At 41.5% G+C, this 57,671-nt stretch carries 57 protein-coding genes and 2 pseudogenes (1 of these 59 running past the window's edge); 24 read left to right on the top strand and 35 right to left on the bottom strand.

Going from position 1 to position 57,671, the window contains the following annotated elements; genetic code table 11:
- The 3 genes from P7F88_RS12920 to P7F88_RS12910 form a co-directional block, all read right to left on the bottom strand.
- On the bottom strand, positions 1 to 841 hold the 5' portion of the coding sequence (locus P7F88_RS12920) for an MBL fold metallo-hydrolase (RefSeq protein WP_277825311.1). It extends 479 nt beyond the left edge of the window; the window shows 841 of its 1,320 coding nt (coding positions 1–841); the start codon lies at positions 839 to 841; the stop codon falls past the left edge of the window.
- Between the two features lie 101 nt (positions 842 to 942).
- Entirely contained in the window at positions 943 to 1,488 is a 546-nt protein-coding gene (locus P7F88_RS12915) for a sugar transferase (protein WP_422127908.1), read from the bottom strand.
- On the bottom strand, positions 1,485 to 2,450 hold the full coding sequence (locus P7F88_RS12910) for a UDP-glucose 4-epimerase family protein (protein ID WP_277825309.1): 966 nt from the start codon (positions 2,448 to 2,450) through the stop codon (positions 1,485 to 1,487). The genes P7F88_RS12915 and P7F88_RS12910 overlap by 4 nt, the downstream gene beginning before the upstream one ends.
- A 162-nt stretch (positions 2,451 to 2,612) precedes the next feature.
- On the opposite strand from P7F88_RS12910, the gene P7F88_RS12905 reads away from it, so the two are divergent.
- Both P7F88_RS12905 and P7F88_RS12900 read left to right on the top strand, forming a co-directional pair.
- Positions 2,613 to 4,484: a polysaccharide biosynthesis protein gene (locus tag P7F88_RS12905; RefSeq protein WP_277825307.1), complete on the top strand. Its 1,872-nt coding sequence runs from the start codon at positions 2,613 to 2,615 to the stop codon at positions 4,482 to 4,484.
- A complete protein-coding gene (locus P7F88_RS12900) occupies positions 4,481 to 5,239 on the top strand; it encodes a glycosyltransferase family protein (RefSeq protein WP_277825305.1) in 759 nt (252 codons plus the stop codon). The genes P7F88_RS12905 and P7F88_RS12900 overlap by 4 nt, the downstream gene beginning before the upstream one ends.
- Here the strand turns inward: P7F88_RS12900 and P7F88_RS12895 are convergent.
- The 20 genes and pseudogenes from P7F88_RS12895 to rfbB all read right to left on the bottom strand — a co-directional run bounded on the left by P7F88_RS12895 (position 5,222) and on the right by rfbB (position 26,151).
- On the bottom strand, positions 5,222 to 6,136 hold the full coding sequence (locus P7F88_RS12895) for a glycosyltransferase family 2 protein (RefSeq protein WP_277825303.1): 915 nt from the start codon (positions 6,134 to 6,136) through the stop codon (positions 5,222 to 5,224). The two genes, P7F88_RS12900 and P7F88_RS12895, sit on opposite strands and share 18 nt — an antisense overlap.
- A 136-nt stretch (positions 6,137 to 6,272) precedes the next feature.
- Entirely contained in the window at positions 6,273 to 6,860 is a 588-nt protein-coding gene (locus P7F88_RS12890) for a lysylphosphatidylglycerol synthase transmembrane domain-containing protein (protein ID WP_338405561.1), read from the bottom strand.
- Positions 6,857 to 7,219, bottom strand: a complete 363-nt coding sequence (locus tag P7F88_RS27230; RefSeq protein WP_479683701.1) for a lysylphosphatidylglycerol synthase domain-containing protein — start codon at positions 7,217 to 7,219, stop codon at positions 6,857 to 6,859. Before P7F88_RS27230 ends, P7F88_RS12890 begins: the two co-directional genes overlap by 4 nt.
- Before the next feature lie 9 nt (positions 7,220 to 7,228).
- Complete coding sequence (locus P7F88_RS12885) at positions 7,229 to 7,630, bottom strand: GtrA family protein (RefSeq protein ID WP_277825301.1); 402 nt, start codon at positions 7,628 to 7,630, stop codon at positions 7,229 to 7,231.
- 1 nt (position 7,631) lies between these two features.
- Positions 7,632 to 8,921, bottom strand: coding sequence for an NAD(P)/FAD-dependent oxidoreductase (locus P7F88_RS12880; protein ID WP_277825299.1), 1,290 nt, complete (start codon positions 8,919 to 8,921; stop codon positions 7,632 to 7,634).
- Entirely contained in the window at positions 8,922 to 9,842 is a 921-nt protein-coding gene (locus P7F88_RS12875) for an NAD-dependent epimerase/dehydratase family protein (protein WP_277825771.1), read from the bottom strand.
- A 424-nt stretch (positions 9,843 to 10,266) separates the two neighbouring features.
- Complete coding sequence (locus tag P7F88_RS12870; RefSeq protein ID WP_277825296.1) at positions 10,267 to 11,340, bottom strand: hypothetical protein; 1,074 nt, start codon at positions 11,338 to 11,340, stop codon at positions 10,267 to 10,269.
- A gap of 410 nt (positions 11,341 to 11,750) precedes the next feature.
- Positions 11,751 to 12,494: an SDR family oxidoreductase gene (locus P7F88_RS12865; protein ID WP_277825294.1), complete on the bottom strand. Its 744-nt coding sequence runs from the start codon at positions 12,492 to 12,494 to the stop codon at positions 11,751 to 11,753.
- Positions 12,494 to 13,798 carry an FAD-binding oxidoreductase gene (locus P7F88_RS12860; protein ID WP_277825292.1) on the bottom strand — a complete coding sequence of 435 codons (1,305 nt, stop codon included), beginning with the start codon at positions 13,796 to 13,798 and terminating at the stop codon, positions 12,494 to 12,496. The genes P7F88_RS12865 and P7F88_RS12860 overlap by 1 nt, the downstream gene beginning before the upstream one ends.
- The gene (locus P7F88_RS12855; RefSeq protein ID WP_277825290.1) at positions 13,795 to 14,646 is read right to left on the bottom strand and encodes a UbiA family prenyltransferase; all 852 of its coding nucleotides are present in this window, start codon (positions 14,644 to 14,646) and stop codon (positions 13,795 to 13,797) included. The genes P7F88_RS12860 and P7F88_RS12855 overlap by 4 nt, the downstream gene beginning before the upstream one ends.
- Positions 14,647 to 14,651: 5 nt before the next feature.
- Positions 14,652 to 15,215, bottom strand: coding sequence for an NIF family HAD-type phosphatase (locus tag P7F88_RS12850; protein ID WP_277825288.1), 564 nt, complete (start codon positions 15,213 to 15,215; stop codon positions 14,652 to 14,654).
- Positions 15,216 to 15,219: 4 nt separating this feature from the next.
- Positions 15,220 to 16,500, bottom strand: coding sequence for a rhamnosyltransferase WsaF family glycosyltransferase (locus P7F88_RS12845; RefSeq protein WP_277825286.1), 1,281 nt, complete (start codon positions 16,498 to 16,500; stop codon positions 15,220 to 15,222).
- Positions 16,497 to 19,610: a glycosyltransferase gene (locus P7F88_RS12840; RefSeq protein WP_277825284.1), complete on the bottom strand. Its 3,114-nt coding sequence runs from the start codon at positions 19,608 to 19,610 to the stop codon at positions 16,497 to 16,499. The genes P7F88_RS12845 and P7F88_RS12840 overlap by 4 nt, the downstream gene beginning before the upstream one ends.
- A gap of 317 nt (positions 19,611 to 19,927) precedes the next feature.
- Positions 19,928 to 20,575, bottom strand: a complete 648-nt coding sequence (locus P7F88_RS12835) for a class I SAM-dependent methyltransferase (protein WP_277825282.1) — start codon at positions 20,573 to 20,575, stop codon at positions 19,928 to 19,930.
- A gap of 148 nt (positions 20,576 to 20,723) precedes the next feature.
- Entirely contained in the window at positions 20,724 to 21,923 is a 1,200-nt protein-coding gene (locus P7F88_RS12830; RefSeq protein ID WP_277825280.1) for an ABC transporter ATP-binding protein, read from the bottom strand.
- A complete protein-coding gene (locus P7F88_RS12825) occupies positions 21,913 to 22,743 on the bottom strand; it encodes an ABC transporter permease (protein WP_277825278.1) in 831 nt (276 codons plus the stop codon). The genes P7F88_RS12830 and P7F88_RS12825 overlap by 11 nt, the downstream gene beginning before the upstream one ends.
- 28 nt (positions 22,744 to 22,771) lie before the next feature.
- Positions 22,772 to 23,325, bottom strand: a pseudogene (gene rfbC / locus P7F88_RS12820) (dTDP-4-dehydrorhamnose 3,5-epimerase).
- A gap of 6 nt (positions 23,326 to 23,331) precedes the next feature.
- Complete coding sequence (gene rfbD, locus P7F88_RS12815; RefSeq protein ID WP_277825276.1) at positions 23,332 to 24,204, bottom strand: dTDP-4-dehydrorhamnose reductase; 873 nt, start codon at positions 24,202 to 24,204, stop codon at positions 23,332 to 23,334.
- A 13-nt stretch (positions 24,205 to 24,217) separates the two neighbouring features.
- A complete protein-coding gene (rfbA, locus tag P7F88_RS12810; protein WP_277825274.1) occupies positions 24,218 to 25,084 on the bottom strand; it encodes a glucose-1-phosphate thymidylyltransferase RfbA in 867 nt (288 codons plus the stop codon).
- A 2-nt stretch (positions 25,085 to 25,086) separates the two neighbouring features.
- Positions 25,087 to 26,151: a dTDP-glucose 4,6-dehydratase gene (rfbB, locus tag P7F88_RS12805; RefSeq protein ID WP_277825272.1), complete on the bottom strand. Its 1,065-nt coding sequence runs from the start codon at positions 26,149 to 26,151 to the stop codon at positions 25,087 to 25,089.
- A gap of 251 nt (positions 26,152 to 26,402) precedes the next feature.
- Here rfbB and rfaD point away from each other — a divergent pair, with 251 nt between their 5' ends.
- The 7 genes from rfaD to P7F88_RS12770 are packed head-to-tail and all read left to right on the top strand — an operon-like array spanning position 26,403 to position 33,459.
- On the top strand, positions 26,403 to 27,344 hold the full coding sequence (rfaD, locus tag P7F88_RS12800) for an ADP-glyceromanno-heptose 6-epimerase (RefSeq protein WP_277825270.1): 942 nt from the start codon (positions 26,403 to 26,405) through the stop codon (positions 27,342 to 27,344).
- A gap of 3 nt (positions 27,345 to 27,347) precedes the next feature.
- Positions 27,348 to 28,454, top strand: coding sequence for a glycosyltransferase family 4 protein (locus P7F88_RS12795; protein ID WP_277825268.1), 1,107 nt, complete (start codon positions 27,348 to 27,350; stop codon positions 28,452 to 28,454).
- Between the two features lie 38 nt (positions 28,455 to 28,492).
- A complete protein-coding gene (gene waaF / locus P7F88_RS12790) occupies positions 28,493 to 29,533 on the top strand; it encodes a lipopolysaccharide heptosyltransferase II (RefSeq protein ID WP_277825266.1) in 1,041 nt (346 codons plus the stop codon).
- 26 nt (positions 29,534 to 29,559) lie between these two features.
- Positions 29,560 to 30,342: a glycosyltransferase family 32 protein gene (locus P7F88_RS12785; protein ID WP_277825264.1), complete on the top strand. Its 783-nt coding sequence runs from the start codon at positions 29,560 to 29,562 to the stop codon at positions 30,340 to 30,342.
- Between the two features lie 8 nt (positions 30,343 to 30,350).
- Positions 30,351 to 31,397, top strand: coding sequence for a glycosyltransferase family 4 protein (locus P7F88_RS12780; RefSeq protein ID WP_277825261.1), 1,047 nt, complete (start codon positions 30,351 to 30,353; stop codon positions 31,395 to 31,397).
- A 3-nt stretch (positions 31,398 to 31,400) separates the two neighbouring features.
- Positions 31,401 to 32,639 (top strand): O-antigen ligase family protein, encoded by a 1,239-nt coding sequence (locus P7F88_RS12775; RefSeq protein WP_277825259.1) that lies wholly within the window; start codon positions 31,401 to 31,403, stop codon positions 32,637 to 32,639.
- Complete coding sequence (locus tag P7F88_RS12770; RefSeq protein ID WP_277825257.1) at positions 32,620 to 33,459, top strand: glycosyltransferase; 840 nt, start codon at positions 32,620 to 32,622, stop codon at positions 33,457 to 33,459. The genes P7F88_RS12775 and P7F88_RS12770 overlap by 20 nt, the downstream gene beginning before the upstream one ends.
- A 2-nt stretch (positions 33,460 to 33,461) precedes the next feature.
- Here P7F88_RS12770 and P7F88_RS12765 read toward each other — a convergent pair whose 3' ends face one another.
- Positions 33,462 to 34,409, bottom strand: coding sequence for a WaaS/CpsH family glycosyltransferase (locus P7F88_RS12765; protein ID WP_277825255.1), 948 nt, complete (start codon positions 34,407 to 34,409; stop codon positions 33,462 to 33,464).
- Between the two features lie 139 nt (positions 34,410 to 34,548).
- Between P7F88_RS12765 and waaA the strand changes: the two genes are divergently transcribed.
- Entirely contained in the window at positions 34,549 to 35,808 is a 1,260-nt protein-coding gene (waaA, locus tag P7F88_RS12760) for a lipid IV(A) 3-deoxy-D-manno-octulosonic acid transferase (protein WP_277825253.1), read from the top strand.
- Positions 35,809 to 35,820: 12 nt separating this feature from the next.
- On the opposite strand, the gene P7F88_RS12755 is transcribed toward waaA, so the two are convergent.
- On the bottom strand, positions 35,821 to 36,522 hold the full coding sequence (locus P7F88_RS12755) for a 3-deoxy-D-manno-octulosonic acid kinase (RefSeq protein ID WP_277825251.1): 702 nt from the start codon (positions 36,520 to 36,522) through the stop codon (positions 35,821 to 35,823).
- A 100-nt stretch (positions 36,523 to 36,622) separates the two neighbouring features.
- Between P7F88_RS12755 and P7F88_RS12750 the strand changes: the two genes are divergently transcribed.
- Together P7F88_RS12750 and P7F88_RS12745 are read left to right on the top strand one after the other, a co-directional pair.
- Positions 36,623 to 37,834, top strand: coding sequence for a glycosyltransferase family 9 protein (locus tag P7F88_RS12750; RefSeq protein WP_277825250.1), 1,212 nt, complete (start codon positions 36,623 to 36,625; stop codon positions 37,832 to 37,834).
- A complete protein-coding gene (locus tag P7F88_RS12745; protein WP_277825770.1) occupies positions 37,825 to 38,610 on the top strand; it encodes a glycosyltransferase family 2 protein in 786 nt (261 codons plus the stop codon). The genes P7F88_RS12750 and P7F88_RS12745 overlap by 10 nt, the downstream gene beginning before the upstream one ends.
- Here the strand turns inward: P7F88_RS12745 and P7F88_RS12740 are convergent.
- On the bottom strand, positions 38,579 to 39,613 hold the full coding sequence (locus P7F88_RS12740) for a glycosyltransferase family 9 protein (RefSeq protein ID WP_277825248.1): 1,035 nt from the start codon (positions 39,611 to 39,613) through the stop codon (positions 38,579 to 38,581). The genes P7F88_RS12745 and P7F88_RS12740 overlap by 32 nt on opposite strands.
- A gap of 116 nt (positions 39,614 to 39,729) precedes the next feature.
- Here P7F88_RS12740 and coaD point away from each other — a divergent pair, with 116 nt between their 5' ends.
- Complete coding sequence (gene coaD, locus P7F88_RS12735) at positions 39,730 to 40,242, top strand: pantetheine-phosphate adenylyltransferase (protein ID WP_277825246.1); 513 nt, start codon at positions 39,730 to 39,732, stop codon at positions 40,240 to 40,242.
- Here coaD and mutM read toward each other — a convergent pair.
- The 7 genes from mutM to P7F88_RS12700 all read right to left on the bottom strand — a co-directional run bounded on the left by mutM (position 40,214) and on the right by P7F88_RS12700 (position 45,266).
- Positions 40,214 to 41,026: a bifunctional DNA-formamidopyrimidine glycosylase/DNA-(apurinic or apyrimidinic site) lyase gene (mutM, locus tag P7F88_RS12730; protein WP_277825244.1), complete on the bottom strand. Its 813-nt coding sequence runs from the start codon at positions 41,024 to 41,026 to the stop codon at positions 40,214 to 40,216. The two genes, coaD and mutM, sit on opposite strands and share 29 nt — an antisense overlap.
- Before the next feature lie 38 nt (positions 41,027 to 41,064).
- Positions 41,065 to 41,538, bottom strand: a complete 474-nt coding sequence (locus P7F88_RS12725) for a hypothetical protein (RefSeq protein ID WP_277825242.1) — start codon at positions 41,536 to 41,538, stop codon at positions 41,065 to 41,067.
- Positions 41,539 to 41,660: 122 nt separating this feature from the next.
- Positions 41,661 to 41,828: a 50S ribosomal protein L33 gene (gene rpmG / locus P7F88_RS12720; RefSeq protein ID WP_004405486.1), complete on the bottom strand. Its 168-nt coding sequence runs from the start codon at positions 41,826 to 41,828 to the stop codon at positions 41,661 to 41,663.
- 13 nt (positions 41,829 to 41,841) lie between these two features.
- Complete coding sequence (rpmB, locus tag P7F88_RS12715; protein WP_021704597.1) at positions 41,842 to 42,078, bottom strand: 50S ribosomal protein L28; 237 nt, start codon at positions 42,076 to 42,078, stop codon at positions 41,842 to 41,844.
- 348 nt (positions 42,079 to 42,426) lie between these two features.
- Positions 42,427 to 42,774 (bottom strand): four helix bundle protein, encoded by a 348-nt coding sequence (locus tag P7F88_RS12710; RefSeq protein ID WP_277825240.1) that lies wholly within the window; start codon positions 42,772 to 42,774, stop codon positions 42,427 to 42,429.
- A gap of 47 nt (positions 42,775 to 42,821) precedes the next feature.
- Positions 42,822 to 43,496, bottom strand: a complete 675-nt coding sequence (radC, locus tag P7F88_RS12705; protein ID WP_277825238.1) for a RadC family protein — start codon at positions 43,494 to 43,496, stop codon at positions 42,822 to 42,824.
- Positions 43,497 to 43,592: 96 nt separating this feature from the next.
- Positions 43,593 to 45,266, bottom strand: a complete 1,674-nt coding sequence (locus P7F88_RS12700) for a methyl-accepting chemotaxis protein (protein WP_277825236.1) — start codon at positions 45,264 to 45,266, stop codon at positions 43,593 to 43,595.
- 254 nt (positions 45,267 to 45,520) lie between these two features.
- On the opposite strand from P7F88_RS12700, the gene coaBC reads away from it, so the two are divergent.
- The 5 genes and pseudogenes from coaBC to lpxM all read left to right on the top strand — a co-directional run bounded on the left by coaBC (position 45,521) and on the right by lpxM (position 49,862).
- Entirely contained in the window at positions 45,521 to 46,762 is a 1,242-nt protein-coding gene (gene coaBC / locus P7F88_RS12695; RefSeq protein WP_277825234.1) for a bifunctional phosphopantothenoylcysteine decarboxylase/phosphopantothenate--cysteine ligase CoaBC, read from the top strand.
- A gap of 18 nt (positions 46,763 to 46,780) precedes the next feature.
- Positions 46,781 to 47,236: a dUTP diphosphatase gene (gene dut / locus P7F88_RS12690; protein ID WP_277825232.1), complete on the top strand. Its 456-nt coding sequence runs from the start codon at positions 46,781 to 46,783 to the stop codon at positions 47,234 to 47,236.
- Positions 47,237 to 47,327: 91 nt separating this feature from the next.
- On the top strand, positions 47,328 to 47,918 hold the full coding sequence (slmA, locus tag P7F88_RS12685; RefSeq protein ID WP_277825230.1) for a nucleoid occlusion factor SlmA: 591 nt from the start codon (positions 47,328 to 47,330) through the stop codon (positions 47,916 to 47,918).
- A 4-nt stretch (positions 47,919 to 47,922) separates the two neighbouring features.
- Positions 47,923 to 48,863, top strand: a pseudogene (gene lpxL, locus P7F88_RS12680) (LpxL/LpxP family Kdo(2)-lipid IV(A) lauroyl/palmitoleoyl acyltransferase).
- Between the two features lie 15 nt (positions 48,864 to 48,878).
- The gene (lpxM, locus tag P7F88_RS12675) at positions 48,879 to 49,862 is read left to right on the top strand and encodes a lauroyl-Kdo(2)-lipid IV(A) myristoyltransferase (protein WP_277825228.1); all 984 of its coding nucleotides are present in this window, start codon (positions 48,879 to 48,881) and stop codon (positions 49,860 to 49,862) included.
- Positions 49,863 to 50,014: 152 nt separating this feature from the next.
- Here lpxM and pyrE read toward each other — a convergent pair whose 3' ends face one another.
- Together pyrE and rph are read right to left on the bottom strand one after the other, a co-directional pair.
- Complete coding sequence (pyrE, locus tag P7F88_RS12670; protein ID WP_277825226.1) at positions 50,015 to 50,656, bottom strand: orotate phosphoribosyltransferase; 642 nt, start codon at positions 50,654 to 50,656, stop codon at positions 50,015 to 50,017.
- Between the two features lie 203 nt (positions 50,657 to 50,859).
- Entirely contained in the window at positions 50,860 to 51,576 is a 717-nt protein-coding gene (gene rph, locus P7F88_RS12665; protein ID WP_277825224.1) for a ribonuclease PH, read from the bottom strand.
- 180 nt (positions 51,577 to 51,756) lie between these two features.
- Between rph and P7F88_RS12660 the strand changes: the two genes are divergently transcribed.
- The 6 genes from P7F88_RS12660 (at position 51,757) to P7F88_RS12635 (ending at position 57,487) form a co-directional block, all read left to right on the top strand.
- Positions 51,757 to 52,623 carry a YicC/YloC family endoribonuclease gene (locus P7F88_RS12660; protein ID WP_277825222.1) on the top strand — a complete coding sequence of 289 codons (867 nt, stop codon included), beginning with the start codon at positions 51,757 to 51,759 and terminating at the stop codon, positions 52,621 to 52,623.
- 198 nt (positions 52,624 to 52,821) lie between these two features.
- The gene (locus tag P7F88_RS12655; protein ID WP_277825220.1) at positions 52,822 to 54,099 is read left to right on the top strand and encodes a tyrosine-type recombinase/integrase; all 1,278 of its coding nucleotides are present in this window, start codon (positions 52,822 to 52,824) and stop codon (positions 54,097 to 54,099) included.
- A 1-nt stretch (position 54,100) separates the two neighbouring features.
- A complete protein-coding gene (locus P7F88_RS12650) occupies positions 54,101 to 54,547 on the top strand; it encodes a hypothetical protein (RefSeq protein ID WP_277825218.1) in 447 nt (148 codons plus the stop codon).
- 100 nt (positions 54,548 to 54,647) lie between these two features.
- A complete protein-coding gene (locus tag P7F88_RS12645) occupies positions 54,648 to 54,845 on the top strand; it encodes a helix-turn-helix transcriptional regulator (protein ID WP_239921216.1) in 198 nt (65 codons plus the stop codon).
- 54 nt (positions 54,846 to 54,899) lie between these two features.
- Entirely contained in the window at positions 54,900 to 55,094 is a 195-nt protein-coding gene (locus tag P7F88_RS12640; RefSeq protein ID WP_277825216.1) for a hypothetical protein, read from the top strand.
- On the top strand, positions 55,094 to 57,487 hold the full coding sequence (locus P7F88_RS12635; protein WP_277825215.1) for a phage NrS-1 polymerase family protein: 2,394 nt from the start codon (positions 55,094 to 55,096) through the stop codon (positions 57,485 to 57,487). The genes P7F88_RS12640 and P7F88_RS12635 overlap by 1 nt, the downstream gene beginning before the upstream one ends.
- Positions 57,488 to 57,671: the final 184 nt, after the last annotated feature.

Genomic DNA, 57,671 nt, shown 5'->3' with positions numbered 1-57,671 from the left:
TTCTTTTGGCTTCCCTACCCCATAGCTTTTTATACCTTCGATATGACTTAGTCACCCTTTCAGCCATCGGGGAGTCGAGAATAATAGGAATATTACGTTCAATTTCCGAAGAATAGATTAGTGATTCAATATCAAACAGCAGCTCCTGAGTACGACCAACACTAAATGCAGGAATAATTATCGCGCCACCATCCGATAGAGACCGGTTAATTATCTCTCTTAAACGTCCAGAACGTTGTGCAACGCTCTCGTGATTTCTATTGCCATATGTTGATTCGAGGACAAGATAATCTGCTCGCATAGGGGGAGCAGGATCTGGAAGTAAAGGAGTATTGGAAGGACCTAGGTCACCAGAAAAAACGACAACCTTATCATTTGGAAGCTTAATCTCAACATAAGCAGAACCAAGAATATGACCTGCAGGCTGAAATCTGCAATATAGATTATTACCCTTTATTCGATGCCACTTTCCATAATCAACCGGGAAGATTCTAGACTTTATCAGACTCAGAACTCTTTCGCGACTAACCTCTTTCATCCCAAGGTTAAGCTTAAGTCCATCATCCAGCATCAAGGGAATCAACTCAGCTGTTGCCGGTGTACAGATTATTGAACCTTTAAATCCGGTAGCTAATAACCAGGGAATTCTGCCAATGTGATCTATATGAGCATGCGTTACGATAAGAGCCTGAACGTGTTTTACAGGAAAATCTATATCTAACGGTTTTGAATCCTTACCTTGAAACTGGCCGCAATCTATAAGGATGCTGTGGTTTTCGTATCTCAGCTCGTGGCAAGAACCGGTTACTGTGTTTTTACCGCCGTGATGGGTTAGGTGCATATTGTGATCCTAGCTAGTACACTGGATCACAATACTAATATTCTACCTAGGTTAATTTTTGGTAAGGAGATTTATAGAGTGATATCTCAGAAGATAAGTAATCAGACTCTATCTCCAGCTCCTTTGCCCAATACCGTTTGAATGATGTAGGTAAAATATTTTTTCACTGTCATCGTTTTAATCATCTTTTGATCCCACTCTGCTAGCTTTTTTGGGGTAGACATATCTATTTCATTGACCTGTGCCAACCCCGTGATACCGGGCAGAACATCAAATACTCCCCTAGACTGTCGCTCATCGATAAGCTCGACCTGGTTAAACAAGCAAGGTCTTGGACCAACAAGACTCATTTCACCTTTCACAACATTAATCAATTGAGGCAGTTCATCTAACTTTGTCTTGCGAAGGAAAGAGCCAAATTTGGTGACTGAACTTTTCCCCACCTCATGAGTTGCAACGGACTTAGTTCCCACAGGCATCGTTCTGAACTTGATTAAAGTGAATTCTTTCTGGTCTTTACCAACCCTTTTCTGAGTAAAGACTGGCGATCTGGTGTCAAAATAACCCAGCACACAAACAACAACTAAAACTGGCCAAAGGAATAGAAGGCCGAAAAAGGAAAATAGAAAATCAAAAATACGTGTCATAATGTTTTATTCTTCAAATAGTCATCTACTGTTTTCTGGATGCCCTGTTCAACAGAGTATGGAGGTAGCCAGTCTAACTCGCTTTTAGTTTTGGATATATCTAATTGCAAGTTACCACAAAGCCTTGTTCCGATGTCTGGTTTCCCTACCAGCGTTGTAGCGAGTTTCAATAAGCTACCGGGGAATGGAAACATCATATTTTTTTGACCAAGTGATTTAGCAATCATAGCTAACAAAGACGACAGAGATACATCATTATCATCCGAAACTAAGAAAGTTTTATTGGCTGCATTAGGGTGCTCTGAACACTTAATAATCAAATCCACAAGATTATCCAGAAACACCATACTTCTTCGATTATTGATACTTCGCAATGGTAACGGAATTCCCTTCTCCACCCAACGAATCATAGAGAGAAAGTTGGCTTTTACACCTGGACCATAAACTAGTGGCAGGCGAATTATAACAACTTCCATATCACTACTATTTGAAAGCTCTTTCAACCCCTGTTCGGCTTCAAATTTACTCAGCCCATATGGGTCTTCAGGTAACCGCTCCACATCTACTCTGAAAGACTCACCAGGCTGCGTTAATTCTCCATTTACCTTTATTGAGCTCAGGAAAACAAATCGTTTCACTCCAGCCTCAGCAGCCTGCCTGGCAAGATTAAGCGTTCCCAGGGTATTTACTTCCTTGTAAGCAGAAAGAGCATCAGTATCGCTTTCCTTCATTTGATGAACTCGAGCAGCGCAGTGAATGATGCAATCGACACCATCAAAGCAACCTTTCCAATTTTCGTCTGAAGAAACGTTCTTGTGAACAACGTTTCCATTAACGCGTTCAGTTAAGGCACCTTTACTATCTGCACGCTTATTCAAGATACAATGCCAGTGCTTACTGGCAGCCACAGCCGCTACTTCCTTACCGACAAAACCTGTACTACCTGTAATCAGAACTTTCAAAACAACCTACAAGTTGAAGTTATAGTTTAAAAATGAGGTTAGTTTAGTGAGTAATACACAAAACGAAAACCACAAATTGCTATTTTGCTAGCAGTGACTACTCAAGCGGTCTACAATACCGCCGATAACAATTATTAGATGAACAACAAATCCAGGCTTTAGATGTTTACACCAGTTCAATTTTTGCTCGATGCTTCTCGAAGAAATAAACGAATTATCAGCATCATATACGATATTCTAGCGATCATTTTTTCTCTTTACTTAGCAATTGCTGTAAGGCTGGGAGTATATAGCTTTGATATTGGTGTCGAAGAAGTTGGAAGTATGCTTCTTACACTAGGTGTCACGCTTTATTGCTTCGTGAAGCTGGGTATGTATCGTGCTGTGCTTCGTTATATGACAATCCCAGCATTGGGAAACATTTTTTTTGCAGTAATAATTTCGACCGTTACTCTCGCAGTAAGCAGCTTCTTTTTTAAGTCATTTGTCCCTAGAAGTGTTCCCTTTATATATGCTGGCCTTGCAGTACTGACTTTGGGTGGCCCAAGAATTTTTATCCGTGCGGTTTACTATCACTACTACAAACGACAAAAACCGAACGTATTTATTTATGGCGCAGGAGCCACAGGCCGAGAGTTAGCATACGCACTAACTCAGGGAGGAGAATACCACCCTGTAGCCATGCTAGACGATGACAAAAGTAAAGCTGGCCAAATTATTTTTGGGATACGAGTTCACCATAGTAGTGAATTTGAGAAGCTTAGCTCTTTATATGAACCGGTTAAACTGCTATTAGCCATCAACAATATCAATAAAGGTAAGCGGTTACGATTGGTTGAAAAACTATCCACCTGGCCTATCGAGATTCAATCGGTCCCATCGGTGGAAGATATAGCTACAGGCAAAGCCCACTTAACAGATGTTAAAGATCTTGACGTCGCTGATTTGCTTGGAAGAGCTCCAGTAGATCCCGATGAGCAACTGCTTTCAAAAAATATTACAGGCAAAAATGTAATGGTTACAGGAGCCGGTGGCTCAATAGGTTCAGAATTATGCCGACAAATTCTAACTCAGAAACCTAAGACTCTGGTTCTTTTTGAGCTAAATGAGTACAACCTTTATTCGATTGATCAAGAGCTTAAGAATATAAAGTCCAACTTAAAGTCTGATACCAAAATAGTGGCTACTTTAGGTACAGTACAAAGAAAGAACCGTGTTCTTAATATGCTTAATGCACACAATGTACATACTGTATATCATGCCGCCGCTTATAAGCACGTCCCAATAGTAGAAGATAATATTGTTGAAGGTATACGAAACAACGTATTTGGTACGCTAGCAACCGCTGAGGCTGCTCTAGAAGCAGGAGTCGAAAACTTTACTTTAATATCAACAGACAAAGCTGTCCGACCAACTAACATTATGGGTGCGAGCAAGCGAATGGCAGAGCTTGTTTTACAAGCCTTGGCAGATAAAGACTGCTCAACAACCTTTACTATGGTTCGCTTTGGTAACGTACTTGGTTCATCAGGCTCAGTTGTCCCTCTATTTAAAAAACAAATACGCAAAGGCGGCCCGGTTACCGTAACTCACCCCGATATAATTCGTTATTTTATGCTAATCCCTGAAGCTGCTCAGCTCGTAATTCAAGCAGGAGCAATGGGACATAACGGACAAGTGTTTGTCTTAGACATGGGTGAACCAGTAAAAATTCTAGACCTCGCTAAGCGTATGATTCACCTGATGGGTTTCAAAGAAATAATTGACGCAGAGCCAGAAGAGGGAGACATCAAAATCAACTTTGTTGGCCTTCGCCCAGGTGAAAAGCTCTACGAAGAATTGCTTATTGGAGAAAATGTAGAAGGTACAAGCCATCAAAAGATCATGACCGCTAAGGAAGATAAGTTGAGTTGGGTAGAAATGGAGCCGTTGTTAGATCAGCTAGATTCATGTTGTCATGACTTTGATGTGGAATGTATAAAGAGAATATTGTTGGAAGCCCCAACTGGTTATACTCGGAATAAAAACGCATGACCTTATATATTTCCGTTGTAAGCCACCAGCATGATGACATGATTGCTAATAGTGACACGCTAAAAAGCTTGGCAAAATACTATAAAGTAGTGGTCAAGGCCAATACTAAGCCAACAGAATCACTAATCAATTACTGTAACGAGTCTGGCATTTACTTACTTGTTGGAGCTCAACCTAAAGGCTTCGGAGCAAATAACAATGAGGTTTTTCGTTTCGCTAAACAAGAGCTTGGTATGTCTAAAGATGACTTTTTCCTGGTGTTAAATCCTGATGTTGAGCTCGAACTATCCAGTTTGTCAGATCTAATAGAGCAAGCAAGTAACTACCAAGCTGACATCTCAGCTATCAACCTGTATACGGATAAAACATTCAATAAATACGACAACTCAATCCGCCGTTACCCTAGTTTATTGTCACCGCTCAAGTCTTTGATAGGAATGCGAAGAAACGATATCTACGATAAAAGTAAAATAAAGGAACCGGTGAAAGTTGAGTGGGCGGCAGGTTCCTTTCTACTATTTACAGTCAACAGCTTTGAAAAGTTGAGCGGGTTTGACGAAAGTTACTTCATGTACTTTGAGGACGCCGACATATGCACACGAGCAAATAAACACAATTTGAATGTTTACTATTTTCCAGATGTCAAAGCTGTCCATTTCGCATCGCATCAAAATAGACAACTTCTATCAATGCATTTTATCTGGTATTGGAAAAGTTCTTTACGGTACCAAGTTCAGCTACATTGGGGAACTTGAATTACGACGTTTAGCTCTAGAATAAGAAATGCCATCTCTCACACCGCGAATCAGGGACTTCAAGTGCCCTTTTTTTTCATCTGTGAATGCAATAAGAAATACCTGATGCACAATTGAAAATACTACTTCTCTAAAGCTCGTCAGTTTAGGAATGTACGAATAATTAGTAAGAATAAACGAGTTCCGAATACGATAGTATCGCCTTGCTGATGAGTGAACAGGAACGCGCCATTTCAAAAATTTCAAATTGTTGGAGCCTATTTCATGCTCCATAACCAATTGTGGAGCGACTAATATAAGAATTCCAAGATGCTTAGCCCTTAGACACCACTCTGTATCAACATAATCTATGAACAAAGACTCTTCCATCAACCCCACTTGATCTAGGATTTTCTTTTTGACTGCCATTCCCGAAGAAATGATGCAAGAAGCTTCGATCGGATGGGTAAACTGACTAGGGTACAGTTTTCGTCTTCGACCTAATTTGTTCAATTTTATTACTGGATACTCAAACTGAGAAACGCGATTATAAAATCTGGGCCCTATTATGACCTCTCGGCCAAATTCATTTTCTAGCTTCTGATAAGTTTGTTCGACTGCCATCAAGTAATCGCTACCAATCGATGAATCTTGATCAAAAAATACGATAAGGTCGTCTTTATCAGTTCGCAATTGCTTGATCGCTATATTTTGTGCTGTAGCAATACCCAGGTTGTCACCGAGGCGAATAAAATTCACGTACTCAAACGATTGGCAAACTTCTGCAAGCTCCTCGGCGTTTTCGCTACCATTATCAACAACAATGACGTTGTTTCCATGTGACTGACAAGCAGTTAATAATTGCTCCACACTCGATAATTCTGGTTGAAAGGTAACAATAATTGACGTGATCGACAAAGAGCACTCCTATAGTCTACAAAGGGTTATATTTAACAGTAAAAAATTATCAGTACATAGAGAAAAACTGAAAAACTATGTACCGGGCAAACAATAATATCAGAAGAATTACATCGTTATAGAGTTAAGGCTGTGTTCATTTTCTTAGAATATACAAGCCAGAGAGGGACGTTGCTATCAGACCAAACAACATTGCCAGCCACAATGTCGAAAACCTGACGACCAACGCGACAAACCCTCCGATTGACGGAGAAATATCAAACTGGTTGAGCAGGTATACGATAGCCCCTTCTGTAACACCAATACCGCCGGGCAAAAAAGATACCGCGCCAGAAAGCATTGCTGCAGGGTATACAGAGAAAGCCGATGCAAAGGGCACTGCCAAATCAAACACGAAACAACAATATACTAATGTAAGCGCAGTCAGACTCCATGCGGCGATACCTAAGCTGACACACATAATACTAAGACTTAAGTTGAGGCTTCTATTAACATTTAATAGGACTTTATAAGTGAGTAGAGCAAGTCTGATGGAGTATCGATTATTCAGCTTCCGTATGTTTTTACACAATCGCCTACTTATCGATATTTTTATTGTGATAAAAACAAGCATGCCGATAATAGCCACTATAGAGACAGCAACAACCTTCAAGCTTGGAAAGCTGAAGAACACAAGGCCAGCTAACGCTAGCACCACCAATAGGTCAAAAAATCGCTCTATCACAAAACTAGAGATAACCTTATCCGAGGATATTCCAACCCCTGGTAATAAACAACTCTGGATAATTCACCTACCTTACCCGGCGTTGCAGTATAAGCAAACCCAGCAATATAGAAAAACATACCACTAATAAAACGATGATCGCAATGATGACTGGTCATTAACGCATGCCACCGAACATAGCGAAGAAAGATGCTAGAAGAAAAAAGAAAAAACAAAACCAGCCCATCTAACAAATCTAGGTTAGCCACCAACTCACGGGGTATGTGGTCTGAGAAAAAAGATCCCAAAAATACATACCCTATTGATATCAGCGTAAACGCAAATACTGCTGACCGAGGCAGTTTAGATTTAGCCTTCATTTCGTTTGACTACCGAAATGATAGCCGCTTATGGCCAACATAACTGGTAAAGACCGGAACTATCACGCCTACAAAATGCGATATTTCTTCCACGTATCGAGTTATTCCCATATAAGGTAGGATATAGACAGCCAAAAGCATACTAACCACCCATGTTTGAACGATAGCTGCCAAATTCACTAATATAAAATAGAACGCTGACTTCGAAACCGAATTGGTAGATCCTCTAAACACAAAGAGTTTAGCAAGTATAAAGGCCGTGATCATACCTGTTATATAAGCAAAAACTATCGCTGTAGAGAAACTTACGTACTGACTGTAAAGCACACGACTACCGAAATTAACAGCAGCCGCAAATCCACCGGTACATAGAAACAGAAAAAACTGCTTCGACAGAGTTGGTACCCGCATTTTATCTAAAAACCTTATTGGCCAGATCTATACCAAATCTAATCCCTTCTGATACACCTCGATCTTCTGGGTAGTAGTACGACGTGTCAGCGACATATAACCCTTCGACAGGTAAATCGACTGGAGGTAACTTATCCAAGAACCCAGGTTCACATATCGGTTGTGCGTATCGATATCGACTCACATGGATATCAATAAAATCCGTATCATCGAGCTCTGGATTCAATAACTTAAGATGTTTCTTAACCTTTTCCACAAAGGTTTCATTGGAATCAGCGTACTTTTCGTGTTCCGCTGGCATATAGTAAGGCACATAGACAATATGGTCATCTAGAGGGTTTAGGTTACTGTATTCGACGATTCCAGGTATATCCATCCGGCTATCATTGATGTTTAACCAGAAGTTTTCCGTCACTGCTTTTTTAAGCTTTGCAATGACACAAACAACTGCGATATTAGAAAGCGCCTTAAACTGCTGAAGCTCTTTTTCAGGTAATTGGGGAATTATTTGAGGGATATACGGCGCTGGTACAGTGCTAATGACGTTTTCAAATTCATGAAACTCATCATTGACGTTTAGACCAACTATCTTGCCGTCCTCGATTTCGACTTTTCGAACCGGTGAAGATAACTCAATTTTTCCTCCTAGTTGCTCAATTTTCTCTTTCATAGCAACTAAAAGAACCTCAGAGCCTCCATCAAGATAACCGAGTTTCTCTTCCATCAAATTGAATCTGGAGTTACCAATTCGTTTTATTCTAGTCCATATCCAAGCTGCTGATAGGTTGTTGGAAAAATTATAAAACTTAAGGTCAAAAAGGCTTTTCCACATTACATCGTAAGCACTATTACCGATCCAACGCTTAATCCAACTAGATGCCTCTTGCTTATCGAGCTTTGACCAATCAGAGCGTTTTGTCGATAAGAAAGCATGCAACCCGTAACGAAACTTGGAAACTAGGCTAAGTTTAGGGAACTTTAGAAGAGCGATTGGGTTCCCCCAAGAAAACAACTCTCCCTGGTAGTAATAGCCCATCTTCGTCTTGGTCCACTTAAGCTTATCATCCAAACCCATTTCTGAGATCATATCAAAATGGGGCTGGTCATTTGCACAAATAAAATGGTAGTAACGTTCAATATTTAGGCCGCCAAAATCGAATGATGCGGTCATACCACCGACTCTGTCATCAGCCTCAAAAACTGTAACATCATGTCCATTTTTTACTAGCTGATAGGCTACAGATAGCCCCATAGGGCCTGCACCAAGTACAGCTACCTTTTTACTCTTCATCTAAAATTCCAGTTCTATCTTACTATACTTAGTGTGGCAAAATGTTTCATCAACCGCATCGTCAAAGCGAGTCGCTTTAACGCCAAACTGACCTTCCCAATCAATAACTTCAAACTCATCACATGCAACCAGAGCATCAAGTTGGTCTGCTGTGAATGGAGGATTTTTATCAAAAACCGCCCATATCTTCAATAAGCTTGAAAATAACTTGAATGGTATCTTAATAATTAATGTTTTAGATTCTATCGCTCTCTTGATGCTTCGAATAATGTCAATATAGTCGACTTTTTCCAATCCACTTATATTGAAGACACCGCCAACTCGTTGACTTTCAACACAGCTAATAATGATGTTTGCAAAATCGCCAACATAGAGTGGCTGACGCATATAACGGCCATCTCCTGGAATAGGAAAAACCGGAACCTTTTGCATAAAGCGAGAAAGCCAACCGAGGTGTTTACGGTCAAACCAACCAAACATCAGCGTCGGTCTCAATACTACACAATCAATATTACTCTCCAACACAATTTTCTCTTGTTCCTTCTTTGTATTGGTGTAATCGTCGTCGGCAACAGATTCAACAACAGACGAACTAATATGCACGGTATGAGGAACCGAATACTCTTTAATCGTATCTAATACATGCTTAGTCGACGTGATGTTATTTCGGACAAAAAGATCCGTTTCTTTAGCTCCTATCTGAGCTTGCAACATGACAACAGACTGAGCATCCTGGAAGTGTTTTTTCCAACACCCATCCTCGGCAAGGTCTGCGTATTCGACCAAGATATCAGGGTGCATCTGTTTTAGGACTTCGATATTAGCTTTATGTTTATCTAAAACAACTAAATTGTGAAAACCTCTTTCTTTAAGGCGAACTACTAGATTTTGGCCCACAAGGCCTGCTCCGCCAGGTAACACTATTTTCAAAATACACTCCTAAATATTAAAATCATGCAATGTTAGGTGAGCGATATAAACATGAATAAGGCACCCTGCTTAATTTGCAATAACATTTTTCACTTCGACAAAAAATGCTTACATTAATAGAAAATACTTAAGCATTCATTAATTTGCGTTATTAGCAACTTCCAAGAACTTTACCACAACAGGTATTTCTCTGAACTTTTTGTCAAGCCTTTCATCTTGTTAAATTATTCACCATGGTTCGAGTAACGTAAGTTACACTCTAACTCAGGAAAAATAATACTCGCTATACTATCTTTTGAGACAGAATCAATTATATATCCTACATAGTCCTGACCGACATCACCCTTAGAGCTTTTTCCATCAACCGACTTATAAAACAAAACAGAACCAATTAATTTATTATTTACATCACTAACTAGTCCATACGAAAAATCACTAGTTGCATATACTCTTCCCGAAACCCTATATTGATTTTTTTCTTCTCGATATCATTTACAAATCCATCACACATTTCATATTGTTGTGATTCGCCACTATAGGTATTCCCCAAATTATGTGTCATATCTTTATATGGAGAAGAAGAAAATATTGATATACTCTGTACAACAGGATTAGAAATTATTTGTAGCGCCCAACCTGAGTTTGGAAAAGTAAACATGACCTGCTTATCATCTTTAATTCCCATAACTAGTTGTAACGCAGCTAGTTTTTCATTAAAAATGACTTCTTCTCGATTATTTAGCGCCTTCAGTTGATAGGGTAACATTGAAGCAAGCATAAGTAAGAATATTGCTTTAATTCGTTTTACCTTTACACTAGATAGTGCTCTAAAATAAGGAGTAAAAAGAACTAGTAACAGTGCCCAAAGAATGATCGCAGGTGTAGTGTAACGACTAGACAACGCCTGTTCCAATCCTTGAGATACTCGCCCCGTAGCGGTAGCAAAAGCTGTCCCCCCAATATAAATAATTCCTATGATAACAGCAGTTTCATAAGCTTTATTTTCTATATTTTTAAAGTTAATCATTAATTTGAAAAAATGATAACCGAAACCTAATACAAACAATAAGCCACTAAATAGAGCTATATAATGGCGTCCTCCGATCATATAGTAGAATGGAGACCCTAAATAGACAAAAACATACTCTAAAGTTTCCACAGGATATAACGTAAGAGCTTGTGAAATTGATGTATGCCCCGCCCCCTTAATAGAGTGATAGCCATAAAAAAACAAGAAAAAAGAAGCTACATTTAACAGCAATGTAATTAGCAACTTACTCTTAGGCAGTCGGTAAGCTAAAGAAAGCAAAAGAAGTAATGGCATTGCCAACACCCCATTCGCCATACTTCCGATTGAAATAAAAGCGAAGAAATTTGCAAGGAAAAAGTAAACGTTTTTATTACTCTCGTTATACTTAGCCAAGCTATAAAAAGCTGAAATTGGTAAAAGATAAGCCAATATAAACTGGGACTGAAAACCCCAAGTCATATTATTGTACTGGCTCCAGTAAAATAGCCAGCATACAACAAAATAGAGTAGCCACCTTTGGCTTTTATTACCAGTTTCTATTATAAACCTTTGAATTACAAAAACTATCGCAGAAAAAAGCAAGATATTACATAATAGCAGAAACCATATTTCGCCAGCAAAAAACTTAATGTCGATCCAGAAAAGTATCCTAGACAAGATAATTCTATGCTCATTATGCTGACTCCACCAAATACCATGATCACCTTGAGCTACATGCGAGTAGAAGTCTAAGTAACCATTCCACATATCCCAAAATGGGACAGGGGAGTAATTATTAATTACTCCGGTAATCGCAAGGAGAAAAAAATGACTGAAAAGGTAGCAAACAATCGGTCATAAGTATTACTTGAAGGTAATATAAACTTCACTTACAAACCCAACCTTTTAAAAACAGTTCTTGGGATGCTTTTTATAATTAGCATAATGTATTTCCAGAAAAATGGCGTATAGATAACGTCTCTTTTTTTCTCAATAGCAGAAATAATATCTTTCGCAACCTTATCCGGAGTAACAGTAAGTAGATCAGGTAATTCTAGATCTTGGGTCATAGGAGTTGCCACAAAACCCGGTTTGATATCAAGTACATGAACTCCGGATTTAAATAATCTCGCTCTTAGCCCCTCTAAATAGGTACTAACCGCAGCTTTGGCAGCTCCGTAGACATAATTAGAGGGTCTCCCTCTGTCACCAGCCACAGACGAGATTACTGCTATTGTTCCTGATTTTTGCTTCTCAAAACGATTTGCTAGCTCAGTTAATAGAGCCATAGTACTTACTGCGTTGGTGTTAAACTCTCGCAGTGCACTATCAACCAGCTTTTGACATTCAATTTGGTCTGGCAGAGTACCATGAGCAATAATAACAAGGTCTATGCATCCACCAAGCGTATTTTCAGCTTCATCAAACATATCCCTATGTTTTTCAATATCGTTAACATCCAGTGAAAACGTACCAACTTTATCACTTCCGCGTGCATACAGATCTTGAGACAGCATTTTGAGTTTCGTTTCATCTCTCGCAACTAAAAACAACCTATCATTTCGCTCTGCACATAGGCGAGCAACAGCCATCGCCATTCCAGATGTCGCACCAACTAACACAATATTCTTCATTATCTAGTTACTCTATTCCAAAATTTTGACATAATTTTAGGATCGCGTGTTGCTTCCAATGTTTCCCATTCAGGATAACTTGCCTTAAAGAAATCACTACTCATGTGTGCATCTTTTGCTGGATATAAACGCCCACTGGCTTCAGACACAATTAAGTCAAGAATGTCAAAAAGCGCATTTGTTTTGTTTTTTAATTGGGGGAAATCTAACGCAAGTGTTGCTCCTTTCATTGGAAAAGAAAGTAGTCCCGGCGACTCAATATCACCACATCGCTTTAATACAGCTAGGAACGAGCCCATCTTTTTCTTTGAAATTATGGTCAATATCTCTTTCATTGCATCTTGCGCATTATCTTCTGGTAGTACGCACTGATATTGCTGGAAGCCTGGTTTACCATATATTCGGTTCCATTCCAAAATAGCATCTAGCGGGTAGAAAAAAGGTTCATAACTTACAATCTTGTCAGAGGTTTTTGCTATTTGCCTGTTGTAATACAATGTATTAAATGATTTTAATGTAATTGAGTTCACCATTGAGATTGGCAAATCAACTGGTACTTTTAATTTGCTACCTTTCGGCTGCTCAATCGTACCTCGTTCAGCATGGTTACCTACCATGTAAATACCACGCCCAAGAGAATTACCTTTTGATACACAATCAACCCAAGCTACAGTGTAATCATAATCCACATCTATTTCTCTCGATAACGTGAAAAACTCATCTAGGTTAGAGAATTTGATATTCTTGCTATCAATTAAGCTAGAATGAATTGGACGAAGTTGGATTTCCACCCATAAAATCACACCTGTAAGGCCAAGTCCTGCGATAGTAGCGTGAAACAGTTCACTATTTTCATGTCTTGAACACTCTAGAATGCCCTGATCCGACCGATAAATAGCAAATCTAGTTACATGTCTTCCAAATGTACCTGCCACGTGATGATTTTTTCCATGAACATCATTAGCAACCGCGCCTCCCAACGTGATCAATTTAGTTCCTGGTGTCGATGCTAAGAACCAACCTCTTTTTACCGACAAATCTAGAACTTCACTTAAAAGAACTCCAGCTTCAGCCCTGACAACACCGCACTCCCAATCAGCTGAAATAAAACGGTTTAAACTTCTGGCACCGAGCGCTACGTTACTTGTAGCAAGACAACTGTCGCCATAACTCCTGCCATTACCAAACGGCAGAAACTGTTCTCCTTGACATAACACTGTTTTTTCAACGTCATCAAGCCAATTCAACGATTTCACTTGCTGTGAGTTATAGGGGTAGCGCCCCCAGGATTTTACTGTTTTCATATAGCTGACCAAAAAACAAGAAGAAATAAACAACCGGTAATCCGGCTCACTTTATCTTTTAATGCAAAAACCACAGGATCATCATGCATAAGCCCTCTATGCGTAATCATCCAAGTCCTACTAATCCAATAAAGAATAAGTGGACAGGCTAACCAGATAACCTCTGAGTGACTGTACATTACTGAAGTAACTGGATCATTAATATACAAGGCAAGGACCAGTACCGACATATAGCCTGATGATGAACCTAAGGAGGAAAGCAACTCCAAGTCAGATGGGTAATATCCTCTTCCTCTTGTCTTGTTTAAACCCAAACTTCTCGCCTCATGTAACTCGGCATAACGTTTTACTAGCGCAAGGCTTAAGAAGATGAACATTGAGAATGCTAATAGCCAAAACGTCAAATCCAACTCAAGTCCGACGCCCCCGGCTATAATCCTCACTGTATACAATATAGCCAGTGTAGTTACGTCCACAACCACCATTCTTTTTAATTTGAATGAGTAAGCTAGAGTAAGTGCGTAATACCCCAGCAAAACAAGCAGGAAGTTTATAGGTAGTAAAAGTACCGACAGTAAGAAAACGAAAACCAAGATCAACGGAGCAAATAAAAGCCCTATTCTTACGTCTAATGCACCAGAGGCGAATGGTCTACGACATTTTGAAGAGTGATGCCTATCATCTTCCAGATCTAACAAATCGTTTAGTAGATACACAGTAGAAGCACAAAGACTAAATGCTATGAACGCAATAATACCATCAGCTACTTTTTCAGTATCAAACCACTGATGTGAAGCTACAAGAGGTACAAAAATAAGTAAATTTTTTGCCCATTGATGTACACGCAATGCTTTTACCAAGGTCTGAAAAAATTAGGTCTATTTTCAATAATGTGTACAACATTGCAGCACTGTTCCGCTTTGGGTAATACACCTTTATCGGGGTTCACTACAATAGACTGGTCAGAGGCTTTCCAAACCTTGATATCCGCCATAGAGTTGCCAACATAATCAAACCCTTTGGCACCATAAATGCTCACTAGCTTTTCAGCTTTAACACTAGATGCTAAGTTCGTTTTCTCATCACTCGAAAACACATCATCGAATATATCAAGGTACTTGGCGATTTGATTTGCATATTTCTCATTGGTAGCGGTAGCTAAAACTACCTTTCTTCCCTCACTTTTTTGAGATCTGATATAAGCCAGAACATCCTCGTTATATGGCAAGATTGACACATCAATATCCACAGAACGAGCTATTTCACTTTTTATGGCACTCTTACCACCACGAAATACAATGATCAAGAATCGAAATATATTAAAAATATTTAACTTAAAGTACTTTAGTAGTGTTTCGACAAGAATATCTGTCTTAATCAGCGTTCCATCCAGATCAACAACCAAGGGTTTCTTCATTCCCCTACAACTCCTTTATTGATATATCTTCGACTAACTCTTCTATAAAAGTGAACTCATCTTCGTTTGTAGAAAAAATATTTCTTTCACAACTAATAGGTTGTTCTTCATTATACTTATTGCATAGTTCGCCTATTGCTCTCGATATCTCTCCTGGTTCTAGCGAACTTAAACTAGTGACATTAGAAACAACCCCTTTCAAATCTTTATTTGCGTAAGAGTTAGTTATTACTTCAACGCCAAACATTGCCATTTCAAGAGGGGGATAGCTTGGATGCGGTGATAGCATTAAAGATACACCTACAGAAGACTCTGCGAGTAAATTAGCATATTGTTCTAAAGACAACTTTCCGACCGACTCGACTACCATTCCATTATCTAACTGGATAGGCTCGTGCATTTCACCAGCAGAATATACTTTCCAATCAGTTGAGTCATCGTAATCTTTCGACCAACGTTGCAGAGATTGAACGATCAAAGAAAAAAGGTTCCGCTCTATACTAGGCCTACCATATATGATTATCTGCTTTTTCTTTTTGACCTCATGGAGTTCAAGTTGCAATCGATTTAGCTCAGGGTTTAGTTTCGGGTCAAAAAAGAACGATTTTCCAAAAGTAAACCCCTGTTTTTTAAAAAAATCGTTCAATAGCTCTGTATTGAAGACTGGTATTGTTTGATCCGGCTTTCGATAAGTAGATTCAGCCAGAGCGTACCTCGTTGACCAAGGATAAAACCCCGGCTCAAAGTCCTGAACAAAGTAGATAAGCTTACGTGGTGCTTCAAGCATATAAGACTTGTGTTGCCAATCCATCATTGTAAAAGCATTGATCGTCGTCCACCAGGCGGTAGTCACAAATACATCTTCAGCAGAAACAGGAAGTGGCTTGCCTATTCTGTTCCCCGCAACAACTATACTATTACCACTTACATCAGATGAGCCAACATCTAAAACAGGCCAATCTGAATAGTATTGCCCCACTTTTACCGATGTTGATACCTCGTCAGTAATGATAATTCTGCATGAAGGGAAGTGTTGCGAAACTTTTTCATAAAAGCGAAGTGCTGTCGCAATACCCCCAAAGACATGCTTTTCAGAAAGTGCCGGGACCAACAAATTTAAGCGTTTTTCTTGAACATGACTTTGAGTTAACTCAAAAGGAGTAATCTCGGGTATATTAGTGTTCACACCTTGAGTAAACTCATGCCTTACTTCATGGTGAGTTTGCTTTGCTAGATTATATAGATATTTATTATTTAGAAGACGTTTTACTAACCAAGTAATCATTGTTTAACCTTTGGGGTAGATTGCATTGTATCCAAATTAGGGTTAAAGAAAGGATCTACTCCTTCACTTCTATATGGCTCATACTTAATTTTGGACAGATTGAAGTCATTCTCCGGAACAAAAGAGCTTCGACTCTTAGATTCCAGGTGGTAAAGCTCCGCTTGGGGTAGATATACGTTTTTATAGCCCTCTTTGTATGCACGAATACACAGCTCTACGTCACTACCACAAATAATAAACGCTTCATCAAAACGGCCCAGCTCTTCAAATTTTCTTTTTTCTATAACTTGGCATGCCCCAGTTACAGCCAAAACATCCCTAGTAAGAACTGGTGATACAAAAGGACCAACTTTATGTGTTGCCTCTTCCCCTTTAAACACATGATCTGCCCAGCCCCCCATTCCAACAACAACACCTGCATGTTGAATTGTGTCGTCATCATATCTTAGTAGCGGACCAACGACTGCAACATCAGGAAGCTGTGACCATGAAATCAAAGACTCCAGCCAATCTTCCGAAATAACAATCGTGTCATTATTCAGGAAAACAAATACATCACCATCAGCAACTTCTACACCAACATTATTAACTTTCGACCAATTGAAATCAGATTCATCTCTAACGACCTTATATCCAAACTCCTCTTGTATGTGAGCTAAATAGTTCAGCGTTGACACTTCAATTGAACCGTTATCAACAACAATAACCTCATAGTTAGTCCAAGTCGTTTTCTCATGAATACTATCTAGCAGTTGTTGCAGTAATTCTACTTTGTCTCTTATTGGGATAATTATAGAAGCTTTCGTATTTGCCGCTATAGGGAAATTTGGACGATAAGTAAAGAGATTAATACCATCTTTAACTTTGGCTTCATCTAGCTGATATTTTTTCAATAAATGGTTTTCTAGCGCCTTTTTCCCTGCTTCATGTGCATACGGCTTACTATCCGCATTAGCCGCTGTAGACCCTGAATGTTCCCGCCAATGGTATAAGATATGGGGGATATGCACGATTTGGTCAGTGTTCTCACTAACTCTCAACAGTAGATCATAGTCCTGAGCGCCCTCTAAGCCTAACGTAAATCCTTTAACTTTTTGAAGTACACTTCGTGAAAGACAAACCATATGACCAATATAGTTTTGGTTGTACAACAAATGCTGAGACCAATCAGGCTTGAAGAATGGTGCACATCTGACACCATCAACTGTGATATGGTCTTCATCGCTGTAAATTAAGTCGACGCTCTTGTTCTTATTGATCGTATCGTAAATAAACATCAATGCGTGAGGATGTAATTCATCATCATGATCAAGCAATACTAGATAGTCCCCTGATGCCATATCAATTGCTTGGTTACTCGCAGATGAAATATGTCCATTAGACTCACTATGCTTTATCTTAATTCGACTATCACGCGCATTAAACTCTTCTAGCGTTTTTTCAACATGTGGTTTTGTCGACGCATCATTAACAACACACAGCTCCCAGCGTTGATAAGACTGCATCAAGACAGAGTTTAAACAGCATTCAAGTAGTTCTTTATCTGGATTGTAAACAGGCAAAACAATACTGATTAGAGGAGAGTTATTAGACCCAATACGTTGTTCTACCACTCGAGCCATCTCGGTTAGCTTCGCATCTGCTTTAACTACCCACGCTTGATAATCGTCAGTTACCTCTTTATATGCAGAGTTATTTTTCACTCTATTAATAACTTTTGCTATGAAAGCTCGTGCTCCATCTCTACGCAAGACGCTAAGCAAATATCTAACTCTTTCTTTGTTTGCATTTAGCTTAATCGTTCGCAGTAATTCAAGGAGATTCACCTTAAAGTCTCTCGTGAAAGTCAAAGTACGCCTTAGCGGCGAAGTTAATTTCCAACTCTTTGAATTAAGCATTGTATTTAGCAAGTTTTGAGTCTCGCTAAGAGTCATGCTTTTTTCTTCAAGCGATGCCTTTAGTTTTTCGATTTCTCTTGATTTATCTAAACAACTAATCTCTGCGACAAGATAAATAGCTACGTCTGAATCCAAAGAGCAACAAGATTGGATCTTTTGTAAATCAATATCTATATGAGGATCTGATGAATATGAAATATACGATAGCGTATCAGCTGAGTTGTCTAATTCTCCACCATAAAGATTTATGGATTCCTGCGAGTCTTCTAGACTAAAAATAACATTTCCCGACTCAGTCTCTAGCTGAAGTTTATCGATAGCTAGCTTTCCCTTAAAATCTAAAGGGTCAACTCTAATAGAGCTTAATCCATCAACAAAGGGCAACAGAATCTTGATTTGAGTTTTTTCTGCATAGCTAATTGGCCATGTTAATGACTTCTGTTTCGTATACTCTTCGCCGTTGGATTTCCAAAATACATCTAGAGGGAACTTAAGTTCTAACCCTGAATGAGTCTCGGTATATGGTTTAATCGCAACCTCTTCTTGCAAGCTACACTCTATAACAAACTGATACACACCAGAGTACGGTACTCGTGCCATAAGTGCATGAGACTCTGTAAAATCCGAAAGATCATTCAGTTTATTAAACTCCGTATCTCTCAGAAATGCTTTGACAAATTCCATATTGTCAATTTTGAATCCTCCGCTCTCTAGCATTTCAACTACTGTTTCTTTGGTAAAAAACTTGTAATGTGTTTTATCTAATAGACCATATTCTCTATAATCAAATCTACCAGAGAGAATTTCTTCAACGAGTCCTGCGTAGCCCACATTTGGAACTGATACAATTAGCTTGCCATTCTTATTGAGTTTTTGTTTGATCTTTTTAAGCGTCTCCATTGGATCAAGTAAATGCTCTAAAACATCAGCACAAACAATATAGTCATACGTGTCATTTAAGAACGCTAAATCAAGGGACTCCACATCAGAAACATAAACTTCTCGATAAACTTCTTTAGCTTTGTTCGCAGCATTGACATTAAGTTCCACTCCATCAACTATACAGTTCTTATTTTCAATTAGGTGTTTTCCTAATGCACCTTCCCAACACCCAATGTCAAGAGCTCGACTATTAGGTTCGATAAACTGACTCACATAGTACAGAGAGTCTTTCTCCACGCCAACTGAGCGTGTATAAACGTTATTTTCCACAAGTAGCATCCAGTGTATTTACGTTGGCTATCTAGTCCTGCATTAGCCAGCCTCGGTCCCTTAAGCGCAAGGGGCAAGATAGTTAATGTTGAAAAAGAACAAAATATGAAGTCCTTCACCGCAACCTCATGCACCCGCAAATCAAGGGTTTTGATTATTCTAATTTAAATAAATGAAGACTTTTTAACCTAGATTAAAGTGATGCTTAAAATCACTTCTAAGATCGAGGGATATATACGCTCCCCAAAGTACCTTTTGTACTAATACAGTAAAATTACCATCCCTCAATAGTAATTTTACTAAAAGAGCTATCTACACTAATCCATTGATTCCGTCATTGGAGCTTGTCGCTTTCCTTGTCTACGTTTCTCAAATACCACAATACTATCGTAAAAAGAAATTGAATCTGTGGTCTTAGTAAACTCGGTTACTGGTAAACTGTTTCGACTATGGACAGCATTGAGCATGTCAACTCTATCTTTAGCAAACTCCATAAAGCTTCCTTGTTTCTTTAAGCCGCCTTCATACTCTTCCCAATAACAAGTATGAGTATCTTCGACAAGATAAACTCCATTCTCAGATATATGGCTGTATAACAACTCAAAAGATCTAATCATGTGGGTCATCATATGACTACCATCATCAATTAAAACATCGATGGATGGGTATTTATTCAAAATACTCTCAATAAGATTAGGATCATCTTGACTTCCGATATAAATTTCAATTCCTTCTGATTCATACTGTTTGCATTCCGGGTTGATATCTATACCTATTACTTTACACCCATCCCCAAAGTAGTCTTTCCACATTTTTAGCGAGCCACCACCAAATACACCAATCTCTAGGACAACGGGCGATTTATTAACAAATCTATTAAAGTGCCTCTCATATATATCAAAGTAGTGGAGCCACTTATGTATTCTTAAACTAGAGTTATTCAAAAAATATTTATGTAAGTTCATATTTACCCATAATAATTTGTTAACATTTAATAGCTGACTCTTCGTCGCTAGTTCTCGTTTGGAAATAGTTAAATAACAAAAACACACCTTCATGCTCCGAGCATGCAACAAACATCCAACCGAGAGAAAAGTGTAGCCTTAGACACTCTCAAATGTCATTAACAATCCACTCGTGATTAATATTCACTAGCCCCTCTGAATTATACTCATCAACTATATCAAATTGAGCTATTCCTGTAAGATAATCCAAGTTCACCAACCCCTTATCTGTAAAAATACCCACGTCAAACTCAAAACTCGCAGGTAATAAGGGAATGTCTTTTGCTATATATATAACTTCATGAATCCCTTTATGACTTGGTACTATCACATCATCTAGATGAGAGTTTGCACCAAAGATGTAATCTCGATTTGGTCGGAGCATAGCAACACCGATTAAAAGCCCGTCAATTCGCTCATCCAACACTTCATACTTGATAACTAGTTCTATGTCATCTCCAGGATTTATAACCTTTCGATTGATAGTTGTTGATATCAATCGAGCTGGTAGGCTCTTCTCCAAGCCATTAACTTTTACATCGTATTCGTTTTCCGAAGTTTCTATTGAACCATGCGCCATATAATCCCTATAACGATCACAGACCTTATTTGAATCTCCAACTTCTCGTAATTTACCTTTATCTAGCCAAATGGCCTTATTACAAAACCTTTTAACTTGCTCTGGTGAATGAGAAACAAATAATATGGTGGTTCCTTTCGCTTTTAGGCTTTCCATGTGCTGAATACACTTCATTTGGAAACGAATATCGCCTACAGCGAGTGCCTCATCCACAATAAGAATTTCTGGGTCAGTATGTACCGCAACCGCAAAAGCCAAACGCACATACATGCCTGATGAGTATGTTTTTACAGGCCTATCTATAAAATCGCCTATCTCTGCAAACCTTAAAATATCATCATATTTCGCTTTAATCTCTTTAGTAGTCAACCCAAGGATCGCTGCATTCATGAAAACATTTTCTTTACCCGTAAACTCTGGATTAAAACCAGCTCCAAGTTCAAGAAGAGCTGCAATTCGGCCTTTAGTAATGACATTACCACTAGTTGGTGTAAGAACTCCGGTGATGATCTGAAGAAGTGTCGATTTGCCCGCACCATTATGGCCTAGAACACCGACAGAGTCTCCTTTCTTGACAGTAAATGATACCTTACTCAAAGCAGAAAACTCCGTATAGAAATTTTTTCTACCTCTGTATAGCATCTGAAGTAATCGATCACGAGGCTTCGAGTAAATTTGATACGATTTAGTTAAGCTATTTACCTCGATAGCAAGCTCTTTACAAGACATCAGCAAAACCTTTTCGTGTTTTCTGAAAAAAAGCATATCCGACAAAAAGTACAACTACACCTAAGAGGCTGGTTGTGACTAAGCTTGCAAGACTAGGAATATTCCCAAATATGATAACCGCCCTAGCTTCTTCTATAAAATATGCTAGAGGATTTAAAGCCAAGTAAGGCTGTAAGCTTTCTGGTAGTGCGGAGAGAGGAAAGAACAATGGAGATGTAAACATTAACACCGTAGTAATAATACCCATCAACTGCCCCAAATCACGGAGGTAGACGCCGGCAGCCGCAAGAATCCATGTTACTCCCATCAGACAAGCAGCAAACGGCAACAACACTACAGGTAATACCAGTATAGTAGAGGGGATGGTGCCAATTATAAGTAATTGCGCTATCAATAGAATAAGGAAGCTAATGAGGGCATGAAATAGTGCATTTAGTAATACAACCCATGGAATAACCTCTAACGGAAAAATAATCTTCTTCACATAGTTAGTGTTAGCCATCATCAGGCCTGGAGCTCGATTTACACATTCCGCGAAAACATTAAAGACAATCATTCCGGCAAATAAGATAACTGCAAACTCACCCTTGCCTCCACCTAAATCCGCCCCCCATTTAGCGTTAAAAACAATCGAAAAAACAAAGGTATAAACCATTAGCATCAATAATGGGTTGAAAAAAGACCAAGCAAGTCCAATCATTGAGCCCTTATATCGACCAATTATTTCTCGATAGGTCATTTTTAAAATTAACTCTCTATTATGCCAAGCACTATAGAGCAAAGACTGCAAGGTCGCAGGATGGTGATTGTTACTACTCATAAATACACTAATATGTTATTAAATTTACTCATACGGTAAGATATGGTGCTTCGCTAAAAGCTAACCCAAATTTATCTTTATCAGAAAGTAAAGCTCCCTCTTCTGCTATCGGCCATGTTATTCCGATGGTTGAGTCATCCCATTTAATTGATATCTCAGCATTAGGGTTATAATAATCCGTACACTTGTAAACAAACTCAGCTTCATCGCTGGTTACATAGAAGCCATGAGCAAAGCCTTCGGGCACCCAAAGTTGACGTTTATTTTCTGAAGAAAGGTATACACCCACCCACTTCCCAAATGTTGGCGAGCCCTTTCTTATATCTACAGCAACATCAAAAACCTCACCAGAAACAACACGCACAAGCTTGCCCTGTGTGTTTTCAGTCTGGTAATGAAGCCCTCTCAAAATCCCTTTTGCTGACTTTGAATGGTTATCTTGTACAAACAGAGTCGGTTTACCTGTTACTAGTTCTTCAAATTTTTTTGCTGCCAGGTTTCCATAAAGAAGCCGCGCTCATCACCAAATACTGCTGGCTCTATAATTTTTACTTCGGGGATTTCTGTATCAATTACTTTCATATTTCACTACTTATAAGCTTGAATATTATCTAAGGCAGTTATCCAATCACTTGGCTTAATGCCAAAATGCGTCTGTATTTTATTACAGTTCATTCGTGAATTTTCAGGGCGCTTTGCTGGTGTCGGATATGCTGACGTCGGAATAGATGAAAGGGTGGGCTTTTCATCAACAACTCCTTGACGTTGAGCGGTATCGAATATTTTTTGTGCAAATTCATACCAGCTTACATAAGGCATACCGGAATAGTGATATACTCCCCAAGTGATTTCAACACCACCTTCAACAGACTCAATCATTTTGATTAGCGTTGCCGCTATGTCACCAGCATAAGTTGGCCCACCTATTTGGTCACCAACAATATTGAGTTCATTTCTGGTCTGGGCCAAACGAAGCATCGTTTTAACAAAGTTGCTTCCATGCTCACCAAAAACCCACGCCGTTCGCAGAATAAGATGTCGGTCGCACGCATCAGCGACAGCTAGTTCTCCAGCAAGCTTACTTTTCCCATAAACCCCCTGGGGACAAGTCATATCGCATTCGGAATAAGGTTCGAGACCATTTCCTTCAAATACATAGTCTGTAGAAATGTGAAGCATAACGGCACCACAACTTTCAGCAGCCTCTGCAAGATACTTAGGGCCCTCTCTGTTTATAGCAAAAGACAAATCGACTTCTTGTTCCGCTTTGTCAACTGCTGTGTGAGCAGCCGCATTAATAATATAGTCCGGTTCAAAATCAGCGACTATTGTATACACGGCCGCTTGATCGGTAATATCAAGCTGCTCTTTATCAACAGCCAGTACTTCCGCTTTACCCGCTAATTGGTTAACTAAACAATGGCCAACTTGACCATAACTACCTGTCACTAATACACGCATTGCTTATCTCGTTTTATTCGCTCGCAAGTTTAGCCAGATATTGGCCATAATCATTTTTCATCATTGGTTTAGCAAGGCTAAGAAGCTCTTCATTCGTTAACCAGCCATTTCTCCAGGCTATCTCTTCAAGACAAGCAACTTTAAGGCTTTGAACATGCTCAATGGTCTGTACAAAAGACGAAGCTTCATGAAGACTTTCATGAGTACCCGTATCAAGCCACGCAAAACCTCTACCCAAAAGCTCAACATTCAGAGTATTTTCTTCTAAGTACATTTGATTGATAGAGGTAATCTCTAACTCACCTCTATCAGATGGTTCAACAGCTTTTGCAAACTCAACCACGCGATTGTCATAAAAATACAAACCAGTCACTGCATAGTCTGATTTAGGTTCAGAAGGCTTTTCTTCTATTGAAACAGCCTTCATATTTTTATCAAATTCAACAACGCCAAAGCGCTCCGGGTCTTTAACCTGATAACCAAACACTGTCGCTCCAGATTCTCTGTTAGCGGCATTTCGAAGGGTGTCAGTGAAGTGCTGCCCATAGAAAATATTGTCGCCTAATACCAGGCAGCAACTATCATCTCCAATAAACTCTTCGCCGATAATAAATGCCTGAGCTAATCCATCAGGACTAGGTTGAACCGCATATTCTAGATTAATACCGAAATCAGAACCATCGCCGAGTAATCGTTTGAAACTCTCATTATCTTCAGGAGTGGTAATAACTAAAATATCTCTTATACCAGCCAGCATAAGCGTAGATAGCGGATAATAAATCATTGGTTTGTCATAAACAGGTAATAACTGTTTGGATACACCACGTGTAATCGGATAAAGGCGTGTACCAGATCCCCCAGCAAGAATAATACCTTTCATATTTACTTCTCCTCACCAAGACGTTCGCGGCTATATGAGCCATCTAATACCCTTGTCCACCAGTTTTCGTTAGCCAGGTACCACTCAACTGTTTTGCGAATACCAGACTCAAATGTTTCTTCAGGCTTCCAGCCAAGCTCATTCGCTATTTTGGACGCATCAATAGCATATCTTACATCGTGACCAGGACGATCTTTTACGTATGTAATAAGATCAAGGTATTTCTCAACACCTTCTGGCTTGCTTGGAACCAGCTCTTCTAGTAATTCACAGATCGTTTTAACAACGTCAATATTAGCTTTCTCGTTGTGACCACCAATATTGTATGTTTCAGCAATTTCACCTTCCGTTACCACTTTATATAGTGCCCGAGCATGATCTTCTACAAACAGCCAATCTCTGATTTGCATACCATCACCATAGACGGGTAAAGGCTTTCCTTCTAACGCATTTAGAATCATCAGAGGGATAAGTTTCTCAGGGAAATGATATGGACCGTAGTTGTTAGAGCAATTAGTTACAATGGTTGGAAGACCATAAGTACGCTGCCAGGCTCTTACCAGGTGATCGCTTGATGCCTTAGATGCAGAATATGGGCTACTAGGTTCGTATGAAGTAGTCTCAGTAAATAGGTCATCTGTTCCTTCTAAATCGCCATATACTTCATCGGTAGAAATATGGTGGAACCTGAATGCATCTTTCTTAGTCGCATCCAACTCATTCCAATAAGCACGAGCTGCTTCTAAAAGAACATATGTACCAACAATGTTTGTTTCGATAAAGGCAGCAGGGCCATCGATTGAACGATCCACATGTGACTCTGCAGCTAGGTGCATAACTAGATCTGGTTCATGCTGCTCAAATACTCGCTTAACCTCAGTGGCGTCGCATATGTCAACTTGTTCAAAAGAATAACGTTCGTTCTGATCTACCTCGATCAAAGACTCAAGGTTTCCTGCATACGTTAGCTTGTCTACATTTACCACTTCATCAGCAGTATTTTTAATAATGTGCCTAATTACAGCTGAACCAATAAATCCAGCACCACCTGTTACAAGTATCTTCATCTAAAACTATCCACTGTTTAAATGATGCCTCGCAAGCGACTATAAACAAATAAAACCAAAGAACTATTTCAACCAAAAGTTCAGGCTGTATAAAGATTTGATATAGCCCTTGAAGCCAACACTTATGTTTCTATAAAAAATGTGGAGATTGTACAGTAGAAGCGTTACTTGTTCTAGAAATGAATCAACGCATTAAACAAATCTGTTTTACTGATATACTACGGCCATGTAAACATTAAGGAAATCTAATAATGATCATTGTAACTGGCGGCGCTGGCATGATTGGCAGCAACATCGTAAAGGCTTTAAACGAAAAAGGTATAAACGACATACTAGTGGTCGACAACCTCAAAAATGGTAAGAAGTTCAAAAACCTTGTTGACCTGGATATCGCAGACTACATGGATCGTGAAGACTTCTTAATGCAAGTAATGGCAGGGGAAGACTTCGGGCCAGTTGAAGCTATATTCCATGAAGGCGCATGCTCAGCTACAACTGAGTGGGATGGCAAATATATGATGCTCAATAATTATGAGTATTCAAAAGAACTTCTCCACTATTGCTTGGAGCGTGAAATCCCGTTCTTTTATGCATCTTCCGCAGCTACCTACGGTGAAACCGATACCTTCATTGAAGAAAAAGAGTATGAAGGTGCACTTAACGTGTATGGCTACTCAAAACAACAGTTCGACAACTATGTGCGTCGTCTATGGAAAGAAGCCGAAGAGCATGGTGAAGAACTGTCTCAGGTAACTGGATTCCGCTACTTTAATGTTTATGGCCCTAGAGAAGATCACAAGGGTAGTATGGCTTCCGTTGCTTTTCATTTAAACAACCAAATGAATGCAGGTGAAAACCCTAAGCTTTTTGCAGGCAGTGAGCACTTCAAACGAGATTTTGTTTATGTAGGTGACGTTGCAGCGGTAAACCTTTGGTTTATGGAAAACAGTAAATCAGGAATTTTCAACTTAGGTACAGGCAATGCAGAGTCCTTTGAAGAGGTCGCTAAGGCTGTTATTAAATTTCATAGCAAAGGTGAGATTGAAACCATACCTTTCCCAGAACACCTCAAAGGAGCTTATCAAGAGTTTACTCAGGCAGATTTGACCAAGCTTCGAGCAACAGGCTGTGACCATCAGTTCAAAACTGTTGCTGAAGGTGTCGCTGAATATATGAAAACCATCAACAGCTAAGTTATGACCCAAGCGATATTACATATTTGCCTCTCCACGGGTTGGGGAGGCCTAGAAATGTACCCTATCCGCACAGGAGCGGAGTTTGATAAACGTGGCTACAAAGTGTTTGGCTTATGTGTCGCTGGTACTCGCGTTGCCAAGGGTATGGATGAATCCGGGATAGAAACCTATAAGGTACAAAGCAAAAAACACCTTATCGCATTCGAAATTCTCAAGCTTAACCAATGGTTGAAAGATAATAACGTTGAGGTAATTCACTGCCATAAATCCGGCGATATTCTTATTTCAGCTCTTTTAAATATTTTTACCCGACGTAGAACATTGTTTACTGAGCACATGGGTGTCACCAAGCCCAAAAAAGATTTATACCATAAATGGGTCTATAACCATCTAGACCAAGTGTTATCCATTAGCGATCAAACGTATCAAAGAAACATAAAAGCGTTACCCGTACCAGAGAACAAAATCGAGCGGTTGTGGTTAGGTACAGACATCCCTGACTTATGCACTACTAAGCAAATTGAAGAGACTAAAAAGTCATTATCAATTCCAGAAGGTGATTTGGTCATAGGTACAATAGGACGGATCTGCCCAGGCAAAGGGCAATTAGAACTTCTGAGAGCTTTTGAAGTTCTCGCAGCTAAAAATAATAACCTTAGACTTCTAATAGTAGGTGGGCTTACAGACACGGAAGGTGCTGACAGTGAGTATGTAGCTGAGATAAAAGAATTCATTGCCTTAAGTAAATACAAGACAAGTATCCATTTAGCTGGTTTCCAAAAAAATACTCCAGCAATGTACTCCATAATGGACGTTGTGTGCTTACCTTATTATAACGAAGCATTTGGGCTTACCGCGATAGAAGCCATGGCTGCTCAAAAAGCGATAGTCGCTGCAGATTCAGGTGCTTTACCTGAAATTCTTGGCGAGAACGCCATTTTTTGTAATCCAAAATCGGAAAAAGATATTGCTAATTCTATACAGCACTATCTTAGTAATTCGAAACTTGTTACTAAAAATTCCCACACCAGCCGTTTAAGAGCCTTAGAATATTTCTCTATGAATGCACATATTGAAAAGCTTCAAGGTTACTACTTAGCAGATTAGTGATAGTATCACCGTCACCTGAAAGCATGCGTTAACATATGAAAATCTTAATTATTGGCCCGTCATGGGTGGGCGACATGGTAATGTCGCAAAGTTTATATAAAGAACTAATAAATACGAACCCAGAGGCGACTATTGACGTACTCGCACCTACATGGTGCAAGCCTATTCTGGAACGCATGCCCGAAGTGAATGAAGCTATCGAAATGCCCATTGGTCACGGTGCTTTTAACTTAAAAGAGCGATGGAAGATAGGCCGAAAACTTGCCAAAAATAACTATGACCACGCATTTATACTGCCCAACTCCGCAAAGTCTGCTCTTATCCCTGCTTTTGCGGGAATAACTAAGCGAACCGGATGGAAAGGTGAGTTTAGGTATGGGTTGCTGAATGACATTAGGCCAGACAAACGCATATTTCAGTATATGGTCGAACGCTACGTCGCTTTAGCCCACCCTAAACTGGAAATGCTTGATCGTGTTTCTCTAAACGTTATTGAAGAACCAGAGCTCGAGGTAAGTGAAGAGAAGCAAACCTCCATCAAAACTAAGTTAGGACTAAACTCAACAAGGCCTATCATCGGCTTATGCCCAGGAGCTGAATTTGGCCCTGCCAAAAGATGGCCCGAGGAGTACTACACCGAAGTAGCAGAACATGCGATTAAGTCAGGTCAACAAATTTGGCTTTTCGGTTCTCAGAAGGATCAAGAAACAACTCAGCTAATAAGAGATGGCTTGAGTGATGAAAGTAAAGGTCATTGTTTTGATCTAGCAGGCAAGACATCGTTAATAGAAGCTGTCGACATGCTAGCATGCTGTCATACTGTTATAAGTAACGACTCAGGGCTTATGCATGTGTCCGCAGCGGTTGGTTGTAACATCATTGCTTTGTACGGTTCTACATCCCCCGAATATACGCCACCACTAACTGAAAAACTGAGCATACTTCATACTGATATTGAATGTCGTCCTTGCTTTAAAAGGACTTGTCCTCTGAGGCACCTAAACTGCTTAAAAGAATTGAAACCCGAGTCTGTTATTGGGGCTCTAAGTACATCCATATCGATACAATTACAATAAATTACAGAAGAGCGTAAAGGCTTAGAATGAATAAGACACTTACAATTGTTGCTAACCGCTTAATCAGACTAATGGGAAACCTATTTAAAATAGCGGGTTACCCGGTGCATTTGCTGCTACCTAAATACAGATTTACGATTCCAGAGTACTCAAGAGCAATAGTTAGATCACCAAAAAAGGCAAATGTTACAAAAATTGTATGGCAAACAAACTACTCGAACAGAGTCGCTTTCCCCGTCTATATAAATTATTTGTTCAATAGATTGATGACGCTAGATTACGAATATAGATTTGTCAGCGATGATGCACAGAGAAAGTATGTTGAGGAGAACACTTCAAAACAAGAGTTTGAAGCTTACCTACAGCTTAATGATGGTGCTGCATTGGCTGATTTCTGGCGGATTGTAGCACTAAACACCGAAGGCGGTGTTTATCTGGATATGGACGCTACTTTAGTTAAACCATTGAAGAAATTGATCGACCCCAATGATGAAGCTCTCTATGTTTCATTAGCTAAAAACAACTTCGAATTTACAAACTTTTTTCTGGCATCCGCTCCAAACAATCCTGATTATCAAAAGACTATAGATAAGATGGTTGTGAATATCGAACAAAAAAAAGTCGATAAAGGTGTTTACTTCTTAACTGGCCCTGGAGTACTGACAGAAACATTAGAAGGAAAGACCGTTAAATCTATTGAACGTAAGTACGTATGTATTCAAGGTGCCTTTACCAATGAACATTTTCAGTACTTAGATAAACCTAGAAGTAAGTGGATTCATAAAAAACCTAAAGACTTGTTGAAGTAAGTAGAAAAATGAGCAATACAAAAGTCGCTATTCTATGCCTGTCGCATCATAAAGGTGGGATGGAATTAGATGCTATAAGACATACAAAACTATTCAAAAAACATGGAATAGACGCTTTACTTATATGTAAAAGTGACACGTTTCTGGAAGAAAAGGCCAAAACTCAAAATGTAGAGCACTTTAGTATTGCTTTCAGATCTAAGCTGAGCCTGAATTTAATCAGAGAGCTTAGGAGCGTAATCAAGAAAGAACAGATCACCACTTTGGTGTTTTTTGGTGCATCTGAGATTAAGTCTATCTATTTTGCTGTAAAAGGTACTAACTGCAAAGTCATTGTTCGGCATGGAACTACAAAGTCCACTTCAAAAAAAGACTTCTTACACCGCATATTTTATAGTTGCGTTAGCAATTACGTAGCAATTAGTGAACACTTACACCGCAATGCATTAGCCATCCTCCCTGCTACCAGTAGTCAAACAGTTACTATATACCCAAGCATTGACACTACATCTATCTATCCAAATGCTCCTAAATCACCAACGTTTGTTTTTGTAGGGAGAGTAGAAAGAGGTAAAGGTATATATGACGCAGTCACTGCACTATCGAATGCCAATATCCCTGAAGAGAACAAAAAGCTAACGATCGTAGGACCGTACAACAATAATGTTAAAAATGAGCTACTCGATCTCGTTAGAGACAATCGTGTTGAACTCGTTTTCACAGGTTACACTGACAATGTAAGTCAACACTATATAGAAAATGCTTTCTTCTTGTTTCCAAGTTATGGAGAAGGATTTGGGAATGTGATGTTAGAGGCGATGAACTATGGCCTTGCATGTATCACATACAACAACACCATATTTCCAGAATTTATGGCGCTAGGCTTTGAAGACTTATATCAAGCACAAGACAAAAACATCATTGATTTAGCAGATAAAATAGAGCTAGCTACCAGCAACTTTATAGTATCAAAAGAAAACACTCACAAAGATATACTGTTGTCTAACTTCAGTGAAGCCACATGTATCTCTAAGTGGAAAGAAATTTTACTTTAAATTATGAACAAAGAATTTTCACGCAAAGCTTTATATCTTTTTGCAATATTATTTGCTCTTTCACTGCCCTCCACAAAGCCGGGAATGAATATATTTGGAACACTACTATCAGTAACTACCATTTATATGCTTATTTCAGAATGGAAGAGTATATCTATAGGGTTTAAAAAACTTTCCATACTAACTATAGGCCTATTTTTGTTAGGCGTATTTTCTAGCACAGTTAGTAATATGGATATTAAAGACATCATATTATTTATAAGAAAAAACCTTTACCTATTGCTGATACCAGCACTTACCTACGCACTTACAAATGAAAAGGCTAGGAAGCATGCAATCGTCACTTTTGTAATTGCAACCATAATTTCGTCAGTATATAGCCTTTATAACTTCTCTACCGTTGGAAATTTTCAGATATCATCTAGAGTCCTTGGTTTCTTAGATTATTCTAGACATATAAATGTGATATTTTTCAGTTTATCTGCTTTGTTTATTTACATTCACTTTAAAGCAAAAAATAGATATATAAAAGTAGTAAGTATACTATGCATTCTTATTTTGATATCCAGCCTTATTGTTTCAGGCACAAGAGGTGGATGGCTTGGTGCTGTAGTTGTCATATTCGCATATTCACTTCTTTGTCTAAGAGCAAAGTCAGGGTATTTATTTATAGCTCTAGCAGCTGTTTCATTAGTATTCAGCAGTGTATTTCCTGAAAAAGTCACCCCCATAATTGAACGAGGTGCAAGTATCTTTAACACCTCTAATAATGAGTCAAATACTGCCAGGCTTACCATGTGGAAAGGCGGATTGAACTACATTGTTACTACAGCTAACGATTCACCAAAGCATTTCGTATTTGGTAGCGGTATGAAAAACTCCGCACAACACTACTACTCATACATCAAAGGCTTACCAGAACAAGAAAGTCGAGAATATTTATCGAATAATCATATTTATGGCGGTACGGACTTCCACAACACATATATCGACTTATACGCAAAATCGGGATTCATATACGCCACTTTATTGTTAGGTACCTTTTTCTATGTGATATTTATGTCTTTATCTCGTTCAATAAGGACAAACAGCAAAATACAGAAAATAAATTCCTGTTATTTTATCGGCTTATTGGCGATCACTCCTTTCTATAGCTTGCTCCAAGAATACTCTACATATACTATAGCGTTTGCTGTATCACTTACACTTTCTGAGGTTTTAAATGCTAATTATGAAAGTTAGTTTGATTGTTGCTGTCTATAAAGATTACCAGGCTCTTTCTCTTATTCTTCAGCAACTTGAAGATCAAACATATAAAAACTTTGAAGTTGTTATAGCTGAAGATGCACGAAGTTCAGAAATAATCGCTCTTCTAAAGAAATTCCCGAACTTAGACATAAAACACTGCTCCCAAGAAGATTCCGGCATTAGAAAAATGCAATCTCAAAATAACGCTATCAAAGCAGCCACTGGTGACTACTTAGTATTTGTTGATGGAGACTGCGTACCTTACCCAACCTTCATAGAGTATCACGTACAACAAGCAAAACCGGGGTATGTCTCTTCTGGACGAAGAGTTAACTTAGGACCTAAATTTTCTGATTGGTTAAGAAAGGAAAAAGTCAAAGCAAGTACAATAGCAAATAACTTCCTTCTATTTTTTGTTCCTCTTCTTATAGATGGTAAGGAGGGACATATCGAGAGTGGCTTTACTTTCAAGCCTGATGGGTGGATATACAAGAATATACTTAACAAATCATCAAGAACCACTAGTTTGCTAGGCTGTAACTTTGGGTGCTTTAAAAAAGATATTGTTGCAATAAATGGATTTGATGAAAGTTATGGTGAAACAGCAGTTGGAGACGATACAGATATTGAGTGGCGATTTATAGCATATGGATTGAAAGTTCAGTCTGTTAAAAACACAGCAAATGTTTTTCATTTGTATCATCCAAAGCGAAGCCACCATATTCCATACTATGACGAGATGATCGAATTAATGCTCTCCAGGAAAGAAGCAAAAAAATATTTTGCATCGAAGGGGCTAAGCAACAGGAGCTAAGATTACGTAATCAGTTTTTTAACCCAGTTTCTGATACAATGGGGAGACTCTACAGGAGTATACTCTTTCTCAATAAACTCTGTTGGTACCGTATAGTTTTCATCACTGAGTACAAAGTTATTCTCCTGAAACCACAACTCTGACTTTATAGTGTTATTATTGGTTATTAAAAATTTATTATAGCGATAAGCATCACCAAGTCTAAATGATAGCCCCTTTTGCCTTGGATCAACGATATCCAGTATACATTTTGTGGATTTTAATTTTTCTTCTAACTCATTACCTATCAGTTTTGTATTTTGGATAACTAACTCAATATCATTAATTCTAATTGACTTTTTATTTATCTTATCATTGATAAGATAAATCTCTCCCTTTAGGTGGCTATTTGACTCTGCAAACCTCTTTACTGCTTGATATCTAACATCGGATTCATCACCAAAATAAAGAACACTAAATACATCCATTTCAGGAGAATTTAAATAATTTAGAGGATTCAAATGGTAGGAAGGAAGATGACTAATACCACCTTTTTTGCAATCGTCGTCATCAAAGCTAAATGTCTTGTCGGAGTAGTTTAAAAGAACTTTGCCTGATGGGGATTTCTCTAATGAATCCCACAATACACATATTAACTTTCTCGATTGAGATTTTAATTGAGCCGCAATTACAGAATTGAGCATTGCAGGAATAAACACTATCACTAGGTCATACTGCGAGTCAGTTTTCGATACAATATATTGCTCCCTACCCCAATGACGCTTTCCCTGAATTTTAAAATTTAGGTAAGTCTTTGCTGCTAGCTTATGCAACACAGACGGGTACTTTTTTTGAGCATCTAGCTCTGCTGCATCTATATAGTCGACTTCGAGGTTTAGCTTTTTAAGCTCTTCCAATATTGGAGAAATTAGATTTGTTTTATTGTCACCCAGAAGTAAGACTCTTCTCATCTGCTACATTCCTTTAAAATCCACTCGACGTATAGAAGCGTAATTGAAAGCTTAACAAGACCAGCCCTTGGTCTTACACTCTCACTTTATGTTATGCTGATATAGTCATTCTTTGCAAGATACTACACGAGATAATCCATTGCTTCGCTTAATATATACGGCCCTTCTAATCATTATATCCCCACTGTTTTTATACCAACTTCTACGAAGAAAAGAGGGAAAACCATCAATAGGCAAGCGCTGGAAAGAGTACTTTGGCTTCACACCTAAGTTAAATAGCACTGAGTCACCATTATGGATTCACGCAGTCTCTGTTGGTGAAACTATCGCTGTTAGTCCAGTTATCAAAGCGATAAAAGAGAAAAACCCGGATCAAACGATTCTACTGACAACAACAACTACAACAGGAGCTGAACAAGCGCAGAAGCTTGGCGAACTTGTTGAACACCGATATATGCCATTAGACTTTCCATTTGCTCTAAAAGGCTTTTTAAAATCCGTTTCCCCCAGCCAACTATTGATAATGGAAACTGAACTTTGGCCTAATACATTAGCAATCGTTGCTAAAGCAGGAATACCAATCACCGTGATAAATGCTCGTTTATCAGAGCGATCATGCAATAGATATAAGAAAATACAGCCCGTTTTTGATTTGTTGGCAAAAAGCTTAACCCAGGTACTTTGCCAACATAAAGACGACGCAGAACGATTTATTAAGCTAGGTATTCCGAAAGATAAAGTTCAAGTCACAGGCTCTGTGAAGTTTGATATCCAGGTAAGTAACAAAATAAAAGCTAAAGGCGAAGAGCTTCGTACAACACTTGGTTTGAAGCGTCCGGTATGGATCGCGGCTAGTACACACGCTGGTGAAGATGAACAAGTACTCGAGGCACATAAGCAGATAACTTCGTTGATTCCCGGCGCTCTGCTGATACTAGTACCGCGTCACCCAGAACGTTTTTTTGGTGTCGAACAACTTTCCACCAAATTTGGCTTTACTACCACTACTCGATCTAGCAAACAATCAGTCACGACTAATACAGAGGTTTACCTGGGAGATACTATGGGAGAAATGCTAACTCTTATGGGCGCTTCCGATGTTTGCTTTATAGGTGGTAGCCTTGTTGGTGAAAAAGTTGGTGGTCATAACCTTTTAGAGCCAGCCGCATTAGGTAAGGCTTTGATCAATGGCCCTAGTTACTTCAACTTTACAGATATCGCTAATCAACTAAGAGATAGTGAAGCTCTTACGTTTTGTAGTAATAGCGATGAACTAGCTAATCAAATAATCCAACTTTTCAACGACGAAAATAAGCGGCAAAAGATGGGAAATGCCGCTCTTGATGTGGTCAATAACAACAAAGGTGCGATCGAAAAAACGGTACGTTACGTCAGTTGATATTAATCTTGCTTACTCATTGTGAGCAAGAAGAAGAGCATCCCAATCCCCCTCATTCCAATAAATCGCTCGTTTACCAACTTCTTTGGTAAACGAGCGTTTTAAGCGCTCTAGGTTACCGGCTTTCCAACTATCACCATGCTGGATGTAACACTTGTCAAAGTCTATAATCCAGACCTTTTCGTTATCATCAATCAGGATATTATGAATGTTCAGATCAGTATGGTTTACCTGCGCATCGTGCATCTTTCGGATCTCTTGACCGATTTTCTGGTAGAGCTCTTTTGATATAGGAGCTTCCTGCAGAATCGAAACCAGGTCGCGTGCGTTTGCTATTTTTTCACTCAATAAGTCTGCCTGATAACAGAAGTTTCGCTTAATTGCCCGTGCCGCTATCGGTTTTGGTACGTTTACACCTGCCTCAATAAGTTTAATTAACAGCTGAAACTCTTGATAGCTGCGAGTATTCTCCCAACCATTGAAGAAGTAGTGGTCTTTAACCAACTTACCGAAAAGCCCGCCACGACGATAGTGTCGTAGTGCAGCTGGAATGGTACCTGTCTGAACAAACCATGTAGTACCTCTACCCTCCGCACTGCCAGTAACTTTACCGCTTTGTTGCCAAAATACAGGTTCAAAACAGCTTTCGGGGGATTCAAGAAGTAACTCTTCATTAAACCAAATTCGCTGTTTCCCAATTTCTACTGTTTTCAAATCAATAACCCGTAACCCGTAACCCGTAACCTAAACATTTTACATTTATCTGCCCTCACTGCATAATTCTTAGCAATCAAATAACTAGTGATACCAACTCATGCCTCTTTTTTCCTCGGCTCCAGACTCTCTTTGCATTCTAAGGCTCTCGGCCATTGGTGATGTTTGTAATACGGTAGCCGCAGTCCAGTCTATCCAGCGACAATGGCCGACAACCCAAATCACCTGGATAACGGGTAAGTTAGAAGCGCAGCTAATTAATGACCTGAATGGCATTGAAGTCATTGTATTTGATAAAAAGCAAGGCTGGGAAGGCTATAAATCATTATGGAAAACGCTTAAAGGCCGCAAGTTTGATGCACTTTTACATATGCAATATGCATTCAGAGCCAGCATTGCGACTCTGGGAATTAAAGCAAAATACAAGCTGGGCTTTGATTCAGTAAGAAGTCAGGATTTCCAAACTCTGTTTACTAACGTAAAAGTCCCATCCCCATCTGAAACACACGTTCTGGATGGCCTGCTTGCTTTTTGTGAGACACTAGGAATAAAAGACATTTCGCCATCCTGGTCAATTCCTTACTCTGATTCGGATAAAGAGTGGGCAAAACAGCATATAAGCACCAGTACAAGAACCCTTGTTCTGGTGCCTGCAGCCAGTAAAGCCTATAAAAACTGGAACGCTGAAGGTTATGCCGATGTTATTCATCACGCTCAGTCTCTGGGCTGGAATATCATTCTGGCAGGAAGCCCTGCTAAGATTGAAATAGATCTGGCAAATCAGGTTGAAGAATCGCTAACACACAGTCATTCCCGCGAAGGCGGGAATCTTGAAAAAATAAGCGAGAATATTGGATTAGATCCCTGCCTTCGCAGGGATGACGAAGGAGTGGCCGGGAGTGACGAAGGCACTACTGGGAGTGACGCTAGAGGTGTTCTTAACCTGGTTGGAAAAAGTAGCTTGAAACAGATGCTTGCCCTGTTAGATCTAGTAGATCTTGTTATTGCCCCGGATACTGGACCAGCTCATATGGCTAACGCAGTAAATACCCCTGTTCTTGGTTTATATGCTCATCATAATCCACAACGAACTGGCCCCTACCAGTATAGAGATTATGTGGTTTCAGCGTATGAAGAGGCTATTAAGATAGAAACGGGCAAAACACCTGAACAGCTAAGCTGGAGAGCCAGAGTTAAAGACAAGCAGGCGATGAACCTCATAAAGTCACAAGATGTTATATCCATGTTTGATAGAATTACTGCTGACTTTTCATTAAACAACACAACAATCAATACAGAGGTATCTCAGTGAGCAGACCCACTCTAGCTGTTGCTTTAATCGTAAAAAATGAGTCACAACACCTGAAAGCTTGCCTGGATACTGTAAACGGCTGGGTTGATGAGATAGTCATTCTAGACTCAGGCAGTACAGACGATACCGAGCAAGTTGCGCGCCAGTATACTGATAAGTTTTTTGTAAATGCTGAGTGGCCGGGGTTTGGCCCACAGCGACGCTTAGCACAGTCTTATGTTGAATCAGATTACATACTTTGGCTGGATGCAGATGAACGTGTCACACAGGAACTAAAGGCAAGTATTTTAAAAGCGGTTGAAGAAAACAAACCTGATACGTTATTCAGATTTGCTCGACTCAGTTGGGTATTTGGCCGCTATATCCGCCACTGTGGCTGGTATCCTGATAGAGTACTTCGGTTATATCCAACCAAGTTGACTCAGTACAACGATGTACTGGTTCATGAAAAGGTCGAAGTATCTAGGGACATGAAGGTGGAAAAGCTTCAGGGTGATGCTATCCACTACACCTACAACGATATGAATCACTATCTGGTTAAATCCGCAGGCTATGCCAAGGCATGGGCGGAGCAGAGAGAGAAAAAAGGTAAGAAGAGCAGTATCTCTCAGGGAATAATTCATGCCCTAACCTGTTTCTTAAAAATGTATGTGTTAAAGGCTGGTTTTTTAGATGGAAAACAGGGATTCCTGCTTTCCATACTTTCAGCTCATTCGACCTTTGTTAAATATGCTGATCTCTGGATCAGGACAAGTACTGAGAAGCCCAGGGATTAATCTCTTTTAGAGTCGTATTGATATCAATGCGGCTCATATTCTCCTGATTTGCTTTATCATCAGCTTCTGGCGGACAAAATGCGATATGTCGCCCTTCGGAGTTAATAGGTTTCCAGCGCAAAGGTGTTGCAGAACGCTTTCTCGGGAAGAAGCCGATTGTAGGAACATCAATAGCGGCAGCGATATGTAGCGGACCCGTTGAACCTGCGACAAATAAATCCGCGCAAGCTATAGAGCAAGCAAAATCCACCAACCCGTCGTTTTTATCATAGACAACCGAGAGCTCATCTTGCTTACTAAGCAACTTCAATAGCTCTTTGGCTTTTTCCTCTTCACCTGGTCCCGCAGTCAGGATAACTTCTTTCTCCTGCTTTATTCCGGTGATCAAATCTGCGTACTGCTCAAGCGATAGGTTATTTGCAGAGCCGCCACTACCAGCATGAACAAATAGCCATTTTTTATTTACATCAATAGAAAGTTGCGATGCTAGCTTTCCTCTCTGCGTGAAAAGTTCATCTCCACTAAATTCAAGGTAAGGCGTAGTAGGTTCAACAATATTCGTTTTGATATCTTTCAGAAATGCCCGAATTAGATCTAGATTGTATTCGTATTCCGGTTTGGCAGACTGAGAACGCTTTTGCTTGATTCTTCGGTTATAAAATATCTGAGCTAATTTGGTCGCAGGTGCTAAGCGGTAAGGAATCTTTGCATTCCAGACCAATTTTGCATTATAGGTAGTAGAGAAAAGGTTAATCGATGCATCAAACCTTTCTTTTTTAATCTCTTGAGCCAGCTTATTTATTGCTTCTTTTTCACCGTTTTTTGTTGGATCAATCAGAACAGAATCAATCCAGGGACAAAGGTTAGCAAGGTCTACTGTATATTTAGGAACCAGAGCGGTGATATGGCAATCTGGCAAAGATTGCTTCAGCATCGCAAAGCTAGGCCATGCCAGCATAAAGTCGCCAATTTTATCATTACGTACTACCAGAATTTTCTTCATTTGTGACTTACCAGTTCCTAACGTTCAGAACGTCAATCATACAGAGTTAAATAGGTAATTTTGAGTATTTTTGTTAGTATTTAGCGAGATAACTGCAACTACACAGAGATATTCCAGTGACTGAAAAGAAAATAACTAAGGTACTTTATCCGGGAACATTCGATCCAATTACCAATGGTCACCTGGATTTAATTGAGCGTGCAGCGCAAATGTTTGATGAAGTCCTGATTGCTGTTGCTGCAAGCCCATCAAAAAGAACCATGTTTACTCTGGAAGAACGTGTTGAGCTTGCAAAAGAGGTCACTTCGCATATCCCAAATGTTTCTGCAAAAGGCTTTTCCGGGCTACTTGTTAACTTCGTAAAAGAAGAGAATGCACACCTTCTAATCCGCGGATTAAGAACTACCGTTGATTTTGAGTACGAGTTTGGATTGACCAATATGTACCGTCGTCTGTCTCCGGGTCTGGAAAGTATTTTCCTGACTCCTGCAGAAGAACATGCCTTTATCTCTTCAACCATTGTCAGGGAAACTGCAATTCATGGCGGCGACGTAACTCAATTTGTCCCGGCGGCGGTAAATCAGGCGTTATTGGAAAAAACTACAAAGGCTGACAGTCAGGACAAATAAAGCTGTTTCGCTGTCCAATTTTCAGCTGTTCTATTGCCGTTCCACACACCGGGCAGGGCTCTCCAGCCTTGCCATAAACCTGCAGTTCCTGAGCGAAATAACCTGGCTTTCCATCAGCCTGATTAAAGTCTTTAAGCGTTGTTCCACCTTGCTTGATAGCCGTAGCGAGTATCAACTTAATCTCTGTAACCAAGGCTTTCCACTGTTCTGGCGTGAGTTTGCCCGCTGGGGTTTTAGGATGGATTCGTGATGAGAACAAAGATTCGTTAGCGTAGATATTACCCACACCAACAACTATCTTGTTGTCCATTATAAACTGCTTAATCACCGATCGCTTATTCTTCGCCTTTTCAAGCATATATTCCGGTGTAAAGTCAGCTTCCAGAGGTTCTGGCCCCAAATGTCCCAAAAGCTCATGAAGCTGATCATTGCCTTGCCAGAGCCATGCACCAAAACGTCGAGGGTCGTTATATCGAAGCAACTTCCCGTTATCTAACACCAGATCAACGTGATCATGATTATCTGCTGCCACACTCTCATCCAGCACCCGTAAAGAGCCAGACATACCTAGGTGGATAATAATGGAGCCTGAATCCAATCGAACAAGCAGGTATTTTGCTCTGCGTTCGATATCCAAAATCACCTTGCCAGAAAGTTGAGAAAGCTCAACCGGAATCATCCAGCGCAACTTAGGCTGTCTGATCCTGATCTCTTTGATCGTTTGATTTTTAAGATGAGGTGTTATCCCCATTCTGCTGACTTCGACTTCCGGTAACTCAGGCATCTATACTCTCACTAATAAAAATACTCACCTAAAGACTTTTATTTAAACGGGAACAAGTACTCACTCTCAACAGAAACTGCAATCCATTTGCTCTGCCAGTTCTGCATCAGCCAAAAATTGGGGGTTTCATAGTAAGTGACTCTTTGTGGTTCTTCGACTCCCTGATACCAGACTTCGATGGTGTTGGCACTACTAAGCTGGGATTTCAGTTGCTGAAACGTTGGATCATCCACTTCTGTACCAACCAGGTTCGTCCAGCGTTGAATTAAATCAGGAGTAGAAACGGTTAGCTCTTTTGAAGAGATCCAGTCTGAACCATCATTGGTAAGAGACCAATCGGAAAAATGAAGTTCCAGAGGTGACTGCTGAGGGTTAATTAAAAATGGATATTCCTGAATTTGCTCGGAGTCTTCTCTGGCCGCTTTAAATACATTAGGCAGATTGAGGGCAACCATAAAGATCATGATGCCAAGTATGAGTACGTTGTTCCAGCCACGGCGAGAGAGTTTCACGAGTTGTTATATCCTTATCTTCTATTCACCTTTCCTTCTGTCAAAGATTAACGCTGAGTTTTTCAATAGGCAATAAAAAACCCAGCTATAAAAGCTGGGTTTTAGAGAAACTGTAAAATCAATTACTTGATTTTTGCTTCTTTGTACATAACGTGCTTGCGAACTACAGGATCAAATTTCTTGATCTCGAATTTGCCTGGCATGTTACGCTTGTTCTTGTCAGTTGTGTAGAAGTGACCAGTACCAGCAGAAGATACTAGACGGATTTTCTCACGAATGCCTTTAGCCATTGTTCAATTCCTCTTATACGTTCTCGCCACGAGCACGGATATCAGCAAGAACAGCATCGATGCCTTTCTTGTCGATGATACGCATACCCTTAGCAGTTAGACGTAGTTTAACGAAGCGCTTTTCGCTCTCTACCCAGAAACGATGAGTTTGTAGGTTCGGCAGAAAACGACGCTTTGTAGCATTTCGTGCGTGTGAACGGTTGTTACCCGTTACTGGACGCTTACCAGTTACTTGGCATACTCGGGACATTTAAGTCTTCTCCAAATCGTTTCAGCTCGATATCAACCTTGGTGGCCGAACCTCTTATCTGTTCAAAAGAACGGAGGTAAAAACCGTTATGGAAACCCATACAAGGCTATCAAAGGTCGCGCATTATACTAACTTGACGTGCATAGCTCAAGACCCGAACAGATCCTTTTTACAGGATTTCGTGATCTTTTTTGAGCAGAGCTGAATTTGTGTTCAAAAATAGTGCGCGGATTGTAGCAGATTTCACGTTTTGGACAACAAGAAAATAGCTTTATTCTTGAGGTTACGGGTTACGGGTTATGGGTTATGGGTACTAACGACTCAAAAAAACTACTCTCCCTACCCATTTTAAGCAGTTTTTTGACGGTGTTTAATTAATGAAGTCAGCATCTTACTGATCTTTATACACTCGAGCTCTACTTTGTCAGCAATACCTTGCTCAATATAACCAAATCTTACTCCCAAACGAACCTGAGTAAGCACTTCCGCTGTTGAGCCTTTTGCATAGAATAAAAATCGCACTGAATCCTTATTTGTTCCTCTTTCCATACCCTCAGCGATATTGGATGGAATCGAAACAGATGAACGCCTCAACTGATCACAAAACCCATAATCTCTGCAAGACGTTAACTCTTTATGTATCAACACAGATAGTTCGAAGCTGTCCTGCCATACCTGCAATTTATCAAACTTCATATCACCCCCAACCTGTCACCTGTCACCTGTCACCTGTCACCTGTCACCTAAATTAACCCTCTCTCCGCAAAAGAAACGACTTCTCCGTCCCCGATAACAAAGTGATCTAAAACTTTTATATCAACTAAAGCCAACGCATCTATAAGCCTTGTGGTAATGCGTTTATCAGCCTGACTAGGCTCTGCAATACCGGATGGATGATTGTGAGCAAAGATCAATGAAGAAGCGTTATTGGCTAATGCTCTCTTTACTACTTCTCGTGGGTATACACTAGCGCTATCTATGGTTCCTTCAAACAGTGTTTCATCGCAAATTACCCTGTTTTGGTTATCCAGAAACAGAGCCAGAAATACTTCCCTCTGCTTATCTCTTATTTTGTTTGATAGATACATTCGTGTTTGTTGGGGGCTACAAAGTGCATCGCTTCGTTGGAGCGTTTCAGCAAGGTATCGTTGCGTCATTTCAAGCACAGCTTGCAGTTGAACGTACTTAGCTTCACCTAAACCCTTATGTTTGCAAAACTCGTCCTGAGAGCTGTTAAAGAGCGCTCTTAGAGAGCCAAACTCTTCTATCAGGTAATTAGCCAACTCAATAACGTTCATACCCTGGATGCCAGTACGCAAAAAGATAGCTAACAGTTCCGCATCGGAAAGAGATTGTGGGCCTCGATGTAAAAGCTTCTCTCTGGGTTGAGATTCTTTTGGCAGTGATTTGATAGACATAAAATCCTCCTTTGCCTTAGTAGGCAAAGGAGGATTTACAAATGCAAAACGTCACTTATGTTTTACGAAGGGATTTATAAAAATTTCAGTCTAAAACTAAACTTTAAAGTGTCCGGCTAGCTCATTAACTTTAGAGCCAGAGTCAGCCAGAGAAGAACTGATTTGCGATGCTTGCTGCATCTCCTCATCAAGCTCGGTCACAATCTGTTGAATAGCTACCAGATTCTGGTTTATCTCCTCAGCAACCACGCTCTGCTCTTCAGCAGCAGATGCCGTCTGAATCCCCATATCGTGGATAGTACCGACTGCGGTCTCGATACCAGCTAAGCGATCCTGAATAACCGAAGCGTCCTCCACTGTCTTACCACCGCGCTCCTGACTTGCCGCCATCGTTGTCACAGCTTTTTTAACGCCAGACTGAAGTGCCGTCAGCATCTCATTGATCTCTTCTGTGCTTGACTGGGTACGGCTTGCCAACGAGCGAACTTCATCCGCTACCACTGCGAAACCACGACCTTGTTCACCAGCACGAGCTGCTTCAATAGCTGCGTTTAGTGCAAGAAGGTTAGTCTGCTCAGCAATGCCACCGATTACTTCAATAACACTCGTGATTTGATTCGTTTGTTCGCTTAAAGACTCTATAGCGCCTGAAGTAACATTCACCTCTTCTACCAACTCGTTCAGGCTGTTTATTGCCTGTGTTACTTCTCTTCTCGCATCCTGAATCTGAACATTTGCGTCGGTAATCGCTTCTGAAGTGGAGTTAGTATTGTTTGCTACTTCTCTTGAAGTAGCCGCCATTTCCGTAACAGCTGCGACAACTTTTTCTGTTTCGCGACTATGGTGCTGCATTGTTTGGCTTGAACGAGAAGTTTGACCATCCAGGTCTTTTGCCGCCTGAAGAACAGCTACCGAACTCTCCTGTACATCTCGCATAAGAGGCTGCATCTTATCCATCAGCGTGTTAAATGCCTGTCCTAACTCAGCAACTTCATCATTGCCTTTAGCTTCCAGTCTGTTGGTTAAATCACCACCACCTTTTGCTATATCGTTCAGCTTCTCTGACATATTTTGCAGTGGAACTAGCCCCTTGTTCACAAGCAAACTTACGACAAAACCGGTTAACACCAAACCGATAAGAGAAATTAAAATGGCGGAGCGAGTATCGGCAAAGATTTCAGACTCTCTTTGCTGACGAAACTGATTCACAGCGGCATCTATATCATCTATGTATACGCCCGTTCCTAGCACCCAGTCCCACTTAGGCATATGTTCTGCGTAACCTAGTTTAGGCGCTAATGCATCAATAGAAGGTTTATGCCAGGAGAAGTTTAAGAACCCATCTCCTCTAGTTGATGCCTCGATTAATCCCGCGATAACAGGAACACCATTCTCATCTTTAAATCCGTAAAGGTTCTTGCCAACAAGTTGAGGCTTAATGGCGTGCATGGTGTTTACGCCCTTCGAATCGTAGGCAAAAAAGTAGCCATCATCAGCAAAACGCATATTACTAAGAATCACTTTAGCCGCCTCAATATTTTCACCATTCTTATCCGCGTCGTAGAGCGCTTTAATAGCGGTGCGCCCCATTCGAAGATGGGCTTTCAACTCCGTTTTTTTGTTCTCAATTAGCTCATTCTGATAGCGGGTTAACTGCTCTTCCAGATCATTTATCCCATTCCAATAAAAAACCCCGGTTACCAAAAAAGTAATAAGCAACAAAGGAATAATAGTAATAGACAGCAGCTTCCCACGGCTTTTAATGCTCATAAAGTCTCTCCAAAATCGTTCCGGCCTTGTTTTTATTGTTTTAACGGCCATTTTCGTAAAACTAACCTCGGCGATTATATCGACTGACAAGATATAGATTTGAGCCTGGACTCACAGTGCTTTTACAAGTTTTGAATTCAGCTCACAAATATTGTTAGCGCATGTAATTTAGTTTACATATATAGAAATTATAGGCCGTAACCAGTAATCAAATACTAGAACTCTTAAAGTTCCATAAGGTGTTCAAGCAATTTGTGGTATGGTTTGCACAGAATTTTGGAGAAACTGAAAATGCAAACATTAGAAGGAAAAAAATCCTGCTCGGAATTAGTGGTGGGATTGCTGCATATAAGTGTGCTGAATTGACACGCAGGCTCTCAGAAAGAGGCGCTACAGTACAAGTCGTCATGACTAAGGCAGCAAAAGAATTTATCACACCTCTTACTATGCAGGCTGTCTCTGGCAGGCCTGTTTCTCATAGCCTTTTAGACCCAGCGGCTGAAGCTTCAATGGGGCATATTGAACTCGGCAAATGGGCTGATTTAGTAGTGCTGGCACCCGCTACTGCTGACTTGATAGCACGTGTATCTGCTGGGATGGGTAATGATCTTCTTTCTACATTAGTTCTTGCAACTCCAGCGCCTGTAGCAGTTGCACCAGCGATGAATCAGCAGATGTACCAGAACGTTGCTACACAAGAAAATATCTCGACACTAAAGCGCCGTGGAATGCAGATCTGGGGGCCAGGAGCAGGTGAACAGGCTTGCGGTGATGTTGGTCAAGGCCGAATGCTGGAGCCAATGCAACTGGTTGGTTTATGTGAAAACTTCTTTCAGCCAAAACCTTTGAACGGAAAATCAGTTGTTATTACAGCAGGCCCAACCCGTGAAGCGATTGACCCGGTTAGATACATTTCCAACCATAGTTCGGGCAAGATGGGCTTTGCATTAGCTCAGGCGGCTTCCCAACTTGGTGCTGATGTAACTCTTGTTAGTGGCCCAGTTAATCTGCAAACACCAGATCAAGTTACTCGGATTGATACCGAATCCGCACAAGATATGTTCGAAGCTGTTATGAATACAGCGCCAGAAAAAGACATATTTATTGCGTGTGCCGCTGTGGCTGATTACCGCCCGGAAAATGTTGCTGAGCAGAAAATCAAAAAAACTGACGACAGTGACACCATGTCTATTGCAATGGTAAAAAACCCTGATATTGTCGCCTCCGTTGCAGCATTAGAAGAGAACCGACCTTTTACCGTTGGTTTTGCAGCAGAAACCCAGGATGTAGAACAGTATGCTCGGGGTAAGCTTCAGAAGAAAAATCTGGATCTTATCTGTGCAAATGACGTTTCTGTTGAAGGACAAGGCTTTAACAGCAACAACAATGCTATCCACCTCTACTGGAAAGATGGTGAAAAGTCGCTGCCATTAAACTCTAAAGATAGTCTAGCGACTGACATTCTCATTAAAATTTTAGAACTTATTGAAGACTGATTTTCAGGAAACCAGTTAATGAAACAAATTGATTTAAAAATTCTTGATGCTCGTATTGGTAACGAGTTTCCTCTACCAACTTATGCTACAGAAGGCTCTGCCGGCATCGACCTAAGAGCATGCCTGGATGATGCTCTAACTGTAGAGCCAGGTGAAACACATCTTGTACCTACCGGTATGGCAATCCATATTGCAGACCCAAACCTTGCGGCAACAATCCTTCCTCGTTCAGGTTTAGGCCATAAGCACGGCATCGTTCTTGGTAATCTTGTTGGTCTTATCGACTCAGACTATCAGGGGCAACTCATGGTATCGGTTTGGAACCGTGGCCAGACAACATTTACCATTGAAGCTGGCGACCGTATTGCTCAATTGGTATTTGTTCCTGTTGTTCAGGCCGAGTTCAATATTGTTGAAGATTTCGATGCGACTAAACGCGGAGAAGGTGGCTTCGGTCACTCTGGTAAACAGTAAAACAAACAAAAAGCTACGCACTATTCTGTCTCTTGGTTAGAATGCAGAAATGTATTCTCTCAGTTGAAGTAAATAAAAAAGGAATTGATAGATGTCCGGCACGAGAAAATCAAACCGTCGTGAAGAGATTCTTCAGGCTCTCGCTCATATGTTGGAGACCAGTGAAGGCGCATCCCGAATCACTACGGCAAAACTCGCCAAACAGGTGGGAGTGTCTGAAGCTGCGCTGTATCGCCACTTCCCTAGCAAAGCCAGAATGTTTGAAGGGCTTATAGAGTTTATTGAAGATGCCATTATGACTCGTATCAATCGGATTCTGGACGAAGAGAAAGATACACTTCAAAGATTAAGAATGGTGCTACAGCTACTTTTAGCCTTTGCTGAAAGAAACCCTGGCCTAAGCCGGATAATGTCTGGGCACGCTCTTATGTTTGAAAATGAGCGTCTGAGAGATCGTATCAACCAACTGTTTGAACGTATTGAAACTCAGCTAAGACAGATTCTTCGTGAGCGTAAGCTTAGAGAAGGGAAGTCATTCCCGGTAGATGAGAGCATCTTAGCCGCACAGCTTTTAGGTCAGGTAGAGGGCAGCTTAAACCGCTTTGTAAGATCTGACTTTAAGTATCAACCAACAGAAAACTTTGAGGAATATTGGGCACTTTTAAGCGCACAGATTCAGTAACACTATGAGTAAAAAAAGCATCAAACCAAGTTTTTCCATTGCACTGCTTCACCCTAAATATTGGGGTGTATGGTTTGGATTTGGCTTTTTAGCATTATTTGTCAATATCATGCCTTATAAGGTTCTGCTTTATACTGGCAGAAAGCTCGGCCAATTCGGTATGCGATATGGAAAAAAACGCGTCCAGATCGCAACAAGAAACCTTGAGCTTGCTTTTCCTGATATGAGCAAAGAAGAAATTGGCACCATTGTGGTCGAAAACTTCAAAAATACTGGTATGGCGCTAATGGAAACCGGCATCGCCTGGTTCTGGCCAACATGGCGTTTTAAGCGAATCCTGAATTTCGACGATATGACTGAGATCAATCAGTTCAACAATGAAAAAAAGGGGTTCTATTGTGCTGTGTTCACGCGCTCAACCTTGAGATCACTGCACGCGCTTTTACTACAGTTGGGCTCGCTGGCTATGGTGTTTACCGACCTCATACTAATCCGGCGTACGACTTTATCCAGTACTGGGGACGCAGTCATGGTGGAAACCGCTTGGTAGATCGTCGTGACTTAAAAGAGATGATTCGAGTACTAAGAAAAGGCGAACGTCTGTTTTATCTTCCTGACCATGATTATGGACATAACAAATCGGTATTTGTACCTTTTTTCGGTGTTGAAGATACTTGTACAACTACAGGTCCAAGCATCCTTGCTGCTCCTAGCAAGTGTCAAATTATGACTGGTTCTGGCTTCCGTAACAAAAAAGGTAAGTACGATATCATTCTGGACGAGGCAATTCAGAATTACCCACTGAAAGACATGACTGCAGCAGCCACACTACTGAACACATACATGGAGAGGGTGATACTTCGTGGTCTGGATCAGTGGATGTGGCTACACAAACGCTTTAAATCAATGCCAGACGAAACCAAAACTGGCGAGCGCTATATATAAAAGGTATACAGCCGAATGGCGGAAAAAAGTAATAACAACGCTAACAGTGCTAAAAACAGCAGTGTTGATAACTATTTATACAAGCCCACTTTTAAGTGGGCGTTTTTGCATCCTAAACACTGGCTAACGTGGTTAGGTATCCTGTTTTCTGTCATTCTGGCTTATATTCCCCCCAGAATTCGGGACTCCATTGCTGCTTCACTATCAAAGCAGATAGTGAAAAAAAATCCCCGTGTAGTGAAAAGAGCAAGAATTAATCTAAGCTTGTGCTTCCCTGAAAAAAGTGAAGCTGAGATCCAGAAGATCATTGATGACTGCTTTGCCAAAGCTGCTCAATTTATGTTGGGCTACTCAGAACTGCTAGTCCGCTCCACGAAGCACAATCAGAACCGTGGCGTAATGATTGGTGAGGAGAACATAATTCCTCATCTGGATAGAGGTGAGAAGGTTATTATTCTTGCGCCTCATGCCTGGGCGGTCGACTACCCGGCGATTATGCTGGCAGCTCAAGGCTATAAAATAGCCACCATAATGAAGCCACAAAACAACCCTATCGGTGACTGGTTAATGCACGTTCAGCGCATGCAGTATGGCGGTCGTATCTTTGCAAGAAGTGCCGGTATCAAACCATTTATTCGTTCGATCAAAGAAGGCTATGTTGGCTATTGGTTACCCGATGAGGATCACGGCCCTCAGAACTCGGTATTTGTTCCGTTCTTTGGAACTGAAAAAGCAACCCTGAAAGGCTTTGGCAAGATGGCAAAACTATCCCGCGCTAAGGTTGTTCCAATCCTTCCTGCATATAACGACAAAACAGGCAAATATGAGGTTCATATTCTGCCAGCGCTCGAAGACTTCCCAACCGGTGATGAAGAACTGGATGCAAGAAGAATGAATCAGGCTATCGAAGAGCTATTGATGGAAAGACCTGAGCAGTATATGTGGAACCTTTACCTGCTTGAAACACAAAGAGATGGTAAAGATATTTACCGTTCTTAAAGTAAAGATAATACGGAAAATTTCGTCATCCCTGCGAAAGCAGGGATCTATTTAATGTTTTGATCGTGATTTGATTAGATTCCCGCCAAGGCGCACGGCTAGTGCGGGAATGACGATATTTGGATTTATTATTTCACCAAAATAGTAACCGATTAGATACCGTACTCAGCACGATATGCCTTTACCGCGTCAAGGTGTTCAGTATTGCCACCCTTCTCTTCCAGATAAGTAATCAGATCGGTCAGGCTTACGATAGAAATCACTGCACAACCAAAGTCACGCTCCACTTCCTGAATCGCAGAAAGCTCACCTTTACCTTTTTCCTGGCGGTCAATCGCTACAAGCACACCTGCAAGGTCTGCTCCATTTGCTTTGATGATTTCCATAGATTCACGAATCGCGGTACCAGCAGTAATTACGTCATCAACCAGCATGATTCGGCCTTCAAGCGGACTACCCACAAGATTACCGCCTTCACCGTGATCTTTCGCTTCTTTACGGTTAAAGCAGTAAGGCGTGTCTGTGTCATGGTGATCTGCCAGAGCAACAGCCGTTGTCGTCGCAATTGGAATACCTTTATACGCAGGGCCAAATAGCACATCATAATTAATACCTGAATCCGCAAGCGCAGCTGCGTAAAAGCGACCTAAACGAGCTAAGTCGCGACCTGTGTTAAACAGACCAGCGTTAAAGAAATAAGGGCTTTTACGTCCAGACTTCAGTGTAAACTCACCAAATTTCAACACTTCTTTTTCTAAGGCAAATTCAATAAACTCGCGCTGATATGCTTTCATGCTATTCCTCTAAACTCTTAACTTAAGCAACAGTATTAATACTAAGTAAAAACGTTTTATTTAAACATTTACGTCATCCCTGCGAAGGCAGGGATCTAGTTAACCTAGCTATACTAAATTATTTTAGATTCCTGCCTTCGCAGGAATGACAACCATTTGGTTGGTCAAAAAAATAGCCCCTTTAAAAGGAGCTATCTAAAAACTTAATCTTCTAACGACGACTTCTGAATTTCGACGATGTCGGCAATACCTTTTTTCGCCAGAGCCAGCAAGTCCATCAGCTCTTCATGACTAAACGGTTCGCCTTCCGCTGTTCCCTGAATCTCGATCATCTTGCCTTCTTCAGTCATCACTACGTTCATATCCGTGTCAGCTGCTGAATCTTCAACATATTCCAGGTCACACAGTGCTTCACCTTCAACAATACCCACAGATACTGCAGCAACGTGGCCTTTCATTGGGTTAGCTTTTAGCTTGCCTTCATTTACCAGATATTGGAACGCGTCAGCCATCGCCACACTTGCACCACTAATAGAAGCAGTACGTGTACCGCCGTCAGCCTGAATAACGTCACAGTCAACAGTAACCATGATTTCACCCATGGCTTCCAGATCAACTACAGCACGCAGGCTACGAGCAATCAGACGCTGGATTTCCATAGTACGCCCGCCTTGCTTGCCACTTGTTGCTTCACGACGGTTGCGTGAATGCGTTGCTCTTGGCAGCATACCGTATTCTGCTGTAACCCAACCTTTGCCCTGACCTTTCAACCAGCGAGGCACATTCTCTTCCACCGTTGCGTTACAAAGCACTTTGGTATTACCAAATTCCACTAATACAGAGCCCTCAGCATAAGCTGTATAGTTTCGGGTCATTTTAATCGGACGAACTTGTTCAGGACTTCTGTCATTTGGACGCATGGAAATTTCCTAGTATGGGGTCTCATAATTGGCGGAGAATTATATAGGAATTCGATATTTGTTCATAGAGCTAGAGCTGATTTCAAACCATATGAAGTCAATTGTGTGCTAACATTATGGCAATTATAAATTTATTTTCTTGTGCTGGCAGAACTAGCCAGTGTCTATAAAGGTATTGTAATGATTTACAGCATGACCGCCTACGCGCGCAAAGAAGTGAAAGGTGACTGGGGTACTGCAGTCTGGGAAATTCGTTCCGTTAACCAACGCTACCTGGAAACATACTTCCGTCTTCCAGAGCAGTTCCGTGGTTTAGAGCCTATCTTGCGCGAGCGTTTTCGTAAACGCCTGGCACGCGGTAAGGTTGAGTGTCACCTTCGCTTTGAAGCAAACCCAGCTGCAACTGGCAAACTAACGATCAATGAGTCACTTGCTAATCAGGTTATCGATGCGGCAAATCAGGTTATGCATATGACTGGCGAGTTAAGCCGTGTTAATCCATTCCAGGTAATGAATTGGCCTGGTGTAATGGAAACACCTGAGCAGGATATGGACGTGGTCAATAAAGACCTGCTTAGTGCTTTTGATGAAGCTGTACAGGACTTTATCGACGCTCGCGGTCGTGAAGGTGAAAACATGAAAGCGCTAATTGAGCAGCGCTTGTCTGCTATCACTGACGAAGTGGTAAAAGTACGCGCTCGTATGCCAGAGATTCTTGAGTGGCAACGCGAACGTATTATTACCAAATTTGAAGAAGCGAAAATTGAGCTGGAAGCAAGCCGCGTAGAACAGGAGCTGATACTTCTGGCACAAAAAGTCGATGTTGCTGAAGAACTGGATCGCCTAGATTCTCACGTAAAAGAAGCAACCAACATCCTGAAGAAAGGTGGTGCCTGCGGACGTCGTCTGGATTTTATGATGCAAGAGTTTAACCGTGAATCTAACACCCTAGCTTCAAAATCTATCAGTACAGATATCACAGCTTCTGGTGTTGAGCTCAAGGTTCTTATCGAGCAGATGCGTGAGCAAATTCAGAATATTGAATGATTTTTCTTGACGTTTCCAGACATTCCAAAACGCACACAAAGCCCCGTATATAGGGGCTTTTTAGTTTCTCACTGTTTACAATCTGTCCGCTATGTTTAAGAATAGTGGTGACAGAATTGGTGACATAAAAATCTGACACATGATAAAAACGCTAGAAATCGGCTTTCTGTCACCACTTAACGAAGCAGAGGGGGCAGCATGGCCGCGAAACTAAACGACAAACAAGTCAAATCACTACTACGCAAAAGCGAGCCGGGGCGATTCGCAGCCGGTAACGGGCTTTACTTTCGTGTAAGCAACGAAGGAACCGGCTTTTGGGTGTGCCGCTACACAACCAACGGAAAACGCCGCGAGATCACTTTAGGCCGATACGGAACCAAGCCGGGCGAGCTGTCACTAGCTCAAGCAGCCGCAGCCACGGCCCAACTAAAGGCAGACGTTAAGGAAGGTATCGACCCGCTAGCAGAGAAGAAGCGGCCCGACAGCGTAAAGATAAAGACAGTTAACGACCTGGCCGCCGACTGGCTAACCAACGACATAGAAAAGCGCCTAAAGCACCCAGGAATACCCCGCCGCGTGTATCAAAATGACCTAGCGCCCGTTTTCGGGGAGCTATCGCTAGACCGTGTAAGCCCGATAGATATACGCGCCGCCATTGAGCAGATCGCCACCAGCGACCGCCCAACGATTGCAAACGATGCGCTTATGTATTGCAAACAGCTATTCCGCCACGGTATCCGCCTAAACCTAATGACTTCTAACCCAGCCGATGCTTTCACGGTTCACCATGCCGGAGGCGTAGAGAAAAGCCGAAGCCGCGCTTTAACAATCGAAGAACTGGCAACCGTTTTCCAGGTATTGAGAGAGAACGCGAACCAGTTTACCCGCGAGAACTATTTAGCAACGGCCCTTTTGTTAACGCTAGGCGTTCGAAAAGGCGAACTAATCGCCGCTAAGTGGAGCGAGTTCGATATAGACGCGGGCCTATGGAACCTACCGGAAGAACGAAGCAAAACGGGCGCGCCGATCAGCGTACCGCTTTCAAGTGTGGCCGTAGAGTGGCTAGAAGAATTACATTTACGGGCGTGTGGTTCAGAGTTTGTATTCCCTAACCGACGCGCTAGTAAGCGATTCGGCCACATTAGCCCAGATACGTTAAACCATGCACTAGCTAAATTATTCGGCTTAAAGGTCCGCCCAGGAAAGCCACCAGAGAACAAACTAGGCGACGCGGGTATCGAACACTTTACGATCCACGACTTGCGCCGAACTTGCCGAACGCTACTAGCCGACGCGGGCGTCCCTGGACACGTAGCGGAACGATGCCTAAACCATAAACTAAAAGGCGTAGAGGGCATTTACGACCGTTACGACTACCTAGACGAACGCCGCGAAGCACTACAAAAGATAGCGGATCAGTTAGCGCCAATTATTAACCCTATGGCGAATGTAACTAGCTTTAGAAAGGGGGCGTAATATGGACTTATCAAAAATGGGGTTAGCGGGTGAAGTAGTCGATAGCAAAAACGTAAGCGTCGAATGTGCCGGCGAATTTTTGGAGCTAGCCGCCGACTATATCGCACAAGGTAAACCGCTACCCTTGCCGCTCGCTATGACGTTAGCCCCCGCCTTATACGATGCAGCCACGAAGGCCAAAGCAGGCGACCAGAAAGGCGCAGTTAGCGCACTTGCTAGCGGAACGGGACTACAAACTAACCACCGGCGCAGCAAAGCGCCATATTGGGCCACGGTTAGCCGTATAGCGGGGCTAATCGAAGCGGGCGACAGCCAAACAAAAGCGATTAAAACCGCAGCAAAAGAACAGGGGATCGGCAAGTCGACAGCCGACGACTATTGGACTAAATACCAGGAACAAGAATTAGAAGTGTGCCAGCTAGTAGAGGCCGCTATCCGCAAGCAATAACCTACCTTTCGGGGGCGTTCTGGATTGCCCCCTCTCCTTTCCGTACAGATCAGCAAGCAACAATACGCACCATACAGAAACAACAGTAAACAGGTGCGTTATGAATACCCAATCAAAGAACCCCGACCGAATTATTAGCCGCGCTCAATTCCGCGAACTAACCGGCATTTCACGAACTACCGAATGGCGACTTTCTCAGGAAGGCAAACTACCCGCAGTTGTAGAAATTGACGGGCGCGTCCTGGGCTATCTCGAATCCGCTTATCACGCATGGCTTAACCAACACGCGGCTATGTGACCCGCAGATAAAAAGAAACCCGCCGAAGCGGGCACCGGACCGGAGATAACTCACATGACCAATAATAAACGAAAAGGCGGCTATAACGAAGCGATCCGCCAGGCAGTAGAAAACCTACCATTAGGCGGCCGCAGACTACCAACAGGCCACGCGGGACGAATCGCCCGTATGTATGGGAAAACAATCCCACGCGTACGTAAAGACGTCGAGCGAGGCGCTAGATTGCGTAATAGCGGGAGGGCTTTCTAATGCAGGAATTACCCCTACCGCTAGCACCATTAGCCGCAGCGCTCAGAGACGGCCCTTTTGTGCCATTGGCTGAACACCCTCAATTTATTCTATGGAAAACAGCCCAGCGTGACGGCAAGACGGTTAAATTACCGGTCGACTACCGCACCGCGAAAGTAAGCAACGCGCACGACGCCGGCGCATGGATGACCGCAGAGGAAGCACTAAACACCGCCGCCGCGTATGGTTCCGAATATGGGATCGGTTTTGTTTTCACTGTATCGGACCCGTTTTTCTTTGTCGATATTGACCACTGTTTAGAGCCTAACCGCGAGTGGTCCCCGGTAGCTATGGATCTTGTAAGCCGTTTAACAGGTGCAGCCGTTGAGATCTCGCAAAGCGGGCAAGGCTTACACATTTTCGGCAAAGGTACGGCACCCCAACACGCTTGTAAAAACGAGCGCCTTAAACTCGAATTCTACACCGAGGGCCGATTTGTAGCGCTAACCGGCATTAACGCCACGGGTAACGCCGCTACCGATTGTAGCGCAGCATTGCCGGGAATTGTGGCCGCATACTTCAAACCTACCGCGCCAGGAACGGAAACCGCCGCAGAATGGACGACCGAACCGTCGCCAGAGTGGAGCGGCCCAGAAAGCGACGACGAACTAATCGAAAAAATGCTAGCGACTAACCCTAGTAGTCGTAGCGCTTTCGGTGGCGCCGCTACCGTTCGCCAACTGTGGGAAGCCGACGAAGACGAACTAACCAAGGCATACCCCGACGAAAACCGAGCTTACAATGCTAGCCGAGCCGATGCCGCTCTCGCCCAGCATCTAGCATTTTGGACAGGGCGCAATTGCGAGCGTATCAAGTCGCTAATGTGGCAATCCGGGTTAGTACGCGATAAGTGGCAGCGAGAAGACTACCTTATCCGCACGATCACCAGTGCGGCGCAACAATGCGCTAACGTCTATAGCGGCCACATTAAACCCGTGGAAGCTATCAACAGCCCAGTCGAAGCTATTACGTATAGAACAGGCCACCAGCTATTAGCCGCAACACAACAGGCCGAACGGTTCGCCGGTTGCGTTTATATGCTCGACCGTCACCGCGTATTCACGCCCGAAGGGGATCAGCTAAAACCCGAACAATTTAACGCTATATACGGCGGCTATGACTTTGTACTGAATACCGAAGGCAAAACCACGCGTAAAGCCTGGGAAGCGTTCACCGAATCGCAGAGCGTTAATTACCCGTGGGCGCATGGCGCTATGTTTCGCCCAGAATTGGCAACCGGGCAGATCGTTACAGAAAGCGGCCGCCGCCTGGTTAACGTCTACGTCCCCGCTATGGGAGAACGTAAAGCCGGGGAGGTTGCGCCGTTTCTAGGCCACGTAGAGCGACTATTACCAAGTGAAAGCGACCGCGAAATATTCCTTTCGTACCTGGCCGCTTGCGTTCAACAACCGGGCGCTAAATTTCAATGGTGTGTCGTATTGCAAGGGGCCGAAGGTAACGGAAAGACCGTTTTCTATCATGTACTGGCATACGCTCTAGGCGAGCGCTACGCCCACCTACCGAACGCGGCGGAAATAACAAACCCGTTTAACGCCTGGATTGAACAAAAGCTAGTGATCGGCATTGAGGAGCTACACACGGCGGGCCGCCAGGAAGTAGCAGACACACTAAAACCGATGATCACTAACAAGCGGCTAGAAATCCACGGCAAAGGCCAGGACCAGAGAACCGGCGACAACCGCGCTAACTTCATTATGTTTTCAAACCATAAAGACGCGGTACTCAAGACCGAGAACGACCGCCGTTATTGTGTGTTCTATACCGCCCAGCAAGAAGCCGCAGACCTGGCCCGCGACAATATGAGCGGCGGCTACTTTGCAGACCTTTACAACTGGCTAGAGCGTGGCGGCTATGCTCACGTGGCCGAATACCTGGCGACAAGATCCGTAACCGTCGATGTTATGGGGCGCGCACCGAACACCAGCAGCACCGCCGAGGCCGTACGCTCTAGCCTGGGAGTAGCCGAGCAGATTATCCAGGAAGCAATCGAACTTGAAGAATGGGGGTTCCGTGGCGGCCTAGTATGTACGACCGTAGCAAAAGACCACCTAAACGCCAACGGGAAGAAACTCAGCCCGCAGAAAGTGGCCGGCGTACTTGCGAACCTGGGTTACATAAGACACCCGGCGCTAGAAGTATCTCAAGGCAAGGTAACTATTGCGGGTAAGCGTCGCCGAGTTTACGCCAAGCGTGGAAGTTTAGCGGCCCAGGTAACGACCGCCGACGCCGTCCGTAATCATTGGGAGCGTTCACACGATGAAGCGGCCACAAGTCCAAATAGCGGAAGCGTCCGAGCTAAGTCCATTTTCTCGGACAGCCCGAAGCCCCCGTAATTACTAGCTTTCCCCCTCTCTTTGTCCAACTGTCCAACTAATTAATAGTTAAAAGTAATAAATAAAGAGAGGGGGTATGTAGTAGCTAGCGGCTACGTAGCGGCCGGCCACTGTGGCGGCTACGCGGAGAACTGGCGGTAAAGTCAAAACAATTGGACGGGTGCGGACAAAGTAGCCCAAACCC

Origin of the sequence: Vibrio hannami (assembly GCF_029589055.1) — a bacterium.
Classification (GTDB): domain Bacteria; phylum Pseudomonadota; class Gammaproteobacteria; order Enterobacterales; family Vibrionaceae; genus Vibrio; species Vibrio hannami.
The sequence above is the reverse complement of the archived record's forward strand: the minus strand, read 5'-3'. Positions and strand labels throughout refer to the sequence as shown.

What these genes read in the sequence shown, in the direction of transcription:
- P7F88_RS12915 (WP_422127908.1), bottom strand. Translation starts at nt 1,488, where the DNA reads ATGACACGTATTTTTGATTTTCTATTTTCCTTTTTCGGCCTTCTATTC.
- P7F88_RS12905 (WP_277825307.1), top strand. Translation starts at nt 2,613, where the DNA reads ATGTTTACACCAGTTCAATTTTTGCTCGATGCTTCTCGAAGAAATAAA.
- P7F88_RS12900 (WP_277825305.1), top strand. Translation starts at nt 4,481, where the DNA reads ATGACCTTATATATTTCCGTTGTAAGCCACCAGCATGATGACATGATT.
- P7F88_RS27230 (WP_479683701.1), bottom strand. Translation starts at nt 7,219, where the DNA reads ATGAAGGCTAAATCTAAACTGCCTCGGTCAGCAGTATTTGCGTTTACG.
- P7F88_RS12885 (WP_277825301.1), bottom strand. Translation starts at nt 7,630, where the DNA reads ATGCGGGTACCAACTCTGTCGAAGCAGTTTTTTCTGTTTCTATGTACC.
- P7F88_RS12880 (WP_277825299.1), bottom strand. Translation starts at nt 8,921, where the DNA reads ATGAAGAGTAAAAAGGTAGCTGTACTTGGTGCAGGCCCTATGGGGCTA.
- P7F88_RS12870 (WP_277825296.1), bottom strand. Translation starts at nt 11,340, where the DNA reads ATGACTTGGGGTTTTCAGTCCCAGTTTATATTGGCTTATCTTTTACCA.
- P7F88_RS12865 (WP_277825294.1), bottom strand. Translation starts at nt 12,494, where the DNA reads ATGAAGAATATTGTGTTAGTTGGTGCGACATCTGGAATGGCGATGGCT.
- P7F88_RS12860 (WP_277825292.1), bottom strand. Translation starts at nt 13,798, where the DNA reads ATGAAAACAGTAAAATCCTGGGGGCGCTACCCCTATAACTCACAGCAA.
- P7F88_RS12850 (WP_277825288.1), bottom strand. Translation starts at nt 15,215, where the DNA reads ATGAAGAAACCCTTGGTTGTTGATCTGGATGGAACGCTGATTAAGACA.
- P7F88_RS12845 (WP_277825286.1), bottom strand. Translation starts at nt 16,500, where the DNA reads ATGATTACTTGGTTAGTAAAACGTCTTCTAAATAATAAATATCTATAT.
- P7F88_RS12835 (WP_277825282.1), bottom strand. Translation starts at nt 20,575, where the DNA reads ATGAACTTACATAAATATTTTTTGAATAACTCTAGTTTAAGAATACAT.
- P7F88_RS12830 (WP_277825280.1), bottom strand. Translation starts at nt 21,923, where the DNA reads ATGTCTTGTAAAGAGCTTGCTATCGAGGTAAATAGCTTAACTAAATCG.
- P7F88_RS12825 (WP_277825278.1), bottom strand. Translation starts at nt 22,743, where the DNA reads ATGAGTAGTAACAATCACCATCCTGCGACCTTGCAGTCTTTGCTCTAT.
- rfbD (WP_277825276.1), bottom strand. Translation starts at nt 24,204, where the DNA reads ATGCGTGTATTAGTGACAGGTAGTTATGGTCAAGTTGGCCATTGTTTA.
- rfbA (WP_277825274.1), bottom strand. Translation starts at nt 25,084, where the DNA reads ATGAAAGGTATTATTCTTGCTGGGGGATCTGGTACACGCCTTTATCCG.
- rfbB (WP_277825272.1), bottom strand. Translation starts at nt 26,151, where the DNA reads ATGAAGATACTTGTAACAGGTGGTGCTGGATTTATTGGTTCAGCTGTA.
- rfaD (WP_277825270.1), top strand. Translation starts at nt 26,403, where the DNA reads ATGATCATTGTAACTGGCGGCGCTGGCATGATTGGCAGCAACATCGTA.
- P7F88_RS12795 (WP_277825268.1), top strand. Translation starts at nt 27,348, where the DNA reads ATGACCCAAGCGATATTACATATTTGCCTCTCCACGGGTTGGGGAGGC.
- waaF (WP_277825266.1), top strand. Translation starts at nt 28,493, where the DNA reads ATGAAAATCTTAATTATTGGCCCGTCATGGGTGGGCGACATGGTAATG.
- P7F88_RS12785 (WP_277825264.1), top strand. Translation starts at nt 29,560, where the DNA reads ATGAATAAGACACTTACAATTGTTGCTAACCGCTTAATCAGACTAATG.
- P7F88_RS12780 (WP_277825261.1), top strand. Translation starts at nt 30,351, where the DNA reads ATGAGCAATACAAAAGTCGCTATTCTATGCCTGTCGCATCATAAAGGT.
- P7F88_RS12775 (WP_277825259.1), top strand. Translation starts at nt 31,401, where the DNA reads ATGAACAAAGAATTTTCACGCAAAGCTTTATATCTTTTTGCAATATTA.
- P7F88_RS12770 (WP_277825257.1), top strand. Translation starts at nt 32,620, where the DNA reads ATGCTAATTATGAAAGTTAGTTTGATTGTTGCTGTCTATAAAGATTAC.
- P7F88_RS12765 (WP_277825255.1), bottom strand. Translation starts at nt 34,409, where the DNA reads ATGAGAAGAGTCTTACTTCTGGGTGACAATAAAACAAATCTAATTTCT.
- P7F88_RS12750 (WP_277825250.1), top strand. Translation starts at nt 36,623, where the DNA reads ATGCCTCTTTTTTCCTCGGCTCCAGACTCTCTTTGCATTCTAAGGCTC.
- P7F88_RS12740 (WP_277825248.1), bottom strand. Translation starts at nt 39,613, where the DNA reads ATGAAGAAAATTCTGGTAGTACGTAATGATAAAATTGGCGACTTTATG.
- mutM (WP_277825244.1), bottom strand. Translation starts at nt 41,026, where the DNA reads ATGCCTGAGTTACCGGAAGTCGAAGTCAGCAGAATGGGGATAACACCT.
- rpmG (WP_004405486.1), bottom strand. Translation starts at nt 41,828, where the DNA reads ATGGCTAAAGGCATTCGTGAGAAAATCCGTCTAGTATCTTCTGCTGGT.
- rpmB (WP_021704597.1), bottom strand. Translation starts at nt 42,078, where the DNA reads ATGTCCCGAGTATGCCAAGTAACTGGTAAGCGTCCAGTAACGGGTAAC.
- P7F88_RS12710 (WP_277825240.1), bottom strand. Translation starts at nt 42,774, where the DNA reads ATGAAGTTTGATAAATTGCAGGTATGGCAGGACAGCTTCGAACTATCT.
- radC (WP_277825238.1), bottom strand. Translation starts at nt 43,496, where the DNA reads ATGTCTATCAAATCACTGCCAAAAGAATCTCAACCCAGAGAGAAGCTT.
- P7F88_RS12700 (WP_277825236.1), bottom strand. Translation starts at nt 45,266, where the DNA reads ATGAGCATTAAAAGCCGTGGGAAGCTGCTGTCTATTACTATTATTCCT.
- dut (WP_277825232.1), top strand. Translation starts at nt 46,781, where the DNA reads ATGAAACAAATTGATTTAAAAATTCTTGATGCTCGTATTGGTAACGAG.
- slmA (WP_277825230.1), top strand. Translation starts at nt 47,328, where the DNA reads ATGTCCGGCACGAGAAAATCAAACCGTCGTGAAGAGATTCTTCAGGCT.
- lpxM (WP_277825228.1), top strand. Translation starts at nt 48,879, where the DNA reads ATGGCGGAAAAAAGTAATAACAACGCTAACAGTGCTAAAAACAGCAGT.
- pyrE (WP_277825226.1), bottom strand. Translation starts at nt 50,656, where the DNA reads ATGAAAGCATATCAGCGCGAGTTTATTGAATTTGCCTTAGAAAAAGAA.
- rph (WP_277825224.1), bottom strand. Translation starts at nt 51,576, where the DNA reads ATGCGTCCAAATGACAGAAGTCCTGAACAAGTTCGTCCGATTAAAATG.
- P7F88_RS12660 (WP_277825222.1), top strand. Translation starts at nt 51,757, where the DNA reads ATGATTTACAGCATGACCGCCTACGCGCGCAAAGAAGTGAAAGGTGAC.
- P7F88_RS12655 (WP_277825220.1), top strand. Translation starts at nt 52,822, where the DNA reads ATGGCCGCGAAACTAAACGACAAACAAGTCAAATCACTACTACGCAAA.
- P7F88_RS12650 (WP_277825218.1), top strand. Translation starts at nt 54,101, where the DNA reads ATGGACTTATCAAAAATGGGGTTAGCGGGTGAAGTAGTCGATAGCAAA.
- P7F88_RS12645 (WP_239921216.1), top strand. Translation starts at nt 54,648, where the DNA reads ATGAATACCCAATCAAAGAACCCCGACCGAATTATTAGCCGCGCTCAA.
- P7F88_RS12640 (WP_277825216.1), top strand. Translation starts at nt 54,900, where the DNA reads ATGACCAATAATAAACGAAAAGGCGGCTATAACGAAGCGATCCGCCAG.
- P7F88_RS12635 (WP_277825215.1), top strand. Translation starts at nt 55,094, where the DNA reads ATGCAGGAATTACCCCTACCGCTAGCACCATTAGCCGCAGCGCTCAGA.